The following is a 55,936-nucleotide window of genomic DNA, read 5'->3' on the forward strand; positions in this document are numbered from 1 at the left end:
GTGCAGGGCGCTGCCCTGGTTCTGCGGGTCGGAGCGGTGCAGGCACACGACGACCGGCTTGCGCGGGAACCCGGGCAGGTTCACCAGGCGCAGCGGCTGCTCCTTGAGCGACAGGACGATGTCGGCGCGCTCGGCGTGCGCGAACGCCGTGGCGACCTCGGACGGGCTGAACGTCTTGCGGGCCGCGGTGTCGCCGCCGATGCGCCGGCCGAGCGAGCGCACCTCGACGCCGATCGCGCTGAGTGACCGGTAGCTGGCGTCGTCCTCCATGCGCTGCAGGATCGTCTCGCGGCGCATGGCGCCGTAGATGCTCAGCACCGAATGGTGATGACCGCCCCCGGTGTGCAGGCCGGCCACGACCGTGGTGTGCAGGGCCCGGGCGCCGCCCGAGAAAAAGCCCTCATAGATCGACATCACGCGCAGGTGGCTCGTCACGGGCAAATCATGACCCGCCGTGGTCGTTCTGTCAGGTTGAAACGGCATTTCTGCGGTGAACTGTGCGTTGCAGGGAAATCACGGAATGGGTACCGGTGTTGCTCGATGCGGTGGGTTTCGACCGCCTATCGGGGAGATGTACCGGAAGCGAACTCCGGACGGCGATCGGCGCCTATGCCACCCGCGCGATCAACGCATTTACCCAGGTCGAACCAGCCCCGATTCGTACGCCAGAATGACCAGCTGCACCCGGTCGCGCACGCCGGTCTTGGCGATCGCGCGGGTGACGTGGGTCTTGGCGGTCAGCGGGCTGATGTACAGCGCCCGCGCGATCTCCTCGTTGGACAGCCCGCCGGCGATGAGGCGCACCACCTCGACCTCCCGCGGTGTCAGCCCGGCCAGCTGCTGCGTTGCCGCGCCGCCGGTCACCGGGCGCCGGGCCAGCTCGTTGACGACCCGCGCGGTCACGCTCGGCGACAGCAGCGCGTCGCCGGCCGCGACGACCCGCACCGCCCGGCGCAGCTCGTCCGGCTCGACCTCCTTGGTCAGGAAGCCGCTGGCGCCGGCGCGCAGGGCGGCGAAGACGTGCTCGTCGGTCTCGAACGTGGTCAGCACGATCACCCGGGTGCCGGCGAGGGCGGCGTCGCCGCAGATGCGCGCGGTCGCGGCGATGCCGTCCAGGCCGGGCATGCGGATGTCCATGAGCACCACGTCGGGGCGGTGCCGGCGGGTCTCGCGGACGGCCTCGTCGCCGGTGGCCGCCTCGGCGACGACCGCGATGTCCCGGCCGCGCCGCAGCAGGCTGCCGAAGCCGGCCCGGACCAGGGCCTGGTCGTCGGCGAGCAGGACGCGCACGGTCATTGCGGCATTCTCGCGCGTACGACGAAACCGCGCCCGTCCGCCGCCCGCGCATCGAGGACGCCGCCGAGCGCGGCCACCCGCTCGGCCAGGCCCCGCAGCCCGTGGCCCGAGCTGTGCTCCTTCGGCCCGGCTCCGTCGTCGGTCACGGTGACCTCGGTGGAGGGTCCATAGTGGACGTCGACGGTCACGTGCGCGGCGCGCGCGTGCTTGACCACGTTGGTGAGCGCCTCGCGCACCACGGCGGCGGCGACCAGCCGGACCGGCAGCGGTACCGCCTCCTCGTCGCCGGTGACCCGCAGCGTGGCCTCGAGACCCGCGCCCCGGACGCCTTCGACGAGGTCGTCGAGGGCCGGCGGTGCCGTCGGCGGTGTCGTCGGTGCCGTCCCGGGTGCGGACGGGGAGCGCAGGACGCCGACGAGGGCGGACAGGTCGGCCATCGCGCGGCGGCGGATGTCCTGAGCCAGGCGCAGGGCCGCGCGGGCCTCCTCCGGGTCGTCGTCGAGCGCATCCGCGGCGACGTTGACGTGCACGCCGACGACGGCGAGGGTGTGCGCGACGGCGTCGTGGACCTCGCGGGCCAGCCGCAGGCGTTCGGCGGTGCGCTGCTCCTCCAGCTCCGTGCGCAGCCGCTGCAGGGACTCGGCCTGCCAGCGGCGCCAGTTGCGGTACGACACCGCGACCGCGATCGCCGCGGTGAGCCACAGCGCGTCGGTGCCGACGGCGGCCAGCGCGCGGCCGGGGGAGTGCTGCAGGACGGTCCAGTCGATGTTGAACGCCGCCACGGCGTGCACGGCGGCGATCGTCACCACGGCCGCGGTACCGCGGAAGAACGCGGTACCGCGGAGGAACATTGCCTGCACGTAGAGCAGCGTCGCCGGCCACAGCCAGCCGGCGCCCGTGCCGGTCAGCTCCGCGATGCGCAGGGCGAGGATCGTGCACGCCGCCAGGGCGAGCGCGGTCAGCGGCAGCCGGCGCTGCAGCCACAGCAGGGCGGCGAGCCCTACGGCCAGGGCGAGCGGGCCGGGCTCGTCGAGCCCGGCGCCGCCCAGCGCAGCCCCGCTGAGCACGCCGACGACGGTGACGGCCGAGAAGGCGGCCGTGGCGCGGCGGGTCAGCGATTGCACGAGACCACCGTCGCATGCCCGATGACCGTTACGCCGTTGCTGTCGGGCGCCTGCGTCAGCAACATGCCGGCCAGCGCGGTCAGCAACCCGGCGAAGAGGCCGATGAGGAGGTGTCTGTTCAGGTGTCTGGTCATGGCATCGACGCTAGGCAGCGCCGCCGTTGCGGTCGTCGTCTCCGCGGTGACAAAGGGCCGTACTCCAATTGGTGTACGAGGGCGTCCGGCTGGCCGGGTGGGTGGCGCCCGGCGCCACGGATAGCTTTCCGGCCATGGGGAACGCGCACCGCTGCGGCAAGCACGTCGTCCTGGCCAACCCGTCCGCTCGAATCCCGGTGTGGATGGAGTGCGCCGTGCACCGGTTCACGCCGATGCAGGTCTCACGCCGCTTCAACGACATCGTGCTGCTGGAGTTCTCGCACGAGGAGACCCTGCGCCTCGGCTGGATCGTCGAGCACGGGATGCTCTTCTAGCGCTCCAGCTGCTCTAGCCCTCCAGCTGGCCCGGGTAGAGCAGCGCCAGCTCGTTCGGGTAGGCGGCGATCAGCCGTAGCTCGTCGTCGGTGAGCGGGCGACCGGTCGCGGCGTTGCACAGCTGCACGAGCTTGAACGTCAGCGCCTCGTCGGTCACCTCGACGCCGAGGTCGTCGTACACGTGCCGGAAGCCGGCCAGCCCGCCGTACTCGCCGGTGAGCACGATCCGCCCGGCCCGCTCGTGCCGCTGCGCGGGGAACGGGCCGAGCAGTTCCTCGTCGTACAGCTCGTAGTTGCGGTGGTCCTTCAGCGCACCGTCGGCGTGGATGCCCGACTCGTGCGCGAACGCGTTGGGCCCGACGCCCGGCTGGTTGTTCGGCAGCGGCTGGCCGAACGCGTACGACGCCCAGGCGGCGAAGCGCCGCGCCCACGACAGGTCCAGCGGGTCGCCGATCTCCGCGCCCTCCGGCACCCCGAAGCCGTGCTGCAGGGCCAGGATGCACGAGACCAGGTCGGCGTTGCCGGAGCGCTCGCCGATGCCGTTGACGCACGTGTTGATCCAGGCGTCCTGCCCGGCGGCGAGGTCGCCGAACGCCCCGGCGAGCGAGTTGGCGACGGCCATGCCGAGGTCGTTGTGGCAATGCGTCTCGATCGGCATGCCGGTGGCGCCGGCGAGCTTGGCGAACCGCTCGCCGATGCGCCCCGGCGTGTCGCCGCCGATGGTGTCGCAGTAGCGCAGCCGGTCGGCGCCGGCCTCGCGGGCGGCGAGCGCGAACTCGGCCAGGAAGCCCTCGTCGGTGCGCGAGCCGTCCTCGGCGTTGACACCGACGGTCTGCGCGCCGGCGTCCTTGGCCGCCCGCACGGCGGCGGTCATCTCCCGGATGAGCGCGCCGCGGTCGAGCCGGCCCCGGAACTTGTTCTGCAGCATCTGGTCCGACGTGGAGATCGACAGGTTGTAGTGGCGCAGCCCGAGCCCGGCCGAGCGCTCGACGTCGGCGGCCACGGCGCGGCACCAGCCCGACAGGCGCAGCTGCCCGAAGGCGCCGGCGCGCTCCAGGGCGGTCTGGGCGCGCACGTACGGCACCTCGTGGAACAGGAACGGGAAGCCGATCTCGGACTGCGCGACGCCGAGCCGGCCGAGATAGAAGTTCACCATCGTCTTGCCGAACTTGGACAGCCCGGTCCGGGCCGTCTGCACCCCGTCCCGGTTCGTGACGTCGAGGAAGTGGATGCGCGGCTTGCTTGCGGTCGACATGGATCCAGATTGACGATGTGGACGCGAAGCTGTCAACGTTGACTGAAATCAACGTTGCATCATCAATGTGCTGCTGATTCGGGAGGGTTCATGGCTGCGTGGATCGGGGCCGACGAGGCCGCGCGACGGCTGGGAGTCAAGCCCGCGACGCTCTACTCGTACGTCAGCCGCGGCGTGCTGACCCGTCGCAAGGCCGACGACGGGCGCAGCGTCTTCGACCCGCGCGAGATCGACCGGATGGTGCGTCGCGGCCGCCCGCGCCGTTCGCCCGGCAGCACGGAGCTCGTCATCGAGTCCGCCGTCACGATGCTCGGCGACGACCGGCACTACTACCGCGGCCGCGACGCCATCACCCTCGCCGACGCCTGGCGCTTCGAGCGGGTCGCCGCGTTCCTGTGGACCGGCGCCGAGGCCGAGACCGAACCGTGGGTCGCCGCGGACGACGCCGTGTCGGCGGCGCGGGAGGCGCAGCGGGGCCTGGCATCGGCCGTGTCGCTGCTGGAACGCCTCCAGGTCATCGTGACCGCGCTGGCGGTGGCCGACCCGGTGCGGTTCAACCTGGACCCCGCCGCGGTCGCCCTCGTCGGCCAGGGGCTCGTCGCCGGGATGGTCGACGCTCTGCCGCCGGGCCGCGCCGGCGTCGGGGCGGCAGGCGGACCGGCCGTGCACGAACGGCTGTGGGTCAAGCTCGCGGCGGACGAGGCCGACGAGCGGCTCGCCGACGTGCTGCGCTTCGCCATGGTGCTGCTCGCCGACCACGAGCTGGCCGCCTCGACGCTCGCCGCGCGGGTGGCCGCCTCGGTGCGCGCCGACCCCTACGCGGTGGTCACCGCCGGGCTCGGCGTCACCGCCGGCGCGCTGCACGGCGGGGCCTCGCTCGGCGTCGAGGGGATGTTCGCCGAGATCGACGAGGCGTCGCGGGCGTCGTTCGCGATGGGGGAGCGGCTGCGCCGCGGCGAGCGGGTGCCGGGGTTCGGGCACGCGGTGTACCGCTCCGGCGACGCGCGCGGCGAGGCGCTGCTCGAGCGGGTGCGGCGGGCCGTGCCCGGGCACCCGCGGCTGGCCGTCGCCGAGGCGATGCTCGAGGAGGCGCGGCGGCGCCGGCTGCCGGCCGTGAACGTCGACTTCGCCCTCGGGCTGCTGACCCACCTGGCCGGCATGCCCCGCGGTGCGGGCGAGGCGATCTTCGGCCTGGCGCGGACCGCCGGCTGGCTCGCGCACGCCATGGAGGAGTACGCCCGTCCCACTCGCCTCCGCCTGCGCGCCGCCTACACGGGGCCGTTGGAATAGCCATATTGTTAGGCGTCGTCATCGGGGGAGGCGGTCGAGCAAATGCGTGCACGGCGGAGATGGACGTGGGCGATCGTGCTGTGCGCGGTCGCGCTGGTGGCGGTGACGGGCACGGCCCTGGCCGCGTACAACCCCTGGCGCCTGGTGCGCCTCGAGCGGTTCGGCCGCCCGACGGCGGTGACGGCCGCGCTGTTCGTCGCGCCGCTGCTCCTCGGCGTCGCCGTCTGGCTCGTGGTGCGCGACTGGGTCGCCCGCGGCATCGTGGCCGGCGCCGCACTGCTGCTGGCCGGCGCGCTCTGCGTCGGCGGCATACCACTCTCGGTGGTCTTCAGCCGTTCCGGCGAAGGGCCGCCCGTCAGCACCACCGTGCTCGCCGTCGCGCCGGGCGGGCGGTTCGAGCTGGTCGACGTGCGGTACAGCGACTTCGGCTTCGTCCGTGACGTGCTGCGGATCCGCTCGCGTGCGGGCCTGCGCAGCCGCGAGTCGGCGCAGGTGCTCGCGTGCTTCCGCCGGTCGTACGAGGAGCAGGCGGCGCCGGACCGGGTACTGCGCTCGGCGCGGTTCGTCGACGACACCCGGGTCGAGCTCGCCGCGCGCGACGGGGTGGCGTGGACGACCACGTTCGACCCGCGCACCCTGGTCGCCGCCGCCACCCTCCCGCGCGGCTGCACCGGCTGAGCAGCGCAAACGTGCTGCGAGGCGGTGACGGCTCGGGAAGTACCACCGCGTCCGAAAGATTGCAGGGGACATGGCGGCGCCGTGCGGGCCGATACAGTCGGTAGGTGACCACGGACAACCCGTTCTACGCGCCGAGTGACCTGCCCTACCAGCTGCCGCCGTTCGAGCGCATCGAAATAGATCATTACCTGCCGGCCTTCGAGCGTGGCATGGCCGAGCAGCGCGCCGAGGTCGAGGCCATCGCCGCCGACCCGGCGCAGCCGACCTTCGACAACACGCTCGTGGCGCTGGAGCGCTCCGGGCGCACCCTGCAGCGCGTCTCCGCCGCGTTCTTCACGGTGACGAGCGCCGACACCAACCCCCGGCTGCAGGAGATCGAGGCCGAGGTGGTGCCGCGGCTGTCCGCGCACACCGACGCGATCATGCTCGACCCCGGGCTGTACCGGCGGATCCGCGACCTCTACGAGCGCCGCGACGCCCTCGGGCTGGACGCTGAGTCCGCGTGGCTGCTCGAGCGCTACCACGTCGAGTTCGTGCGGGCCGGCGCCGAGCTGTCCGAGGAGCAGCACGTGCGGCTGCGCGAGATCAACGCCGAGCTGGCCGCGCTCGCCACCGACTACGGCAACCTGGTGCGCGACGAGATGAAGGCCAGCGCCGTGGCCGTCGGCTCCGAGGCCGAGCTCGACGGGCTGCCCGCCGACGCGATCGCCGCAGCAGCGGTCGCCGCGCGCGACCGCGGCCTGGACGGGCAGTTCGTGCTCAACCTGGTCCTGCCCACCGGCCAGGCGCCCCTGGCGGCGCTGCGCGACCGGGCGCTGCGCGAGCGGCTGCACACCGCGTCGGTCACGCGCGGGTCCCGCGGCGACGCCAACGACACCACCGGCCTGGCGCTGCGCATCGTGCGGCTGCGGGCCGAGCGCGCCCGGCTGCTGGGCTACGAGCACCACGCCGCCTACAACATCTCCGACAACACCGCCCGCTCGGTGCCGGCCGTGGAGGAGATGCTCGCCAAGCTCGTCCCCGCCGCGATGGCCAACGCCGCCGCCGAGGCCGACGACCTGCAGGCCGCGATCGACGCCGAGGCCGGGGCTTTCACCTTGCAGCCGTGGGACTGGGCGTATTACACCGAGCGCATCCGCCGCGAGCGCTACGCGATCGACGAGGCCGAGCTGCGCCCCTACTTCGAGCTGGAGCGGGTGCTGCGCGACGGCGTGTTCTACGCCGCCGGCGAGCTGTACGGGGTGCGCTTCGAGGAGCGGCCGCAGCTGCGCGCGTACCACCCGGACGCCCGCGTCTTCGAGGTCTTCGACCGCGACGGTGGCCCGCTCGGGCTCTACGTCGGCGACTTCTTCACCCGCGAGTCCAAGCGGGGCGGCGCGTGGGCCAACGCCCTCGTCGCGCAGTCGGGGCTGTTCGGCACCGCGCCGGTCGCGGTCAACAACCTCAACGTCAACCGGGCGCCGGACGGCGAGCCGACGCTGCTCACCCTGGACGAGGTGCGCACGCTCTTCCACGAGTTCGGGCACGCCCTGCACACGCTGTTCTCCCGGGTGTACTTCCCGAAGTTCGCCGGCACCCGGGTGCCCCGCGACTTCGTCGAGTACCCCTCGCAGGTCAACGAGGTGTGGATGCTCTGGCCGGAGGTCCTCGAGCACTATGCGCTGCACCACGTCACCGGCGAGCGGCTGCCGCAGGACGTCGTGGACCGGCTGCAGGCCGCCGAGCAGTTCAACAAGGGATTCGCGACGACGGAGTACCTGGCGGCGACCCTGCTCGACCTCGCCTGGCACACGCTGAGCGTCGAGGACGCCGCCGCGGTCGAGGACGTCATGGCCTTCGAGGCGGAGGCGCTCGCGCGGGCGGGGGTCGCGACGCCGTTCGTGCCGCCGCGGTACCGCACCCCGTACTTCGCCCACATCTTCAGCGGCGCCGCGTACAGCGCCGGCTACTACTCCTACATCTGGAGCGAGGTGCTCGACGCCGACACGGTCGACTGGCTGACCGAGCGGGGCGGGCTGCGCCGTGACAGCGGGGACGCGTTCCGCGACGGGCTGCTGGCCAAGGGCGGTAGCGCCGACGCCATGGAGGTCTACCGCACGTTCCGTGGTCGCGATCCGTTGATCGAGCCGCTACTCAAGCGTCGCGGACTGACGGGTGACGTTGCCGCGTAACTGTCCGTGACATTCCTTAGTTTTTGTTAAAGCCCCGATTTAACGGGGGATCCTGCCTTCCGGGAAGGGCGCCGCGTTCGTAAGCTTGCGCGGTGCGTGGCGCCACCCCCCGGCGCAGGCGCGCTGCCGCACGTCGTCTGCACATCAGCAGAATGGCGTTGCTTGCCGCGGTCAGCCTCGTCGCCTCGTTGATCAGTGTCGGTGTGTCGTGGGCGATCTTCCCGGAGGAGCCCGCGGCGGTGGCCGACGACACGAGCTTCGACGCGGCCAAGTTCTACGAGACGCACGCGCGGGCCAACGCCGCGCGCGGCGCCGCGCAGGCCGCGCTGCCGGGCGCCTCGCTGGTGCCCAAGCCGGTCGCCGGGCTCAACCAGGCGCAGACCAACAACGCGTTCATCGTGATCGAGGTGGCCCGGCAGATGAACCTGCCGGAGCGGGCGATGGTGGTCGCGATCGCGACGGCGCTGCAGGAGACCTACCTGCGCAACCTCGCCAACCCGAAGGTGCCGGCCTCGATGAAGCTGCCGCACGAGGGCACCGGCACGAACTACGACTCGGTCGGGATCTTCCAGCAGCGGGTCAGCATCTGGGGTACGCCCGAGCAGTTGATGGACCCGGCGTTCGCGTCGGCGAAGTTCTACACCAAGCTGACCAAGGTCAGCGGGTGGCAGCAGATGAGCGTCACCAATGCCGCGCAGGCCGTGCAGCGCAGCGCGTTCGCGAGCGCGTACGCCAAGCACGCCACGACGGCGCAGAAGATCGTCGACTCCTTGACCGACGGCACCTGATCCGTTTGTTTCGCCCACCGCTTTTCTTGCTTGCGAGGACTGGTCCAACCAGTTGATGGGTGGCACACTGCCCGGCATGGAGTTCGTGCCGGCGAGCCGCAGTTCGGTGTCCGACCACGTGTTCGGCCAGGTGCGCGACGCGATCCTCGCCGGCGTGTACGCGCCGGACTCGGCCCTGCCCAGCGAGCGGGACCTCGCCGCCGTGTTCGAGGTCAACCGGCACGCGGTCCGCGAGGCGCTGCGCCGCCTGCAGCAGCTCGGCCTCGTCCGGGTCGCGCAGGGCGGCGCCACCCGGGTCCTGGACTGGCGGCTGCACGCGGGCCTGGACCTCGCGATGGCGCTGACGGCCGAACCCGGCTCCCATCAACAGCGCGTGCTGCCGTTCGACACCCTCGTGCGGGACGTGCTGGAGATGCGGGCGTGCCTGGGCGCGGACGCGGCCCGGCTGTGCGCCGAGCGTGCCCCTCAGGAGGCGCGTGAGGCCGTGCTGGCCGCCGTCGAGGCCTACGCCGGCGCCGGGCCGGACCTGGACCGCATGGGCGAGGCGAACGTGGCCCTGTGGCGGGCGATCATCATCGGCGGCGGCAACGTGGCGTACCTGCTGGCCTTCAACAGCCTCGTCGGCGGCGCGCTCGCCGTCGGGCGCGTGCCGGCCGCGCGGCGCACCGCCGAGCTCCTCGACGTCGCCGGGCACCGCCGCCTCGGCGCGCACATCGCGGCCGGTGACCCCGCCGCCGCCGAGGCCCAGGCTCGGGCCTTGTTGAACGCACCCATCACACACCCCCGTGAGAGGGAGATCGACGCATGATCCCCGCCGTCCTGTACGCCGTGCCGGCGTTCCTCCTGCTGATCGTGATGGAGGCGGTGTCGTACCGCTTCCTGCCCGACGACGAGGAGCGCGGCTACGAGGTCCGCGACACCGCCACCAGCCTGTCCATGGGCCTGGGCAGCCAGATCATCGGCGTGCCCTGGAAGCTCGTGGTCGCCGTCGCCTACGCCGGGCTGTACGGGCTCACGCCGTTGCGCATGGACCCGCACAGCCCGTGGACGTGGATCGTGCTGTTCTTCGCCGACGACCTGGCGTACTACTGGTTCCACCGCCTGCACCACGAGGTGCGCCTGTTCTGGGCCGGGCACGTGGTGCACCACTCGAGCGTGTTCTTCAACCTGTCCACGGCCCTGCGCCAGAGCTGGACGCCGATGACCTCGACGCCGTTCTGGCTGTTCCTGCCGCTGCTGGGCATCCCGCCGTGGATGGTGTTCCTGCAGCAGTCGATCAGCCTGGCGTACCAGTTCTTCCTGCACAGCGAGCGGGTCGGGCGGCTGTGGGCGCCGATCGAGTGGTTCTTCAACACCCCGTCGCACCACCGCGTGCACCACGGCGCGAACCAGGAGTACCTGGATCGCAACTACGGCGGCATCCTCATCATCTGGGACCGGATCTTCGGCTCGTTCGAGCCGGAGCGTGCCCCGGTGCAGTACGGCCTGACGAAGAACATCGGCACCTACAACCCGTTGCGGGTCGCCACGCACGAGTACACGGCGATCTGGCACGACGTGCGCGCCGCGACCCGCCTGCGCGACCGCCTGCGCTTCGTGTTCGGCCGTCCGGGCTGGCAGCCCGCAGCATGAGGCGCCCGGGATTTGCGCTCGCGGCATTCGGTGTTGCCGCGGCCGTCGAGCTGGTCGCCGTCGCGGCGGACGTGAGCGTGCTGCAGTGGATCGCCAAGCCCCTCCTGGCGCCGCTGCTCATCTGGTACCTCATGAGCCGCGGTCACCGGGACGGCACCGCGATCGCCCTGGGGTTCGCGACGGCGGGCGACATCATCCTGTTGTTCCCCGGCCGGCTCGCGTTCCTCGTCGGCATGGCCTGCTTCCTCGGTACCCAGGTGAGCCTGCTCGCCACATTCCTGCGCCAGGGGCGTCCCCGCGCCGTCGCCGTTCTCGCCTACGCCGTGCTGTGGGCGGGGCTGAACGCGGTGCTGTGGCCCGACCTGGGCGCGCTGCGGGCGCCGATCCTCGGGTACAGCCTGGCGCTGGCCGCGATGGCGTGCGCGGCGACGGGCGTGTCGGCGCGGATCGGGCTCGGCGGCGCGGTGTTCCTCGTCTCCGACCTGCTCATCGGCGCGGGCGCAGCCGGGCTCGACCTGCCCGGCCGGGACGTGGTCGTCATGGCGACCTACGCGGCCGCGCTGGCCCTCATCGCGACGGGCTGGGCGTCCCGGGCTCCGTCCGCGGTGCCGGTACCGGAGCCGGCCGCCTGAGGGGGCGGCGCCAGCGGCGGGCCAGCAGCGCCGCAATGCCGGCGCCGGCGGCGTTGACCAGGACGTCGTCGAGGGCGGTCACGCGGCCGAGGTCGAGGACGTACTGCAGGGTCTCGAGCACGGCCGAGCCCAGCGCGGCGAGGCCGGTCACCGCCCAGACACCCAGCCGCCACCGCATCGGGCCGAACACCCCGAACGCGGCGAACACGGCCAGGTTGCCGCCCATCTGGATGATCGCGTCGCGCGGGCCGCTGGTCAGCACCCCGGCGAGCCCGCGGACGGGGTCGAGGTTGATCCGCCGCGGGGCCGAGGTCGGCCAGAGGATCATGACGACCCACGGCGCGGTGCCGGCGACGGTCCCGATCAGCCCGAGCCGCCGCCTGTCGATCGCCATGCGCCGACCGTAGCCGGGCGATGCGTTCTTCCTGTGCGCGTTGCGTGCGGGTTCAGTGCGCGTGGACGGGGACGCTCCCCCGCAGGCGGTTTCGGTGCAGGTCGAGTTCAGTGCGGTTCGAGTTCAGTGCGGTTCGAGTTCAGTGCAGTTCGAGGCCGTCCCAGCCCGCATAGCCGCGCAGTGCGGCCGGGCGCCGGCGGGCCCGCAGGTAGAGCCAGCAGGCGGCGGTCAGCGTGGCGCCGGCGAGGACGTCGAGCAGGTGGTGGTGGCCGGTCAGCACCACGGATGCGGCCATCGCGGCGGCTACGCCCACGCCGGCGGCGCGCACCCAGGCGCGGCGGGCCGCGGCCGCGATCGCCAGGCCGACGACGACGTCCCAGCCGGCGTGCAGGCTCGGCAGCGCGGCGAACGCGCCGCCGTCGCCCGGCGGCGCGACCGGAAACACGACGAAGACGAACAGCGCGCCGGCGGCGACGAGCAGCATCGTGTCGCGGGCACGGTAGTAGACGGCGGGGTGGCGGCGGGCGAGCCACACGAGCACGGCCGCGGCGGCCAGCCAGTGCCCGTAGGTGTACACCCACTCCAGCGCCCCGGACAGGAACGCACTGCCGGCCGCGCGCTCGCGCAGCCACTCCTCCCGCAGCAGGCCCGCCGAGCGCTCCAGGCCCTCGACGGCGCGGGCGTTGGACTCGGCGCGGGCGTCGGCCGCGCCGGCGGCGTCGCGCACCAGGAGGTATCCGAGCAGTGCGGCCAGGCCGATGCCGGCCTGACGGGCGAGCGAGACCGGCGCCGGGAGCGTGTTCACGGCCTTGGGCGCCTCCCACGTGATGGTCATGCGCTCAGCCTTGTCGCTGCCGGCGTCGATGCCATCCAGGCGATGCACCGAGGCGACCCTGAATTCCGCCGGGCGGCGGCCCCTACGGGCTGTTCAGTCCTCGCCGATGTTCTGCAGGCGAGTGGGTCTTCGGCGTTCGCGGGGCGTTCCATTTTGCTGCAGTTGCTGCGGTCGCAGTAGGTTGGCAGCGGCCATCGTGCTCCTTCGTCAGAGCTGCCCGTGCGGCTTACGCAGGTACCAGCAGGTTGGTGTACCAGTCGGTGAGCGGCGCGGCGGCGAACAGTGCGATCAGGGCGCCGGCGAGCATCGACGGGCCGAACGGCAGCGCGGTCTTGCGACCGGCGCGGCCGGCGGCCAACAGCGCGAGGCCGGCGGCGCCGCCGATGACGAAGGCGGCGAGCGTGCCGATGGCGACCGAGGGCCAGCCGAGCCAGCCGAGGTACAGGCCCAGGACGCCGGCCAGCTTCACGTCGCCCGGGCCCATTCCCCCGCGGTACAACGACAGCAGGAAGTAGAGGGTCCACAGTGCGGCCATCGCGAGCACGCCGCGCAGCGCCGCGGACCAGTCCCGCTCGACGATGACGCCGGGCAGCAACAGCACCGGGGCCACGATGTACGAGGGCAGGACGATCGCGTCGGGCAGGCGCAGCACGTCGAGGTCGATGAGGGCTAGGGCGACCGCGATCGCGGCGAGGTACAGCCAGGCGGGCAGATACAACCAGGCGGGCTCGGCCGGCCAGCTGTGGGTGTCGTTCGCGCCGTTCGTGGCGACGAGGGAGGGGGCGACGAAGCGCGCGGCGACGGCGACGAACAGCGCCGCGGTGCCGAGCTCGACCAGCGGGTGCCGGATGCCGATCAGGGCGGCGCAGTCGGCGCAGCGGCCGCGCAGTAGCAGCCAGCCGACGACGGGGAAGTTGTGCCACGGGCGGACCGGGGCCGTGCACTGTGGACAGTTGGAGGCCGGGCGCAGCAGCGACTCGCCGCGGGGCAAGCGATGGACGACCACATTGACGAAGGACCCCACCGCGAGCCCGAACGCGCCGACGACGACGAGTACGAACGTCATGGTGGGGTCCTTTCGCGATGAAGGTGGGTCCGGCGGCCCGCGCGAGGTGGGCCGCCGACCGCGCTGCCGTAGATGTCGAAGGCTTTGCCGTCGGCGTTGGTGCCGCAGACCTTGTAGCCGGCGCCGTCCGTCGCCCTCTTGTACTGCATCGAGTTGCCCGGCGAGGGCGTGGCCGCCTGCGGTGGACCGGCCGTAGCGGCGGTGCCACTCGTCGTGGTGCCGAAGATCGGCTTTGTCGCCGACGTCCGCGGTCATGCTCACCGGGTGGGTGTTGTCGTTCTCGGTGTGGAATTGCTCGATCGCGCTGACCGCGGCGCACACGTCGCGGATCTCGCCGATGAGCACCACGTCGGGGTCGCGGCGCAGGATCGCGGGGAGCACCGCGGCTCACGTCCTCGACCGTGAGGCTCATCGCGCGAACGTCATCCAGCGCGAGCGCGTCACCCGGGTCGGTGATGCCGGCGGTGATTTCATGATCGTTGAGGGCGATGCCGAGGACGCGGTGCCTGAGCCTGGGCCATCGGGATCTTGGTGACCGTGGCCGGGGCGATCGGGTAACCGACGAGGTCGAGGGTGGCGATGCCGTGCGCGTCGGCGGACGCCGCGGTCAGCTGTTCCTCGGTGACGATGTGGTTGTCGATGAGCACGGCGCGGATCGATCGGCCGGCGCGTTCGGCCTCCTTGGCCACCCGGTCGAGGCCTGCGCGTCTGGCCGCATTCTTTCAGGGCGTCCAATTACGGCATGACCGTCCGGTACATCTCACCCCGGTGTCGCTGGAGGACCTATCGGCGGCCATCCGGGTGACTTTCGGGTTTCACCCCGGGCGCGTGTGCCGCACTCGTTGACGGGCCGCGGCGGCGTCATGAGGATCGTTCGCTGTGTCGGTTGCCGTCGTGGAAGAACCCAGAAGCGGATTGCCCGGCAATATCAGCATTTGGCGGGCGCGGTGGTTGCTGATGCGGTACGGCGGGCGTGCTCCGGGCGTGCCCTCGTACCCGGGCGTGCCGGCCGCGGCCCAGGCCGAACTGCTGACGCTGGTCGCCGAGGTCGCGGCCCGGGTGGGTGTGGCGCGTCCGGACGCCGTGCTGCTGACCGGGTACGGAATGATCCGTTCCTGGGCGAGCCGCCGCCGCCGGCTGTTGATGGTGGGGCTGCCGCTGCTGCAGTGCCTCACCGTCGACGAGGTGCGGGCGCTCGTCGCGCACGAGCTCGCGGTCGTCGACCACCGGCGGGCGCACCTGGTGGTGCGGTTGCGGGCGTTGTACGAGGAGGCGGTGGACCCGCTGTCGATGGTGCCGTCGGCGCGGTCGGAGACGATCGCGCGGGCGACGAGGGACTTCGCGGCGGCGCTGGAGCGCAAGGCCGATCAGGCGGCCAGCAGCGCCTCGGGCCTGCACACCGCGGCGCGGGCCGTGGTCAAGGCCGACCTGGCCGCGTTCGAGTTCGCCGACCTCGCCTTCGACGTTGAGGAGCAGGTCTGGCAGCGCACCAGCGCCGGGGTGCAGGACCTGCACGCCGGCTGGCGGGAGGCGGTCCGGGCGGGGGCCGTGATCGCGTCGCTGGACGAGGACACGCGCATGGCGCTGATGTCTCGCCATCCGAGCCTGGCGGGGGCGATCGCGTCGCTGTCGCCGGCGCACGTGGCGCTGCGGGCCGTGGACTCGGTGCCGCTGGTGCCGCTGCCGCCGGACGTGGAGCGGGAGCTGGCGCGGCACGTCCTCAAGCGCGACTCCGGCCAGTGGATCACGTTCGCCGCCGTGCCCGACGACGAGTGGCCGAACTGGCTGGCCCGCCAGGCGCGGGCGGTGACCGATCAGGTGGCAACGCTGCTGCGGCGCCCGCCGATCGGGCCGGCGGAGGTCGTCGAGGTGCTGCTGACGCGGCTGGACGAGCTGGTGGCGGCGAACTGGCCGGCGCAGCCCGAGCCGCCGGCCGAGGCCGAGGAGTTGGACGGCACGCCGTCGGTGGTGGTGGTCGCCGAGTCGGCGCTGACCGCCCGCGGCTGGCGGCGCGTGCATCCGGCGGCCGCGGGGGTGCTGGTGAGCCCGGACGGGGAGCAGCACAACCTGACCCTGCTGGCGCGGGCGGCGCTCGATTCGCCGGCTGCCTTGGCGGTACTGCTGGAGCTGTTGTCGCGTGAGCGATGAGCGGCTCGTTGCGCCTCGGGCTGGTGCCCGGCCGCGTCGGTTCTGTCGGCGCGGCCGGTTCCGTTGTGGTGGTGCTTATGCCCCAGCCTGCGCCGTTTGCGCTGTGCTCAGGAGGTGGGTCGGTGCGCGTACCCACTGGGGTGTCGGCGCGTATGACGTGGCGTGCGCTGGTCCGTGTGCCGCGCGGTGCGTTGGCGTGCTGCGTCGTGCGCCAGCCTTTGGGTCAGCGGCTGGTTGTTGGCCCTATGGGGTGACGTGGTCCCGCCAGGAGTGGACCGGGGTGTAGCCGAGGACCTCACGGGCGCGGTCGATCGCCAGCAGGGTCTCGAACTCGCCGATCTCGCCGCGGATCGGCACGTCCGGGAACACCTCGGCCATGAGGCTCGCCGACGAGCGGTTCATGATCGTGTCGGCGGCGGCGATGACGAACGACTGTGCTCCCTCGATCGGGGCGTCCAGCGCGAGTCGGCAGGCCGCGGCGACGTCGCGGGCGTCGACGTAGCCCCAGAGGTTCCACTTGCGGGCGTGCGGGTCGGACCAGTACCCGGGTACGGCGGCGTAGTCGCCTGGCTGCGATCCGTCGACGGTGTGGACGTTGGACAGGCGCAGGCCCACGAACGGGATGCCGCTCCAGCCGGAGATCTCCCGGGCGAGGGTCTCGCCGACGACCTTCGACAGGGCGTACGTCGTGGTCGGGTACGGGAAGTGGGCCTCGTCGACCGGTGCGTAGCGCGGCGGAGTGTCGAACGGCAGGCCCAGGGTCGTCTCGCTCGACGACCAGACCACCCGGCCGAGGCCCACCGCCTGTGCCGCCAGGAAGACGTTGGCGTTCATCGCGGAGTTGCGGTTGAAGGTCACCGCCGGCGGATACATCCCGGGTGCGGGGATGTTTGCCAGGTGTACCACGGCGTCGGCGCCCTGCAGCACCTCGACCGCCTGGCCGTACTCGGTCAGGTCGGCGATCAGCATGGGCACGCCGAGCTCGGCGATGCTGAGATGGCCGGCCCGTCCGACGGCGTCGGTGGCGACGACGTCGTGTCCGTGGGCGAGCAGGTCGGCCACGACCACCCGCCCGGTTTTGCCGTTCGCTCCGGTGACGACGATCCGCGACATGGGCCGATCCTGTCATGCGACGCCCCGGGCGGATCACCAGGCCTGGTCCCGGGCGGTTGCCGGCTTGTCCCGACGGCTCTCGGCTGTTCGGCTGCGTCGAACCGCTCGGCTCGGTTGGGCGCTTGTCCTCTGATTCGGCTGCTCGGGCCGGCTACGGCTGGTGGCATAGTTCCGGCCGGTCGCCGTTCTGGGCCGGCTACTTCACGGCGCGGAGGGCGGCGAAGGCCGGGGCCAGTCGGGCCAGGTCGTCGAGGACGGCCTTCGCGGAGGCGTCCAGGGCGGCGTCGGACTCGAACCGCTTGTCGGGCGTGATGTGGGTGCGGGTCGGGACTGCGACGGCCGCGTTGATCGCCATCATGCCGAGCATGCTGACGACGGGGCGAAGCGCGTATGCGGCGCGGGTGCCGGCCGAGATGCCGCCGTAGCTGAGGAACGCGGCGGGCTTGTCGCGCCACTCGTGGGCGAGGTAGTCCAGGGCGTTCTTCAGCGGGGCGGTGAAGCTGTGGTTGTACTCCGGCGTCACGAACACGATCGCGTCGGCCGCGTCGATGGTGGCGCTCCAGTCGAGGGTGTGCTGCTTGGTGTAGCGGCGCAGTGACGGGTGGTGCGGCTCGTCGAGCAGGGGGAGGTTGAGCTCGGCGAGATCGGAGACGTGGATGTCGAAGCCGCCGTGGTGCTCGGCCCGTTCGATGAACCAGTCGGCGATGACGCGGCCCACGCGGCCGGGGCGGGTGCTCGCGACGATGATCTCGAGGCGCGGGCGGCGTGCCGTGGCTTCGTCCGGCCGTTGGAGGGTCGCGACCGCCGTGGCGCTGGCGTCTCGGGCGATTTCGCCAGCGTTGCCTTCGTCGGTGGGGCCCTTGCTAGCGCTGCCATCGGTGGCGGTGGGGCGGTCAGATCCGATTGTTGACATGTCATCATCATGGCGCTGGATTGGTGACACGTCAACATCTATGGTTGAGACGTGGAAGACACTGAGCTCCTTCCGGCGCCGGACGGTGCCGGAGCGCCGGCGGACGACGGGCCCCGCTGGCTGAACGACGACGAGTTCCGGGCCTGGATCGGGTACCGCCGCATGCGGGCGCTGCTCGACCTCCAACTGGCCCGCCAGCTCGCAGCCGACCAGGGGCTGTCGGAGCCCGACTACGACGTACTGACGAGCCTGTCCGACGCCGAGGACCGGCGCATCCGGCTCAGCGAGATGGCCGACCGGATGCTGTGGTCCAAGAGCCGGCTCTCGCACCACGTGACGCGCATGCAGCAGCGCGGCCTCGTCACCCGGCAGGAGTGCCCGTCGGACGGCCGCGGGGCCTTCATCGTGCTCACCGACCTGGGCATGGAGACGCTGCGGGCGGCCGCGCCGGGGCACGTGGCCGCGGTGCGGGCGCACTTCATCGACCTGATGACCGACGAGCAGGTGCGGGTCCTGGGCGAGGTCACCGAGACGGTGCTGGAGCACCTGCGCCGGCACGTGGACTAGCGGCGGGCATCGCGCGGCGCAGCCGGTGGCTTTCTGTGGCCGGCGCGGTTGTAAAGGCGCCTACGTCGGTTCGGCTCGGTTTGGCGGGCGTTCCCGCGGTACCGATGGCGAGTTCAGCTTTTGCTCACAAGGTCGACGTGGGATGCCAGGAACGTCTCGACGGCGTTGGTGCGGACGGCCGCGAGCGTTATGTGGCGGTCCTCCTGCTCCGCCGCGGGGACGATGAGGTCGTTGCTCGTGACGTACCCGACGAGGAGGTCCTTCGCGACGAACGCGCCGCCGGCCAGCACCATCATGGCCGACCGACCGCCACCAGTGCGTACGCCTACCGCGGCCCGCGGCGGGGATGGGGCGCCTTCGGCGTGCTGTTCTTCGAGAGCCGGGCGCTTTGCGGAGGGGACCAGATTTCGGGGGTCGGCCGGTTTGCGGGAGTTCGCCGGCGCCCTCGCCGAGGGTGGTGCGGTCAGGGTAGCTGCCGACCGGCAGCGGGCAGCGACGGAATCGGCCGGCTCGACGTGTCGTCGTCGGCCGGCCGATCGGGTTCCTCGAGGGGCTCGTGGCCTCGAATCACGTCTCGTGGCTCCTGTTCGAGGTCTGTCGCTGTCGAGGTCTGCTGCCTGCGTTGTTGTCGAATACGGGCTTGCTGCCGGTGCGCATTTCGGGTGGTGCTGGAGTCTCGTTGGTTGGTCGGTCGGTGCCCGGCGGGACGTCCGCGGCTTGTGGTCGGCGTCGTCGCCAAGGCGCGGGCCTTGGGTGACGTTCGCGATCGGTAGTGTTCGCGACGGGGTCGCGGATCAGCCACCGACCAGGATCACGCCGATCACGCTCAGCAGGACGACCGCCGCCAGGAAGACCAGCATGCCCTGCTCTGCGTTGAACGGGGTCAGCTTCCGGGTCGTGGTGGTGGTCGGGGTGGCCATCGTCGCCTCCTGTTGCGGTGTGGTGACTCTTACGCTACGAACACCGCGGACAGGTTTGCTCCCGTCATCGTGCCACGTGCCCGACCTGCTCGAACGTCTCGTCGAACCCCTCCGTGGGTTCTACGATGCGCACCGTCGTGGGGTAACGGGTACCGCTCGACGGACGGCTCCACCGGGCGTGCTCATGGCCGTCTCCCGTTCAGGCTCCGGGAAGCGATTGGCGCCCGCCCAGGTGCGGCCGGGGGGTCAGGTGGTTGGGCCGATGCCGGTTGTGGTGCCGCCTCCGACGTCCGCGATCAACTCCGGAAACACCTTGCCCACCTTTCGCACGAGATATTCACCGTACGTGCCGGTGAACGCCCTCAGGTCCTGACCGTCCCAGCGTCTTGAGGCGCGGGTGCCGTCGTCGGCGGCTCGTCCGGGTAGCGGTGGGACCTCGGCTGCAAAGTCCGGGTCGAAGAAGAACGGGAACGACAGGCGTTCGTTGCCGCTCACGTTTCGGACCCGGTGCGGCGTCGAGCGGTACCAGCCGCCGGTCATCCGGTCGAGCATGTCGCCGATGTTGCATACGAACGTGCCGGGGATCGGCGGGGCGTCGAGCCACTTTGCGGTGTGATCCTGGGTGCGGGCGTGTTCGGCGGATGCGACGGCGTTGTCGTTGTTGCGGTAGGTCTGATCGGCGTCGTTGAATGGCGGGTCGTTGGGTCCAGGGGCGCCGGCGCTCGGCCGTCCAGGCACCGCATCCGCAGTCGGATCCTCCGGCATCCGGACCTGGAGGCCGCCGTTGTCGTCCTGGAGCAGGAGGGTCAGCAGGCCGTAGTCGGTGTGCTCGCCGACTCCCCACGCGGTGCTGTCCGGCGGAGTCGGTGGGTAGTGGAAGATGCGGAACAGGACGGTCGGGTTCGCGGTGTACCCGGAGGCGAAGTAGTCGGCCGGTAGGTCGAGGCTCTGCGCGATCCCGCGCAGGACCGCCTGGGCGGTGGTCGTCATTGCGTCCAGGTATGCCAGGACCGTGTCGCGCAGCTCGGGAGCCTGGCGCGGGAAGAGGTTGGCACCGTGCAGTGGCAGTCCCGCGCGCACCTGCGGGGCTTCCGGGCCCAGCTCCGTGCCGAAGTAGAGCCCTTCCTTCTGGTCCGGAACGCCGGACGTGAGCTCGGCGCCAACGGGGAAGAACCCCCGCCATGCCCGGCCGCCACGGGCCATGGCGATCTCGAGCTTCTCGGGCTCGGGCAACGCGAAGAACTCGCGGGCCGCGCGGTCGAGCCGGGCGATGAGTGCGGGGTCGACACCGTGGCCGGATACGTAGAAGAACCCGCTGGCGCGGCACGCCGATTCGATTTCGCGCGCGGCACGCTCGTCCTCGCCGTTGCGGACCAGGTTGGCGACGTCGACGACGGGGAGGCTGGCCTGAGATGAGCTCACGCCACGAAGCGTAGGCGCCGCCTTCCGGGGATGTCGTCGCCGAATCGCGTCAACCATGGTTGACGCCGCGAGATGCTGTCAACTATGGTTGACGCATGACGGAGGCAAGTGACCTCGCGGCGGCGGCGGCCAATCCGGACCCGCGCATCGGCCTGCGAGCGGCCGTGGCGCTACGGCGGCTCGCCGACGCGCTGGAGGTGCTCCAGGTCGACAACGCACGCCTGCAGGGCTGGTCCTGGCAAGAGATCGCCGACGCTCTCGACGTGTCGAGGCAGGCGGTGCACAAGAAGCATGCCGGCCGCGCGCCGACGCCCCCGGCTGCCGAAGCGTCACGGCCGTCCGCTGCGACGCAGGCCGGGCCGTCCAACGTCGCGGCATCGAAGCACGAGGCGTCGGCGAGCGACGCAAACGACAAGTGATGCGCCGGTGCCGGCGCGTACGTCGAAAGGGGAGCATTGATGTTCGAGCGATTCACCGACCGGGCCCGGACCGTTGTCCGGGTCGCCAAGGACGAGGCGGACGCCCTCGACCACCGCGCGATCGGCACCGAGCACCTGGTGCTGGCGCTGTTGCGTGAGGAAGGCGGCATCGGCAACGGCGTTCTTCGCGCGTGCGGCGTCGAGTACGACGATGTTCGCAACGCCGTCGCGGCGGGGGATGATGCGGCCGCCCTGCGTTCCATCGGCATCGACCTTGATGCGGTGCGAGCGAGCGTTGAGCAGACGTTCGGCACCGGCGCGCTGGAGCGCGCCGAGCCGGCCGAGCGCGGCGGGTTCCTGTTCCGCCGGTCGAAGGTGCCGACGCGGTTCAACAACGGGGCGAAGAAGAGTCTCGAATTGTCACTGCGGATCGCGTTGTCGTTGAAGCACAACTACATCGGTACCGAGCACATCCTGCTGGCCGTGCTCAAGGAGGAGCGGGGAGCCGGCGGTCGCCTGCTGCGCGAGCAGGGCATGAGCTACGACCGGACCATGGACCTCGTGTTGACCGCATTGAAGAACGCCGCCTGACGACAGACAGGCGCCTCCGACGAGTCAACTTCGTCGAGGATGGCCCGCACGAGGCTTCTGCTCCGGCAACTCAGGCCCCTACCCCATCGCAAGTGCACGAGGACTACCCGGCCGAGCCCGAGAGCCTGGCGGCCGATCGTCTACCGTTCCGGTATGGAGCGGACCCTCACCTGGCGTGACCTGAACCGGGCGCTGCTCGCCCGCCAGATGCTGCTGGAACGCGTATCGCTGGACATCCCCGAGGTACTGCGGCGGATGGGCGGACTGCAGGCCCAGTATGCGCCGTCGATGTACATCGGCCTGTGGACCCGCATCGAAGGCTTCGACCGCGAAGAGCTGACGCGCATGCTGGAACGCCGCGACGTTATCCAGGCGACCCTGCTGCGCGCCACGATCCATCTCGTGTCCAAGGACGACTACTGGCCGTTCGCGGTCGGCGTCAGGAACGCGCGCCGCGACGCCTACGTGCGTGCGGTCCGTGACAAGCCCGATCCGGCCGCGATGGAGGAGGCCGCTCTCCGCCTACGCACGCTCCTGGGCGAGCGCCCGGTACGCCGTACGGAACTCGACGAGCTGTTCGGCCCGCAGATCCGCCACGGCATCGGCATGTACCTCGACATGGTCCGGGTCCCACCGTCGGGCACATGGGCGCGGCGCCGGGCCGATCTGTTCGGGGCCGCCGAGGACTGGGTGGGCCTGCCCGAGGTAACCGAGGACGATGCGCAGGACCTGCTGATCCGGCGATACCTCGGTGCGTTCGGGCCGGCCCACCGCACGGAGATCGCAGACTGGGCGGGGCTGCCGGTGTCAACGGTGGCCAAGGTGCTCGCCCGGCACGAGCTGCACACGTTCCGCGACGAGCGCGGCCGGGAACTCGTCGACCTGCCCGGCGCCCCACTGCCGGACGCGGACACTCCAGCCCCGGTGCGGTTCCTCCCGACCTTTGACGCGATCCTGCTCGCCCACGCCCGCCGGACCCTCATCCTGCCCGAGGAGCACCGATCGAAGGTGTTCCACGTGCGCATGCCGCAGTCGATCGGCACCGTCCTCGTCGACGGTCAGGTGGCCGGCACGTGGGCGTTGAAGGCAAAGCGGGTCGAGTGGGAGCCGTTCGCCCCGCTACCGGCGCGGGTCCAGCGCCAGGTCGACGCCGAAGCGGAGCGCCTCACGTCGTTCCACGCCTGAGCCGCCGCTGTTGGCTGTGCCGCCCGCGGCTCGCCCGCGTACCCCGGCCCGGTCCCGTGCTTGACCCCGGGGCCGGCCCGGGCCCCGACCCTGCTCCTTGTCCTGATCCCGGTCCCGGCCCCGCACGATCCGTGGGCGACGGGGGCAGCGCCGTGGTCGCACCCGCCGACAGGCCGGGCCCGCCAGCAAGGACTCCGGACGCCGCAGTCGACAGACCGCTCCCGCTTGGCGCCGCCGAGGCCTCCGCGGCTCGCGATGCCGCATCGCCGACGGCCGGTGTGTACGGCGACAGCACGCCCGAACTCCCCGCCGCCGTTGCAGCCCGCGTGATCGGCTCCGGTATGTCGCCCTGCTCACCCGGCGGCTTTGCATCGACCCGAGGCCGGCTCGGCCCGAGCTCATACCTCCGCCCATCGGGCCGCATGATCCAGACCCACCCGCTTCGTGGCTCGCGGAACATCTGCCAGCCCCGCTCATGCATGCACACATGGTGATACCGGCACAACAGCACAAGGTTGTCGACGTCGGTCTCGCCGTTGTCCCGAATCCACTCCCGCAGATGATGGCTGTCGCACCAGTTCGCCGGAATCCGGCACCCCGGCCACCGGCAATGCGGGTCACGCGCCGCGAGCGCCCGCCGCAGCGGCCAAGGCGTGTTGCGGTACGACCGCCCGAGCTTCAGCGGCACCCCGTTCACCGGGTGCAGCCACAGCTGCTGCAACGTCGCATCGCAGCTGAGCCGCGCGGCCAGCGCATCGCTCACCGGCCCCCACCCGGACATCACTGCAGCCCCATCGTCGCCAGCCGAATCCAGCCCGGCGAGGTCGCTGCCCTCGGCGCCGTCGTTCCCCTGGCCACCGTCGTCACCTACGGATCCAGCGGCGTCACGGCCGTCAACGCCAGAGGTCTCCTCCGCCTCGGTACCGCTGTGATCGTGCAACCGCAGATACCGCCGAACCGGCATGAGCAGCCCGATGCAGGGCCGCCCGCCGGCGACCTCCGGCGCCTGCCCCGAGCGCAGCACCGCGTTGAGCATGTCCGCGGCCGCGTCATGCCGCCGCTGGGCGGGACTGCGATCGTCCCCCTGCCCCGGTGGCTTCGTGAACGCGTCCAGCGCGGTCCCGAACAGCGCCCCGGTCTCGGTATCGAGCACACCCCGAAGCCGCCACATGTCACCAAGCCGGGTGAGGGTCACGCCACGCCGCCGGTACTGCTCCTCCGGCGGCGTGCTCTTGTCCGCCAGCGCCAAGTCCCGCAGGTGGCCGCACGCCTCGTGCAGATGCTCTGGCCCGGCGTTCTGCGCCAGCTCGACCAGCGTGTGCTCGGCCTGCTCGATGACCTCGTCGCCGACCTCCTCGGCGGTGATCCCGATCCGGTTGACGTGCTCGGCGCTCACCTCGCCGGCCTCGAACGCCTGCGCGAGCTCGGGAAGCAGCCGCGTGACCTCGGTGGCGCGCATCCGCCCGCCGGCGGCCGGCCCGGACAGCCGGCCGAACCCGACCAGCCACTGCCGCGTCGTGCCGAACCCGTCCTTGTGGCTCAGCCGCCGGTCGTCGAAGGCGCCGACGAACCGGCCGATGACGGCGTCGAGGCGATGCTGGCAACGCAGCAGCGCCAGGAGCGAGTCCCGCACGGCCGGATCGTCGAGCGTCTCGAGATCGAGCCCGGCAAGCGACTCGAGCGCCTCCGTGAGAGGCCCTGCCACCGCCGTCGCGTCCACGCCCCGACCGTAACCGCCCGCACCCGCAACGCCCGCATTCCCGATCTCCTATGTCACGCTGAGCGATCCTCCATCTCCCACAAGTGATCCAGCACGTGCCACACGAACCGCCGGGCGGCGTACCGTGCGGTCCAGCCGTTGTCGGTCAGCGGCCCGCCGTCGCTGGTACGACCGAGCGTGGCGATGACGTCGTCGCGCAGAGCATCCACGGCCGCGCGATCCTCGAGCGCGGGTGGCCGGTGCTTGACGCCGATCTTCCGGGCGTACGCGGACTCGGTCTCGATGACATGGCCGATCATCTTGTCGCGGTCCCGCCCTCCGCCCCGCGGCCCCTTGCGCAACGACTCGGGCGCAATCGCGGCGTACGCGTCGAAGGCTGCCCACGCGGCGCGCAGCAGCTTCGTATGCCGCCCCGCCACCGCTGCCGTGACTGCCGAACCATCCGCGGCAGGGTGGCCGTCGGGCGCGCCGAACTCGGTGGTCGCGGTGCCGGGCACCCGTTCGACCACGTTCAGGCGAGGGGCGGCCGGGAAGCTGTACCCGGCGGCGGTGGCGATCGGCTCGTAGCGAGCGCCGTAGGCGGCGAGCGCCTCGATCGCCTCCTCCTCGCTCTTGCCGAAGCGGCCCCAGCCGGGCCAGTCGAGGCTGCCCGCGAAGACCTTCTTCTTGCCCGTCTCGAGGTAGATGTCGGCCATACTGTGACCTTAAGCCGCATTCCTCGGCGGTGGCGGGCACGGTACCTACCATGGTTCACATGCCTGAGCTTGTGAGTTATCTTCGCGAGGCCCTGATCGCCGGTGATGTCGAGACCACGCGGGACTCCAATCACGGCAACGCCGCCGCCTTTGCCGAAGGTCGCGAAGGCTACGTGTTCGGCCTGGTACCGCTCAAGACCTGGACCGCGGCGCAGGTGCTGGCGGTGATGGCCGAGCGCGTCGGCATCGACCCCGATCCGGACCGCTCGACCGGCACCGACGTCATCGACCCGCACAAGACGGTCGGCGCGCTGGAGCGGATGCGCGACCGCCTGCGCCTGGCCGCACGCCGCCGCGAGCGGGTGATCGTGGCAACCGGCCACCCGGCGGGCATCATCGAGGTGCACCTGGCGATCGCCGCCGCACTGCGCGCAGCCGGGTGCGAGCTGATGCAGCCCGCGCCGGGTGCCATGTTCGACTCGCCGGGCCGTTACGGTGGTCGCGAGTTTCCCCTGGCCATTCGGTACGTCGGGGGCGTCGCCGTCGCCGCGGAGCGCGGCATCGCGCTGTGGCACACGCACTCGCCGGACGGTATGCGGGCGATGCTGGCCGACCTCGAGTCGCGTGGCGAGGCGCCGCCCGACCTGGTCGTCGCCGACCACGGGTTCGCCGGCGCGGCCGCCGCGGCCGGCCTCGACGTGGTGTCGTTCGCCGACAGCAACGACCCGGCGTTGTTCATCGGCGAGGCCGAGGGGCGCGTGTCGGTGACGGTCCCGATCGACGACAACGTCCAGCCGCACCTGTACGGCCCGGTCAGCGAGTTCCTGGTGGAGGGCGTCGCGTCCGCGGCCTGACCTGGTCGTTCATCGCATGACGCCCGGGCGAGCGCGGGCCGCCGGAGGGTCGAGTGTCGCCCGAAAGATATGACACGGGTGCTATGGGCTAATTCGCCCGTGATTCTTGTGTGGGTTCCTTCCCAATGAAAGCATCGGTCGCGGCCAATATTTATTGGCTCCGATGTTTGGGAGGCTGACGTGAGACCCACCAAGTCCTCATTCAGGCTGCTCGCGGTGATCGCCGCCGGCCTGGCCGCCGGTGCTGTGCTGACCCCGTCCGCCGCACTCGCGGCGCAGGACTCGCCGGCCCTCGCTGCGCGTACGACCGACGCCCTCGTCGCGCAGCTCGGCACCCGTACGGCCGGCGCGTACTACGACGCGGAGCTGGGCAAGATGGTCGTCACCGTCACCGACGCGGGCACCGCCGCGACCGTCGAAGCCAGCGGCGCCGTCGCGCGCAAGGTCGAGCACAGCGGCGCCGAGCTCGCCCGGATCACCTCGACGCTCGACGCCAAGGCCGCCATCCCCGGCACCGCCTGGGCAGTCGACCCGGTCGCCAACCAGGTCGTCGTGTCCGTCGACAGCACCGTGCCGGCCGAGCACGTCAAGACCCTCGAGGGCCTCGTCGCGAGCCTCGGCAGCGGCGCCCGCATCGAGCGGCTCGCCAGCGCCCTGCGCCCGACGATCTCCGGCGGCCAGGCCATGCAAGTCGGGCTGCTCGGACCGCAGGGCTCTACTGACAGGGGCTACTGATCATCGAGCGGCTGCCGCGCAGGCGCAGCTCACCAGCGGGACCGGGCGGCGGCGTCGCCCGGTCCCCGTTTTGTCGTACCCGGGTGGCAGAGTTGAGGCATGCAAGTCGGGCTGCTCGGACCGCTCACGGTCGACATCGACGGCCGGCCAATAGAGGTCGGCGGCGCCAGGCTGCGCACCCTGCTCGTCCGCCTGGCCCTCGAGCCGGGCCGGTTCGTGCCGCTCGACCAGCTCGTCGAGGCGCTCTGGCCGGAGAGCGCACCAGCCGCCGGCTCGCGCGTAAGCGGATCCGGCCGGCCCGGCGGCCCGGCACCCGCCGACCCCGCCAACGCCGTCCAGTCGCTCGTGTCCCGGCTGCGCAAGGCCCTCGGCGGGCACCCGGCGCTGGAGTCGGGCGCCCGCGGGTACCGTCTGGACATCGAGCCCGGCGACGTCGACGCCTGCCGCTTCGAGCGCCTCGTGGCGGAGGGGCGCCGGGCCCTGCGCGCCGACGATCCGCAGGAGGCGTCCCGGCTGCTGCGCGAGGCGCTCGACCTGTGGCGCGGTCCCGCGTTGACCGACATCGCCGAGCAGGACGCGATCGTCGCCCGCTGGGACGAGCTGCGCCTCTCCGCGACCGAGGACCTCATCGAGGCGTCCGGCTTCGCCGCGGAGACCCGCGCCGGGGCCATCGCCGACCTGCAGGAGCTCATCGTCGCCAACCCGCTGCGCGAGCGGCTTGTAGCGCTGCTCATCCGGGCGCTGCACGCCGACGGGCGGCAGGCGGAGGCGCTCGCCGCGTTCGAGGAGTGCCGGCTGCGCCTCGCCGACGAGCTCGGCGCCGACCCGTCGCCGGAGCTGCGCGACGCACACGTGGCCGTCCTGCGCGCCGGCGCCCGCTCGCCGCGCTCCGGCAACCTGCGTGCGCCATTGACCAGCTTCGTCGGCCGCGACGACGACGTCGAGCGGCTCGCCACCCAGGTCGCCGACAGCCGGCTCGTCACACTGGTCGGGCCGGGCGGCGCCGGCAAGACCCGGCTCGCCGCCACGGTCGCCGCGACGGCGGGACGGCAGCTGACCGACGGAGCCTGGCTGGTCGAGCTCGCCCCGGTGGCCGAGGCAGCCGAGGTTCCCGCGGCGGTGCTACGCACGCTGACGTCCGGCGGCATCGCCCAGCTGGAGACCCCGCGGCACCCCCGCCGGGGCGACGTCCTCGACCAGCTCGCCGAGACGCTGACGCTCACCGGGGTGCTGCTCGTGCTCGACAACTGCGAGCACGTGGTGGACGCCGCCGCAAACCTGAGCGAGGAGCTGCTCGGCCGCTGCCCGAAGCTGCGCATCCTGGCGACGAGCCGCGAGCCGCTGGGCATCCTCGGCGAGACCCTGTTCCCGGTCGGCCCCCTTCAGCTGCCCGATCCCGTCCCCGTCCCACCAGCCTCGCGACCCGCGCATCACGCGGCTTTATTGGGCGGGCACGAACCGGCGACGGCGGACGTTGTCGCGCGGGCGTGCGCGTCTCCTGCGGTAGAGCTGCTGCGAGATCGGGCGGCGGCCGTGCGGCCCGGGTTCACGGTGACCGACGACAACGTCGCGGCGGTCGTGGAGATCTGCCGCCGCCTCGACGGCCTGCCGCTGGCCATCGAGCTCGCCGCCGCCCGGCTGCGTTCGTTCACGCCGGAGCAGGTCGCCGCCCGCCTCGGCGACCGCTTCCGGCTGCTCACCGGCGGCAGCCGCACCGCGCTGCCACGGCACCGCACGCTGCACGCGGTGGTGGCGTGGAGCTGGGACCTGCTCGGCCCGCAGGAGCGGGAGTTCGCCGAGGCGCTGGCGGTGTTCCCGGGCACGTTCGACGCGGACGCCGCCGCGGCCGTCAGCGGCGCCGCCGACGCCGAGGCACGGCTCGACACGCTCGTCGACCGGTCACTGCTGCAGGTGGTCGGCGGCAGCCGCGTGCGGTATCGGATGCTCGAGACGATCCGCGAGTTCGCGCTCGAGGAGCTCGGCCGCCGCGGGGGAGTGGGCCCGGCACGCGCCGCGCACGCAGCGCATTTTCTGGCGCTGATGGAGGAGGCCGAGCCGCACCTGCGCACCTGGGCGCAGCTGGAGTGGCTGGATCGGCTGCGGCCCGAGCAGGACAACATCTATGCCGCCGTGAGCCACGTCTGCGACGTCGGCGACGGGCTGAGCGCGTTCCGGTTCGGGGCGGCCAACGGCTGGTTCTGGACGTTCGAGGACAACCACGCCGATGCAACGATGTGGCTGCGGCGCATCCTCGCCGTCGCGGACAGCGGGCCCGAGCCCGTGCCGCTGGACCTGCAGCTGGTGGTCCGCTCGATGTACGTCGTCAACAGCGGGCTCGCGGGCGACTTCCAGTACGACCCCGGGCAGCTCGAGGAGCTGATCGAGCTCGCCGCCGTCGCGCCCCCCGGCGGGCACCCGTTCGTGGCGCTCATCGAGCCGGTGGTGCTGCTCTTCCGTGACGACTCCGAGAACGGCGGCGCCCTCATCCGCGAGCGGCTGGAAAGCTCGCCGGACACCTGGACCCGGGCCATGCTGCTGTCGATCCTCGGCCACCTCCACGAGAACGACGGTGACATCGACGGCATGGTCCGCTACCTGAACGCCTCCGTCGAGGAGTTCCGCCGGATCGGCGAGCGGTGGGGCCTGGCGATGACGCTCGCCTCGGTCGCCGACGCCTACACCCGCCGCGGCGACTTCGCGCGCGCCATCGCGCATTTCGAGGAGTCGGTCGAGCTGCACGGCCAGCTCGGCATCCGGTCGAGCGATGCGTACCTACGGGTGAGCATGGCGGCGCTGCGCCGGCACACCGACGGCCCGCAGGCCGCGCAGGCATTGCTGCGCGCGTTCGTCGAGGACGCCGGCCAGTCCGCCCGCGACGTGTCGCACGCGATGCTGGAGCTCGGCCACCTGGCCCGCGACGCGGGCGACTGGGGCGAGGCGGAGCGGCTCTACGTCGAGGCTTGGCGGCTGCAGCGGGAGTCGCGGCTGGTCGCGCCGCAGTACAAGGCGATCGTGCTGGCGGCGCGGGCGGAGATCGACGTCGTACGCGGCGATCTCGACCTGGCCCGGACACGGCTGGCCGAGGCGATGGAGCTGGCGGTCTCGGTGCGGGACATGCCGGTGGTGGGCAGGCTCGCGATCACCCTCGCCGCCCTGACCACAGCGCTCGACGAGCCCGTGCGTGCCGCGGAGATGCTCGGCGCCGCGGAACAGGTGGCCGGCGCGCGCGATGCCGCCAACGTCGACTGGACACAGCGCCTGGCGACCCTGCGCGCCCGCCTCGGGGACGAGGCCCTGGAAACGGCGCTGGCCCGCGGCATGAAGCTGCCGCGGGCCGACGCACTTGCGTTCCTGAAACCCTGAACCTGCAGTAACCCCAACTTTGCCCACCCGCACGCGAAGGTCACGTGCAGGCGGCCGCATCAGGCCTTGCGGCGATAGGCGCGCACCGCCAGCGGCGCGAACACCAGCAGGATCGCCACGGACCAGATCAACGTCTTGACGACCGGCTCGAAGACCGGCCCGCCGCCGACCATCAGCCCTCGCGCCGCCTGCATCGCGTCGGCGACCGGGTTGACCTTCACCCAGGCCTGCAGCCAGCCCGGCAGGGTGTTGGTCGGCACGAGGACGTTGGTCCCGAACGTCAGCGGGAACATGATCACGAAGCCCAGGCCCTGCACCGCGCCCGGCTCCCGGACGATCATGCCGAGCAGCACGAACATCCAGCTGAAGCAGAACGCCATGAACATGACCAGCAGGCAGCCCGCGATCGTCTCGGGCCACGACGTGCCGATGCGGAAGCCCAGGATGTACCCGAAGCCGATCATCACCACGATCGACACCACGAACCGGATCATGTCGCCGAGCACCCCGCCGATCAGCGGCGCGGACCGCCCGATGGGCAGGCTGCGGAACCGGTCGAAGACCCCCGTCTTGATGTCGGTGTTCAGGCTCACGCCCGTCGGTGCCGACGCGAACAGCACGTTCTGCACCATGAGCGCCGGCAGCAGGAACTGCATGTAGTCGTGGCGTGACCCGGCGATGGCGCCGCCGAGCAGGTACACGAACAGCACGATGAAGATGATCGGCTGCAGCGTGACGTCCAGCAGCTGCTCCGGCGTGCGCATCGTCTTGATGAGGCTGCGCCGCGCCATCACGAGGCTGTGTCGGACGAGGCCGAGCGGCCGCGCCGGGACGGCGGCGATGAACTGCGTGCCGTCGGTCGAGGTCGAGCGAGTGGTCGTGGTCGTCATGCCGCCACCTCCTGCCGTTCGCGGGTCAGCGTGAAGAACACCTCGTCGAGGCTGGGCAGGTGCAGCGAAAGCTCGATGACCCCGATCCCCGCCTCATCCAGCCGCCGTACGACGGTCGTCATGGCGCCGTCGTTCGCGACCGGCACCGACAGCACCCCGCGTCCGCGCGACTCCGGCTCGTTGCCGGAGACGTTGGCGAGGATGGTCGCGACCATGTCGAGGTGCGCCGGGTCGGCCGGCCGCACGCTGATGGTCTGTCCGCCGACGATGTGCTTGAGCTGCGCCGGCGTGCCGTGCGCGATGACCTTGCCGTGGTGGATCACCGAGATGTTGTCGGCGAGCGCGTCGGCCTCCTCGAGGTACTGCGTTGTCAGCAGCACCGTCGTGCCCTCCTGCACCTGCGCGCGGACCATGTTCCACACGTCCTCGCGCTTGGCCGGGTCCAGCCCGGTGGTGGGCTCGTCGAGGTAGACGACGGCCGGCCGCCCGACGAGGCTCGCGGCCAGGTCGAGCCGGCGGCGCATACCGCCCGAGTACGTCTTCGCCGGCCGGTTCGCGGCCTCGGTGAGGTCGAACTCGGCGAGCAGTTGGGCCGCCCGCACCTTGGCCTCCTTCGCACGCAGGTCGAGCAGCTGCCCGATGAGCACGAGGTTCTCGGTGCCGGTCAGGTCCTCGTCGACCGACGCGAACTGCCCGGTCAGCCCACTGATGCGGCGGACCGCGGCCGGCTGGCGCACCACGTCGTACCCGCCGACGATCGCCCGCCCCTCATCCGGGCGCAGCAGCGTCGCCAGGATGCGCACGGCGGTGGTCTTGCCGGCGCCGTTGGGGCCGAGGACACCGAGCACCGTCCCGGGCTCGGCGGCCAGGTCCACCCCGGCCAGCGCTGTGGTCTTGCCGAAGCGCTTGACCAGGCCGGTTGCCTGGAAAGCGAAGCTCATGGCGTGTATCCCCCTGTGGATGTCTCTTGCAACCTACGCAGCATGCCCGGCGCCGCTGTCAAACCGCGCACATCGCCCTGTCATCCGCTGACAGGCCGTCACGACGGCCCGAGTGTCGCGCGTGTCCCGCATTGTGGACGCAAGTTGACGATCTCAACAGCGCCTCGGCAACATCGACCCTATGGGGCCTGAAGGCGCGCTGCTGACCCAACGACTGGTAGTCGACCTGGTTCGACACGCCAGCGCGCGCTGTACCCGCTAGAGCCGACGCTCGCGGCACCGCCTCCTTCGTTCTCCGTTGCTACGCCCATTGGGGCGTACTGTCTGCTTTAATTCCTATCTAGTACGTGCGAATACTGGAGATATGACCATGCCTGTCGCCACCACCGTCACCCGCGCGACCGACCTCCTGTCCCTCGCCCGCGCACACGCCGCGGCGCCCGACGACTGGCCGTTCGCGCCCCGCTACGACCCCCGCCGCCGCTGGTACGGCCGCCTCGCCATCGCCGACGACCACGAGGTATGGCTGCTCACCTGGCTGCCGGGCCAGGCCACCGACCTGCACGACCACGGCGGCTCGGCCGGCGCGTTCACAGTCGTCACCGGCGAGGTCGTCGAGCAGACCGTGCGCGGCGGCGAACTGACCGCCACCGCCTACGCCATCGGCGACGGCCGCCGCTTCGGCGCCCACCACGTGCACCGCATCGTCAACAACGGCACGCTCCCGGCCGTCACCGTGCACGCGTACGGCCCGGCCCTCACCGCCATGACCCGCTACCGGCTGCACGACGGCCGGCTCAGCGTCGAGTCCGTCACGACGGCCGGGGCGGACTGGTGAGCGGCGTCACGCAGGACCTGGGTACGCGCCAGTCCAGTGGCCGGAGCATCGACGCCATCCTCGCCGAGGCCCGGTCCCGGCTGCGCCGCCTCGACGCCGACGAGGCCCGCCTGGCCGCCGCGGAGGGCGCCGTGCTCGTCGACATCCGCCCCGCCGCTCAACGCGCCGACGAGGGCGAGATCCCGGACGCCCTCGTCATCGAGCGCAACGTCCTGGAGTGGCGGTTCGACCCCCGCAGCGACGCGCGGCTGGACATCGCCGACCGCTTCGACCTGCCGGTCGTGGTCTTCTGCTCCGAGGGCTACACCTCGTCGCTGGCCGCGGCCGCGCTGCAGGACCTCGGCCTGCACCGGGCGACGGACCTGGCCGGCGGCTTCCACGCGTGGAAAGCGGCCGGGCACCCCGTGCGTGGGGGAGTGACTACGCTGGGAGGGTGAAGCTCAAGCTCGACCTCCACGACATCTTCAACCGCCGCGGCGACATTGACCGCGCGCTGCGCGGGATCATCGACGAGGCGGTGGCCAAGCGCGCCACCCTCGTCGAGATCATCCCCGGCAAGGGGTCGGGCGCCCTCAAGAAGCGCGTGCTGCGCTTCCTCGACCAGCGCGAGATCAAGGCGCTGTATCACCGCGTCGAAAAGGACTCCGACAACTTCGGCCGCCTGTTCGTGCACTTCCGCTGGAATGAATCGTCCGGCCGCCGCCGATGATTTCGCAGTGGTACATCATGTGCCTCCCCCTCCGGCACCCCGCACCCTGACGACAGCATCCCCGGCGCGCTCAGGACCGCCGACACTCAGACGGCGCCTTCTCGAAGCGGGCCCTGAGGGCGGCTTCACGGCAGGCTGACGACCAACGGCACACAATCTCCAGCGCCGCCGCGCACCAGCCCGGGCGGCGCTCCCGCAGGTGTCAGAACGCGTCGACAGCGACCGCGAGGTGGCACATCGCGACCAGCCGCGGCACGGCCCAGTCCGCATCCGTTCCTGACCCGGAGCACTCCGTCCGGAGTGCATCACGCTACGGAGTCGGTCCGCCGACCCGCCCCAGAACTGTCGGAGCCGAAGTGCAGAATGTCCTCACCCCCGCGCCGGGACACCCCGCCGGCACCCTGTTCAGGAGGACGAAACCGTGTCCGACGACACCAGAAACAGCAGCTCCGGCGACACCCCGGCGGTTCCGCCCACGGAGGCCGAAACGGAGAGCAACGCCGAGGCTGATGCGGAGACCGCCGCGGACGCCGACGCCGCGTTAACCGCCAACGCCGACGCCGCGTTAACCGCCGACGCTGTCTCAACGGCTGACGCTGTCTCGACCGCCGACGCTGCCTCGCCCGCTGACGCTGTCTCGACCGCCGATGCCGCCTTGTCCGCTGACGCTGCGTCGCCCGCTGACGCGGCGGCGGCCGACGGCTCCGCCGCGGAAACGCCGACGGGCCCCGACCGCAGCTTCGCCGCCCCGCCGCGCCGCCCGGTCGTCGCCGCCGTCGCCCTGGTCGTCCTTGCGCTGCTCGCCGCGCTCGGCATCGCCGACGTCCAGCCGCCGTCGCCCCGCCCGGCCTCGGCCCCCGCCGACGAGTTCTCCGCCGGCCGCGCGTTCGAGCACGTCCAGCGCATCGGCCAGGAGGTCCACGTCACCGGCAGCCCCGCCGCCGACCGTGTCCGGCAGTACGTCGTCGACACCCTGACCGGCTACGGCCTGCACCCCGAAGTCCAGGACGCCGTCGGAGTCAACGCCGGCAAGTTCGGCGACGGCGGCATGGCACACGTGCGCAACGTCGTTGCGGTGCTGCCCGGCGCGTCCTCCACCGGCCAGATCGTCCTCATGGCCCACTACGACTCGGTCCAGGTCAGCTACGGCGCCAACGACGACGGCGCCGGCACCAGCACCCTGCTCGAGGTCGCCCGGGCCCTCACCGCCGGCGGCGCACAGCGCCCACGCAACGACATCGTGTTCCTGTTCACCGACGCCGAGGAGGCCTGCCTCTGCGGCGCCGAGGCGTTCGTCAGCCAGCATCCCCTCGGCCAGAAGCCGTCGGTCGTGCTCAACTTCGAGGCCCGCGGCAGCAGCGGCCCGGCCGTGATGTTCCAGACGTCAACCGGCAACGCCGACCTCATCGACGTCTACGCACACACCCCGCACCCGGTCGGCACCAGCCTGGCCGTCGAGGTGTACCGGCTGCTGTCCAACGACACCGACTTCACGCCGTTCCTCGCACAGACCCGCTTCACCGGCCTCAACACCGCCTACATCGACGGCTCGTCGGTGTACCACAGCCCGTTCGACCGCCCCTCGACGATGAACCGGGCGAGCCTGCAGCACCACGGCGACAACGCACTCGCCCTGGCCCGCGAGCTCGGCGGCGCAAACCTGCCCCCGCTGCTCAAGCCGGCCGCCGGCGACGCCGTGTACTTCCCGTTCGCCGGCCTGCTGGTCCGCTACCCGGCGGCGCTGACCTGGCCGATCGCCGCTCTCGCCCTGCTCGCCGTCGCCGCGCTGGTGTACCTGGCCCGTCGCCGCGGCCTGACCACGATCCCGCGCACCCTCGCCGGCCTCGGCCTGGCGCTGGTCCCGCTCATCGCCGCAGCCGTCGCCGCGCAGGCGCTGTGGGCGCTGCTCGTCGCGATCCGCCCCGGCTACGGCGAGCTGCTCGACCCGGCCCGCCCGACCTGGTTCCGCTTCGGCGTCGTCGCGCTCACCACCGCGATCCTCCTGTGCTGGTATGCGTTGAGCCGTCGCCGGCTCGGCCCGGTACCGCTGGCGACCGGCGGCCTGGCGCTGCTGGCCCTGCTCGGCGCGCTCTTCGCCGCGGTCATCCCCGGCGGTTCGTACCTCGTCGCCATCCCGGCCCTTGTGGGTGCACTGGCCGGCATCGGCGCCCTCTACGCGCGCCCCGCCCTGGCCAAGGTCGCCGTCCTGACCGCCGGCGCCGCCGTGGCCACCCTCATCCTGGCCCCGACCATCGCGCTGTTCTTCCCCGCGCTGGGCCTGGCGACCGGCGCCGCCGCGGCGATGTTCACGGTCCTGATGGGCCTGGCGGTGCTTCCGGTGTTCGAGCCGCTGTACCGCCCGCCGCTCGCCCCGCGCCACCGTCGCCTCGGCGCCGCCCCCGCGGCCGTGGCCCTGGTGGCATCGCTGGCCTGCACGACGGTCGGCATGGTCGTCGACGACTGGGACACCGGCCACCCGGAGCCGACCCACCTTATGTACGCGCTGGACCGCGACACCGGCACCGCCGAATGGGTCAGCCTGGAGCAGTCCCCGGGCGAGTGGACCTCCCAGTACGTGCGCAACCACCAGGCACTCAACCGCCAGTTCCCGGTCCTGCCGGACGGCATGCTCTCGGTCGGCCCGGCCCGCGCCGCCGATCTGCCCGCCCCCGAGGCGAAGATCGTGTCCGACGAGACGTCCGGCGACCAGCGCACCCTGCACCTGCGCATCACGTCGCAGCGCCAGGTCCGCTTCCTGTCCTTCTACGGCGAGGTCGGCGACCACCGCGTCATCTCGGCAACCGTCGAGGGCCGCACCGCCACGACCTACGTCACCGAGCAGGACCGCTTCGGCATCATCTTCCACGGCCCACCGACCGAGGGCCTGGACGTCACGCTGGTGCTGAAGGGCACGGCCCCGTTCAAGCTCCGCCTCGTCGACGGCAGCGACGGCCTGACCAACCTGCCCGGCTTCACCCCGCGCCCACCGACCGTCGGCGTCTTCGGCAGCCACTCGAGCGAACTCCTGGCGGTCGCCGTGACACAAACCCTGTGACGCAATCGCCGCGACGCAATCGCGGTGGCGCAAACGCCACGAAGCAAACGCCGTGACGGCAAGGCCCACGAACGCCGGCCGCCGAGGACCGCGCGACGGCGTGAACATCGAGCCCGCCCGGCAAGCCTCACCAGGCCCGCCGGGCGGGCAGGCGGAACGACGACGACAACGGCCCCGACGGTCCCGACGACCGGCCCACCACGGGCGCGCGTGCGCCGGCGCCCGCCCGGCCGGCCGGCCGGCCAATGACGGGCGCACACGCGACAGCGGCCCCGATGGCCGGCCTATAGCGGCGCACACGCGACGGCGACCGCTTGCCCGGACCAAGTCACGATTCAAGCGCGACCCGAGTTCAGCCAGGCCGGTTCGTTAGCGCGAAGGCCAGCACCGCGAAGCCGGCGATCGACCGAACGCGCCCGCCCTGACCACCGGCCGACCACCCGGCTCAGCTCACGATGTCGAACGCCCACGGATAACCGTCGTACGAGGTCGTCACGATGTCGTTCTGCGTCGTGCCCTCGTACGAGCTCTCGCCCGGCCGGATCTTGATGACCACCCGCCCGCCGCCGGCGAGCGTGATCTTGCCCGCGTGAACCGCGGCCGTGCAGACCGACGAGTCCGTCGTGTACGGCCCCGACCCCCACACCGTGCCGATCGACCCATCCGCCGGGCAGTTGTACCCAACGGTCGTATCGGCTTTGTCGTCGTACGCCTCGGCCGTGCTGGTCCAGTCCACGTCGGGGTGCTCGACATCGGCGGTCACCGCCGAGCCGCCGTGCCCCGCCCCGTCCCCGGACCCTCCGTCGTGGGAGCCCCCCGTGAGCCGGATGACCCCGTACGTCCCCAGCCCGATCACCAGCAGTACGGCCACCGCAACCGCGACCAGCACCCCGCCGCGCCGCCCTTTCGCGGCCCCGCCGCCGACCGCCCCACCGCTCACGGACCCAACACTCGCGGGCCCAACATGCACGGGCCCACCGCTCGCAGGCCCGACACCGTAGGGCATAGAGGCCGGCGGAGACACCGCCCCAGCCGCGGGCGCGGAAGCACCGAACCCGCCGCGTGCCCCGTTACCGACGGCAGGCACAGCCCCACCACGAGCCCCAGGACCAGGCGGCGGCACAGAACCCCTATGAGGCACCGAGCCGCCGTGAGACACGGACCCACCAGACGGCACGGCACCAGGAGGCGAAACCGGATACCCGGTGACCGGCGCAGACGCAAAGGCCGGCGAGACCGGCGCCCCCGGCACCCCGCCAGCACCCCCCGAAACCGGCACCCCGGAAACCGGCAGCCCAGACGCAGGCACCCCAGACGTAGGCATCCCGGGCGGTGCCGACACGGACGCAGCCGCCGCCCCCGATTCGTACATCCCCCCGCCGCCTCCGGAAGAAGGCACCGTGAACTGCACGGACGCCCCCACGGCCCCCTGCGCCACCACTAGCTCCGGCTGCTCGACCACCGTCGGCGCCTTCCCGAGCGCCTGGTGCAGCAGCGTCGCCACGAGCGGAATCCGGCTCCCGCCGCCCACCAGGAACACGCCCTCGACGTCGCCCGGCCCCAGCCCCGCGGCCGCGATCGCCGCGCGCGTCGCTGTCACCGTGGCGGTCAGGATCGGCCGCGCCAGCTGCTCGAACTGGTCCCGCCCGAGCGGGACGTCGGCCTCGAGCGCCGGAATGTGGATCATGGTGGAGGCGGTGCGCGAGAGCATCTCCTTCGCCGAGCGTACGTCGTCCCAGAGCAGCCGGTTGGCCCGCCGCTCGGCGCTGGTGCCCGGGTGCGTGAGCCGATGCCACGCGTCTGCGTCGCGCGCGCCGTGGCTCGCCCCGAGGTACCCGACGATCGCCGCGTCGATGTCCAGCCCGCCGCTGGTGCTCAGCCCCTCGGCCGAGAGCACCTCGAAGGCCCCGCCGCCGTGGCGGACCACGGACGCGTCGAAGGTGCCCGCACCCAGGTCGTACACGACGAACGCCGACCCGGGCAGCGCCCGCGGCGCGCCTTGCCCGCCGAGCGCATGGAAGACGAGCGTATGGAAGACCTGCGCGGCGGCGACCGGCTCCGGCAATAGCGTCACGGATCCGAGGCCGGCCCGCTCCGCGGCGGCGAGCAGCACCCCGCGCCGGGTCTGCGCCCAGGCCGCCGGGCAGGTGACGGTCACCGGCCCGAGCGCCACGCCGGAGACCCGCCGCGCCTCGCCGGCCACGCGCGCGAGCACCGCGGCGATGAGATCGACGGTGGCGACCTCCTGCTCGCCGAGTAGCACCGTGGCCTCGTCGATGCGCCGTTTGGGGTTCGGCTCGTACCGCTCCGGGTTGATCCGCGCCGCATGCATCGCGTCGCGCCCGACGAGCAGCCCGGAGGACGCGTCGGCGAAGACGGCGGACGGCAGCGTCGGCGATCCGTCGAACAGCAGCGGCCGAACGTGCCCGTCCGGCCAGGCGAGCATTGCCACGGTGTTCGAGGTACCGAAGTCGACCCCGAGCCGGTACCCTCGCGCGTCCACGCCGCCAGAGTACGGGCTGGTCGCGGCCCCGCGATCGGCTCATCGGTCCGCGTTGGGCGCTTGACGGGCGCATCGACATCCGTTAGACCGGCAGAGGCAACTCATCGTCAAATGTCTATGGAGGGACAGCGTGGTCCGATCCCAGCTCGCCGCCATCGCCATCACCATCGCCGCGGGCGTCGCGGCCGTGGCGGTGGCGGCCCCGCCCGCCGGGGCGACCGGGGAGGGCGCCCCGGTCGTGACGAACGGCCCCTGCCAGTACACCCAAACCCCCGACGATCCGCCGGCCCGCCCGGTGTCGCTGCCGCCCGACCCGCGGCACACCCCCGACCGCGGCACGGTCACCGTCACGCTGCTGACCAACCTCGGCCTCATCCCGCTCGCGCTCGACCACGCCGCGGCGCCCTGCACGGTGCAGAGCTTCCTGCACCTGACCCGGCACGGTTTCTACAACCGCACCGTCTGTCACCGCCTCACCACCTACCCCACGCTGAAGGTCCTGCAGTGCGGCGACCCGACCGGCACCGGCGAGGGCGGCCCCGGCTACCGCTACAAGGACGAACTGCCCACCAACCTGCCGCCCGCCCCGACCGACCCCACCGGCGTGCGCCGCCTCTACGCCCGCGGCGTGCTCGCCATGGCCAACGCCGGCCCCGACACCAACGGCAGCCAGTTCTTCCTGGTCTTCGCCGACTCCGCGCTGCGCCCGAACTACACGATCTTCGGCAGCGTCCGCCCGCTCGGCCTGCACACGCTGGACCGCATCGCCGCCGGCGGCGTCGCACCCACGCCCGACGACCCGGCCCCGGTCGACGGCGCACCGGCCCTGCGCACCGAGATCTGCCTGGCCATCTGACGCCCGCGGCGCCCGCCTTCGCCGGTGGGCGCCGCCCGTCCGCCCGCACGCGGTTATCCACAAGAACAAAATCTTGGTGGTGGTACCGCATGTGCCGTCCCTATCGTCAAGTGCATGACGGTCGATGTGGTCATGCCGTCGGCGTTCACCGTCGACGACCTGTGGCGCGTGCCGGCGGCGCTGGCCCGCCGCGCCGGCCGCGCCGCATCCGACGCTCAGCGGGCCCTGACCGCGATCCTCGAGCGCACCGAGGTCCCCGTCGTCCTGCGCGACGACGGCCGCCTGACGTTCTTCCCCCACGACCCGGCGGACGTCGCCGCGGTCCGCGCCGCCCAGTACGCCGCCCGCGCCGTGCACGCCCACCTATTCGCCCTGATCCGCACCGCCCACGCGCCGTAAATGCCCGCCCGCTCGACCTGACCCGCATCGCGCACGCGCCCTGAGTGCCTCGCCGGCTCGTCGCGACCCGCATCGCGCACGCCCTGTGAGCGCCTGCCCGCTCGCCCTGACCCGTACCGCGCATGCGCAGTGAGTGCCTGCCCGCTCGCCCTGACTCGCACCGCGCACGCGCCGTGAGTGCCTGCCCGCTCGCCCTGACTCGCACCGCGCATGCGCAGTGAGTGCCTGCCCGCTCGCCCTGACTTGCACCGCAAACGCGCCGGTTGTGTGTGGGCCGCGGAACTGGCGAGGCGGCGGGCGGCATCATGGTGGCCGTGTACGAGTTGGACGTCGTGTCGCCGGACAGCCTTGGGCGGTTCGTCTACCGCTGGTACGGGCCGCCGGATCGGTCGCCGGTCCGCGATCCCGATTGGCCGCCGGATTTGTCCGAGCCGGGCGGTGCTGTGCCGGAGGCGCTCGTGGAGTGGCATCGGCTCGCGGGGCGCTATACCTATCCGCTCAGTCGGGACCATGTCATGTTGCGGCCCGATGGGGGCCGGAACGGAATGGTCCGTTTCTGGGAAGGCGCTGACGACTGGTACTCGTACGACAACGGAGCATTCCGTTCCGGAGTGCTCGATCCTGAGGTGATCGAGAACGATGAGCTCCCGACCGGGGTCAGCCTGTCGCGGTTCCTCGTCTATGCGGCCGTGTACGAAGCCACCTATGCGCCGTTGCACGGGCTCGTCCTCATGAATCCGGCCGCCGAGCAGTTGCGTGGCGTCAAGGTGCGGCTGCGGGAGCTTGACGACGGGCTGTGGCAGTGGCCCGATCCCGACGTGCGGTACTACGGGGACGACGACCTGCTCGCGCACCTCGGGCCGGATCGGGTCGTGATCGCGGGGCGGCATCGCGATGCGCTCGGGCGATTCGACGGGCTCGCGATCGACTGGGACTGGGACACCCGCACGCTTTGAGCCCAGCACCAAAGACAGCCCCAGCACCAAAGACAGCCCCAGCACCAAAGACAGCCCGACACCAAAGACAGCCCGGCACCAAAAGACAGCGCCGCGCCAAAAGACAGCGCCGCGCCAAAAGACAGCGCCGCGCCAAAAGACGGCACCGCGCCGGAGACGCAGCGTTAGGGGACGTGGATCAGCATGGTGCAGACGTCCTCATCGTCGGGGACGTTCAGGCTGGTCACCAGGTGGGTGATCACAGCGTCGAAGTCGGTCAGGTCGATGGTCTCGGCGGCGCGGCGCACCAGGTCCAGGCCGCCGCCCCGGCGGCGGTCCGACCTCGGGCGGGTGCCCGCGTACTGGCCGCCGGTGTAGAAGAGGACGCGGTCGCCTGGGGTCAGCGTGACGGCGGTGTCGGTGTAGCGCATCTCCGCCACCTCGCCGAGCGGGAGGCCCAGCGGGCCCGTCAGGACCGTGCCGGCGCCGGCGGCGTCGTAGCGGACCGGGGCGACCTGGCCGGCGGCGGCCCAGCGCAGTTCGCGCGTGGAAGGGGTGTAGCGCGCCACGACCAGGCAGGCGGTGTGCTCCACCTCCATCGCGCACAGCATGCCGTTGACGGCGGTCAGGATGTCGCCGGGCGGCATGTCCAGCACCGCGTAGGCGCGGACCGCGTAGCGCAGGCGGGCCGCGGTCGTCATGGAGGACAGGCCGCGTTCGTCGACGTCGCCGAGGACCAGGATGGTGCCGTCGGGGACGGAGCAGGCGTCGTACCAGTCGCCGTCCACCGTGCCGACCCGCTCCGGCGAGCGGCAGCGGCCGCAGAGCTCCACGCCCTCCAGGTGGCCCAGTTCGGGGTCGGTGGGGAGCAGGGCCTTCTGCAGGGCCTCGGCGGCGCGGCGCTCGTCGGCCAGGCGGTGGCGCTGCGCGGCCAGGGCTTCCTCGGCGCGGCGCAGGCGGGCCTCGATCGCGCGCTCCTCGGTGACGTCCTGCACGGTGCCGCGTACGGCGGTCACGTTGCCCGTGTCGTCGAGGATCGGCTCCGCCGCCAGGCGCAGGCGGCGGCCGCTGACCCGGCCGGCGCCGCGGACCTCGGCGAGCAGCTGCTTGCCCTCGACGATCGTGCGGCGCACGGCGTCCTGAACGGCCAGCAGGTCGTCGGGGTGCACGGAGTCGGCGAGCTCGTCGACGGGGATCGTCGCGGCGTCGCGGCCGCGGTGGAACAGGCGGACGAGCTCGGGGGAGCAGCGCGGCTCCGGGTCGCGCAGCTCCCAGCAGAAGGAGCCGACGCCGGCGATGCGCTCGGCCTGCAGCAGCTGGTCGTAGAGCAGGTCGGCCTCGGTGGCGACCCGCCACACCGCGAACACGCGGTCCCACAGGCGCACGGCGTGCACCGAGAGTGTCTGCGGGCCGGGCACGCCGTCGGTGCGGGGGTCGGCGCGCAGGCCGTCCAGGCGCCGCGGGCGGCCGTCCTGCAGTACCCGTGCGAACTCCGGCAGCAGCGTCGCGCTGCCCAGCGCCGGGTACGCGGCCAGCAAAGTCGCCTCGTCGGGGTCCACGCGCGCGCCGGAGAAGATCTGGCGGGCCAGCGCGTTGGCGTACTCCACCCGGAAGTCGACCAGCTGCCCGTCCTCGTGGACGGGAGAGAGCAGCGCGCCCGGGTCGTGCAGCGCGTCGATCACGGTCGGCAGCCACACCTGGGCCGGGGCCGCCTGCCCGCTCTCCTCGCCGGCGACGTGGAACCAGGCGCTGGCGATCTCGTCGCCGATGAGCGCGTCGACCTGCCGGGCGACCGGCTCGAGCAGGGCGCTGACGTACCGCCGCAGCTCCTCGCCCGCCGGCAGCCCCTCGGCCCAGGTCATGAGGATGCCGCCGATGACCCGCTCGCCGGAGATCAGCGGCGAGGCCAGCAGCGTGTCCCCGCTGAAGGGCGGGTGGCCCAGGACGGGGAAGCGGGCCAGGCCGGTCTGCGCGGAAAGCCACAGCGTCTCGGCGTCCTGCACCGCGACGACGAGCGGCACGCCCGGGTCCGGCGGGATGCGCGACCAGCGGCTGCGCACCTCGCCGGGCACCCCGTAGGTGCCGACGCCGCGCTGCGCGCCGTCCGGGTCGAGCAGGGTCAGCAGCACCGAGCTCGGCGCCGGCCAGGCCGTCGGCGCGGTGCCCAGGACGTCGCAGATCTCGTCGTAGCTGCGCGCCGCCGCGATCCGGGCGCCGAGCAGCTGGTGCTGGGACTGCAGCGCCTCCACCTCGGGCGGGCGACTGGCGCGTTTGCGGGCATTTTGCGGTACCAAATCCGGCTTTTCGGGTTTTTTAGCCGTCGAACCGTCGGTCCGGTTGCGGGCCACGTGCTGGCGCAGCTCGTCGTCGATGAGGTTGACCACATCCGGCGCGTTCGGGTCCGGCGAGGTGGTCCCGACGATCGCCGCGGCCACCTCGATGAGCTTGATGTTGGTGCGCTGGGAGAGCCGCACGAGCTGGTCGAAGCCCTGGTCGGGGGTGATGCCGAGCCGCTCGACGAGCACGCCCTTGGCCTGCTCGATCACGGCGCGGTTCCGCATCGCGGTGCGCACCCCGGTCAGCTCGGCGCGCAGCTTGGCCACGAGCGCTGCGAGCGCCTCGGCCGGCTCGGCGCTGCCGCCCTCCGCGGGGGCCCTGTCGACCATGCTCCTGCCTCTCCGATGTCTTGGCGCCTCTGCGACGTGCTTGTCGGTGTCGCCCGTTGATGTTTACCACCATCGGGGCCGGGTAGGGGCGGTGCAGTAAGCGCAATCGGGTCGTGGAGGTCGCTGTCTTGAGGATCGCCTTGGTCTCCGCGCAGGCGAACCCGCTCATGCTGGGCGGACCGGGCGCGGGAGGGCGGCACACGCACGTGGCGGCCCTGTCCGAGGCGCTGGGACGGCTGGGACACGAAGTCGTCGTGTACGTGCGGCGCGAGGACCCGGATGCGCCCGCCGAGGTGGCCTTCGCGCCGGGCGTCACCGTCGAGCGCGTCGCGGCCGGCCCCGAGCGCGTGGTGCCCGCCGGCGAGCAGCTTCCCCTGATGGGCGACTTCGGCCGCGCGCTCGCCGCTCGCTGGGAGACCGACGCGGCCGGCCCCGATGTCGTGCATGCCCACTACTGGCTCTCCGGCCTCGCCGCGCTCACCGCCACCGCCGAGATCCGCCGGCCGGTCGTCGTCACCTACCACGGTCTCGCCGCCGGCGAGCGCCGCCACCTGCCCGTCGACCGCAACGCCGGCCCCGGCCCGCGGGCCGGGCTGGAGCGCACGCTCGGCTCGCTGGCGGACCGGGTCGTCGCGCAGAGCGAGGACGAGGTCGCCGACCTCGGCCGCATGGGCGTGCGCCGCGCCGGCACCGTCATCGTGCCCTCCGGCGTCGACGTGGAGCGGTTCACGCCCGGCGGCCCGGCCGCCGACCACCGCCGCCCCGGCCTGCGCCGCATCCTCAGCGTCGGCTCGCTCGAGGAGCGCAAGGGCTTCGCCGACCTCATCGAGGTGCTGCGCCGCGTGCCCGGCGCCGAGCTCGTCATCGTCGGCGGCCCCGACCAGGCCGGCCTCGACCGCGACCCGGAGGCCCGCCGCCTGCAGCAGCTCGCCGACCGCCACGGCGTGGGGGACCGGCTGCGCATCGTCGGCGCCGTGCCGCAGGACGAGATCGCCGGCTGGTACCGCTCCGCCGACGTCCTGGCCTGCGCGCCCTGGTACGAGCCGTTCGGCCTCACGCCGCTGGAGGCGATGGCCTGCGGCGTCCCCGTCGTCGCGTACGCGGTCGGCGGCATCGCCGAGAGCGTCATCGACAACGTCACCGGCGTGCTGGTATCCCCGCGCGACACGGTCGCCCTAGCCGGCGCCCTGCGCGCCCTGCTCGGCGACGAAGTGCGCCGGATGAGCTTCGCCAGCGCCGCGATCGACCGGGTCCGCTCCCGATACACCTGGGAACGCACGGCCGCGGAACTGGAGCGCGTCTACCGCGCGGTGAGCGGCGGCGAGCCCGCACCGGCGGCCGCGGACGCCACGGACGAGGCCGACGAGGACGAAGAGGCACTGTCCGAGGTCTCATAGAAGCAATGCCGCATCGGTACCCCCTGAGCCTGCGCCGTTCGTGTGCGAACCTTGCCCGCGGCGTATGCGCCGGGGTACGTTAGGCAGACCGCATCATCCGAACGGCTGATGGTCGATCCGCCGGTCGTCCAGCGACTGATGCGACCTATCCGGATGTTTCCGGACGGGCCCGGCGGATCGTCAAACAGGCGCGATTCCCGCCGCGGCCACGGCCGGGCGCTCGAGACCAGGGCGCCGACCGACTGACTCTCGCCCAGGGCCCGCCGCGCGCCGAAGCCGATGCCGTGCGCGCCGTGCGGACCCCGTGGCCGGCAGGCAGGGGGACCCCCTCATGACCGTCACCGCACACTCCCGGACCCGCGTCCCGGCGCCCCGCCCTGGCGGCAGGACCACCCGCCCCGGCGGCAAGGAGGCCGAGGCCGCCGCGCAGGCGCTGCTCACGCTGCTGGCCGACCTCCCCGCCGGCAGCCCCGACCGCGCGCGCATCCGGTCCCGGATCGTCGAGCTGTACCTCCCGCTGGCCGAGTACCTGGCCCGTCGCTTCCGCAACCGCGGCGAGCCCGCCGACGACCTCAACCAGGTCGCCAACCTCGGCCTGATCAAGTCGGTCGACGGCTACGACCCGTCGCGCGGCGCCGCCTTCACCAGCTACGCGATCCCGATGATCGTCGGCGAGCTCAAGCGCCACTTCCGCGACAAGGGCTGGGACGTGCGCGTCCCGCGCCGCCTGCAGGAGCTGCGCCTGGAGATCGGCAAGGTCTCCGGCGACCTGGCGCAGCAGCTCGGCCGGTCCCCGACGGTCGCCGACCTCGCGGCCCGCCTCGACGTCTCCGAGGAGGAGATCATCGAGGGCCTCGAGTCCGGCGGCGCGTACCGCGCCCTGTCCATCAACATGCCGGCGGGCGGCGCGGACTCCGGCGCCGAGCTGGCCGACCTGCTCGGCGGCGAGGACCGCTCCCTGGCGGCCGTGGACGACCGCGAGTCGCTGCGCCCGCTGCTCGCCCGCCTACCCGCACGCGAGCAGAAGATCATCGCGATGCGCTTCTTCGGCAACCTGACCCAGATCCAGATCGCCGAGCGCCTGGGCATTTCGCAGATGCACGTCTCCCGTCTGCTGGCGCGCTCCCTGACCTTCCTGCGCGGCGAGCTCTCCGACCCGTTGTAACGCCGCCGCGGGTCCAGGCCCGTTGCGGCGCAGGCCGCGGGTCCGGACCCGTTGCGGCGCCGGTTTGTCCGACAAGTCGGGCACTCCGTGCCACGACTTGTCGGATTTATACCTCGACAGGCGATAAATCTGTGCAAATCGGTCGAGCCGGTCGCGGTGAAGGCGGGCATGGGACGAGCGGTCATGCGGACCCGATCCCGGCTCAGGCCGGGCACAGGCCGGCGCCGGCTCGCGGTGAAGACGGGCGCAGGCCGGCGCCAGCTCGCGGTGAAGACGGGCACAGGACGAGCGGCCGCACGGACCCGGTCGCGAGCTCAGGCCGGCGTCAGCACCGAGGACATCGACAGCTGGTAGACGTTGTAGGCCTGCTTGATCACCGGGTGCGCCACGTTGCGGACCGGCACCCCGCCGGGCGTCGTGCCGCGCTCCGAGCCGCCGTGCGCGTGCCCGTGCACCGCCAGCCCGACGCCGGGGACGGTGTCGATGGCCTGTGCCAGGTGGTAGGAGCCGAGGAACGGGTAGATCTCCAGCGGCTCGCCCAGCAGCGTCTCCGGCACCGGGGAGTAGTGGGTCAGCGCGATCCGCACCTCGCAGTCCAGCGCCGCCAGCGACTCGGCGAACTGCGCGGCCAGCTCGCGGCCGTGGCGGGTGAAGGCCTTCATCTCCGGCTCGCCGAACTCGCTGGCGCACGCGCCGGCGAACCCGCCGCCGAAGCCCTTCGTGCCGGCGATGCCGACGCGCAGGTCGCCGCAGGTCAGCACGGTGCCGGTGCATTCCAGGACGGCGAGGCCGGCGTCCCGCAGTACCGCCGACACCGCATCCTGCTGATCGCTGTGGTAGTCGTGGTTGCCCAGGACCGCCACCACGGGCACGGGCAGGCCGCCGAACTCGCGGGCCACGCAGTGTGCCTCCTCGGGGGTGCCGTGCCGGGTCAGGTCGCCGGCGAGCAGCAGCACGTCGGCCTTGCCGCCGAGGTGCTCCAGCGCCGGGCGGTACCGCCCGAGAACGTCGGCATCGAGGTGCACGTCTCCCACCGCCGCAACGCGAACGCCGCCGATCACAGCTCCTCCACCTCCTCGGGCTCGTGTACGCGCGTGATCCCGATGTTGCAGCGCAGCGGCAGGTCCGGGAACGCCTCGGCGACCGCCTGGCAGATCAGGTCGCGGCGCTCGGCGCACTCCACCTCCCCGACCAGGGAGATCCCGGATTCGGTACGCACGAACCGGATCCCCTGCTCGGTGATGCGCTCGTCCTCGGCGAGCAGATGCTGCAGCTCGCCCTCGACGTACTGGTCGACGGACATCGTTGATCCCCCCTAGACGGCCGCCGACAGGGCGCTGGCCTCCGCCAGCGACATGACGCCGAGCCGGTCGATCAGAAACAAAAAAGCATGGGCATACGGTGAGTGGGTCGTTTCGCGGTACACCCGCGGCCAGTCGATCTGCTCCCGCAGCGAGCGGGCAACCGGCAGCCCGCGCGCGAAGTCGCAGTAGTGCGCCGACCAGGTGAGTACCTTGTGGATCATCAGCTCGGTCGCCGAGAGCACCGGCATGTGGCAGGCGTTGACCGCGATGATGTCGGTGTCGCGCAGCGTCGCGTCGGTGACGGGCCGCTGTACCGGGCAGAAAATGAGGTCGATCAGCAGGTCGCCGTGCTCGGTGGTGTCCCAGACCTTGACCAGCCAGCCCTCCGGCGGCACCTCGCCGCGGAACCCGGCCTCGGTCAGCGTGGCGAGGACCCGCTCGGCGTCGTCGGCCTTGATCAGGAAGTCGATGTCGTGGTCGACGGACTCGCCGCCGCGCGCGTACACCGCAAAGCTGCCCGCCAGGCAGAACGGTATGCCCGCGTCCTTGAGGAGGTACGCGGCCTTCTTGAGTGTGGCGATCAGCGGCTGCCGGTCCTCGGAAACTGCCATGAATAGCGGCTTACCCGCCCGGTCATTCCGTCACACGCGCCGATTCGAGCAGCTCGCCGAGGCGTTGCAGGAGCTGCGGCGGGCAGGCCTGGGCCAGCCGCGGGAACAGCTCGGTCTCCTCCTGCTGCATGTGCAGGCGAACGACGTCGAACAGTGCCGACGCGCCCGCCTCGTCGCAGCCGGCCGCATCGCGGGCCATCGCGGCGTGCTCGGCCCGGTCGAACTCGGCGATCTCCGGCCCCGCCGGCAGGTGCTCGCGCAGCGCCGGGTGCAGGAACCGCTCCTCCCGCGCCGCGTGCAGCGCGAGCGCGTGCAGCGCCGCCGTCAGTGCCGCCCGGCGCCGATCGGCCGCCTGCGCGGTCTCGACGTCGGCGAACAGCGACTCCAGCCGGCGGTGCTCGGCCACGAGGAGGTGGATGAGATCGGCCGGCATGGAGCAGGCGTACCCATATCGGGCATCTCGCTAACCCGTTGGTGTGCAATGCCGTCGATATGGGCGGGCCGGGCTTCCGCAGGGCTTGGCACATGTGTTCGAATTATCGTTCATGGAGCGCAGAAAACACTGGTGGAACGGCACCTGGGGCCGGCTGGCCCGCCGCGACGTGTACCTCTTCGAGGACGCCGGCATCTGGTGGGTCGAGTCGCGCGAGGGCGGCGCCGACGGGCGGAGCCGCCGGTACGAGTTCGCCGACGAGGACAGCGCGATGAACTGCGTCTCCGGCCTGCTCGCCCAGCCGGGCGTGTGGCGCGAGCTGCCCTGATCCTGATAAAACGGAAATTTCGCGTTAAATCTGATAGGCGACAAGACGGGTGCACGCAACGAATCGCCGTTGAGGTCGCGCAAGACACAAAGAAGCACCGCTGATAAGCAGTGAATCACAATGGTTCGCCGCGTTGGGCGGCCGTAGGTTTTGACGCATGAGTCGTCGCTACCTCATGTGCCGCCCGACGTACTTCGCGGTGGACTACGCGATCAACCCGTGGATGGACCCGACCGCGCCGGTCGACGCCGAGCGGGCCGTGGCGCAGTGGACGACCCTCTACGAGCTGTACCGCGAGCTCGGCCACACCGTCGAGCTCATCGACCCGGTGCCCGGCCTGCCCGACATGGTCTTCGCCGCCAACGGGGCCACCGTCGTGGACGGGCGGGTGTACGGCGCCCAGTTCCGCCACCCGGAGCGCGTCGACGAGGGCCCGGCGTACCTGGAGTGGTTCGCGCGCAACGGCTTCGACGTGCACGCGGCGAAGAACGTCAACGAGGGCGAGGGCGACCTGCTGCTGGCCGGCCAGGTCATCCTCGCCGGCACCGGCCTGCGCACCGAGCACGCCGCGCACGCCGAGGCGCAGGAGCTCTTCGGGCGGCCGGTCGTCACGCTGCAGCTGGTCGACCCGCGGTACTACCACCTCGACACCGCGCTGACCGTGCTCACGCACGCGGGCACCGCCGGCAACGTCGCCTACTACCCGGGCGCGTTCTCGCCCGGCAGCCAGGAAGTGCTCCGGCGCCTGTACCCCGACGCGATCATCGCCACCGCCGAGGACGCCGCCGTCCTGGGCCTCAACGCCGTCAGCGACGGCCACCGGGTCGTCCTGCCGTCCGCGGCCACCCGCCTGGCGGCCGCGTTAGCGTCGAAGGGGTTCCAGCCGGTCCCGGTCGACGTGTCCGAACTGCACAAGGCCGGCGGCGGTCCCAAGTGCTGCACCCTGGAGATCCGGGGACGAATGGAGGTCCAGGGATGACGAGCATCGCCAACCGCACAGGCCCGGCGGTCGAGGAGGCCGAGCGCTACACGGCCCACAACTACCACCCGCTGCCCGTCGTCATCGCCGAGGCCGAGGGCGCCTGGGTCACCGACGTCGACGGCCGGCGCTATCTCGACTGCCTCGCCGGCTACTCGGCGCTGAACTTCGGCCACCGCCACCCCGACCTGATCGCCGCCGCCCGCGAGCAGCTCGACCGGGTCACGCTGACCAGCCGGGCGTTCCTGCACGACCAGTTCGGCCCGTTCTGCGCCGACCTGGCCCGCCTCACCGGCAAGGACATGGTCCTGCCGATGAACAGCGGCGCCGAGGCCGTCGAGACCGCCATCAAGGTGTCGCGCAAGTGGGGGTACAAGGTCAAGGGCGTCCCGGACGGACGGGCCACGATCATCGTCGCGGACGGCAACTTCCACGGACGCACCACGACCATCGTCAGCTTCTCCACCGACCCGGAGGCCCGCGCCGACTACGGCCCCTACACCCCCGGCTTCCGCGTCGTGCCCTACGGCGACCTGGACGCGCTCGCCGCCGCCATCGACGAGACCACGGTGGCGGTACTGCTGGAGCCGATCCAGGGCGAGGCCGGCGTCCTCGTCCCGCCGCGCGGGTACCTGCCCGGCGTGCGCGAGCTGTGCACGTCCCGGGGCGTACTGTTCATCGCCGACGAGATCCAGTCCGGCCTCGGCCGCACGGGCGCGACGTTCGCCTGCGACGACGAGGCCGTCGTCCCCGACATTTACATCCTGGGCAAGGCCCTCGGCGGCGGCATCGTGCCCGTCTCCGCGGTCGCCGCCGACCGGGAGATCCTCGGCGTGCTGCGCCCCGGCGAGCACGGCTCGACCTTCGGCGGCAACCCTCTGGCGTGCGCCGTCGCCCGCGCGGTGATCGCCCTGCTGGACACCGGCGAGCCGCAGCGCCGCGCCCGCGAGGTCGGCGAGCACCTGCACCGCCGCCTCAACGCCCTGGTCGGCCACGGCCTGACCGCCGTGCGCGGCCGCGGCCTGTGGGCAGGCATCGACATCGACCCGGCGCTCATGACCGGCCGGGAGGCGAGCGAGCGCCTGATGGCCCGCGGTGTGCTGGCCAAGGACACGCACGGCTCGACCCTGCGCCTGGCCCCGCCACTGGTCGTCACTCGCGAGGAGATCGACGCCGCCGTGGACGCCCTGACGGAGGTTCTCAAGCCTTGAGCACGCCATGTCACGGAGCGCGACTGGATAATGCGCTCCGTGACTGGCCTGGGTCGCCGTTTGAACGGGCATGGTACGGTGATATCAGCGGTGCGCACCGGAGCCGAGGTCCGCGAACGCTCTGAAACGCGCCTCGCTACAACGGCCGCCGCAACAGCCTGCTGAACCAGCCAGGGCGCTGCTCGGGCACGCGCGCGACATCGAGCACCGGCGTCGCGGACCCTTGCCGCGCCGTCGCGGGCCGCCCGGGTTGCCCGTGCGGCACGGACAGCACGGACGGCACGATGGCAGCCGCGGGCGCGACCACCGGCGGCACCGTCACCGCCGTGGCCGTGGCCGTGGCCGTTGCAGCGCGGGGCGGTCGATCGCCGGCGAGCGGTCGGGCGCGGGCGAGCGGTCGACCGCCGGCGAGCGGTCGGGCGGGGCGAGTTCGTGCGCCACCGGGCAGTGCGCCGGCGCGGCGACCGGCGAGCGACCCCGGCGGCCCAGCTCGCGCGCATCGGGGTCGAGGTAGAAGTTGGGGCGCTGGTCGGCCTCGGCGTAGTACCGGTGGAAGACGCCGGTCACCGCGCCACTGATCGGCGGGACGATCCACGACCAGTCGGCCGGCGTCGGGCGCCCGCAGCGCTCTTCGCTCGCGACGTGGGCCAGGAAGCGCTCCGACTCGGTGTGGTGGTCGCTGATGCGCGCGCCGGCCGCGTCGAAGGAGTGCAGCACCGCCCGGTTGAGCTCGACCAGGGCCCGGTCCTTCCACAGCGAGCGCTCCGTGCTGGTGTCCAGGCCGAGCCGCGCCGCGACGAGGGGCAGCAGGTTGTAGCGGTCCGGGTCGGCGAGGTTGCGGGCGCCGATCTCCGTGCCCATGTACCAGCCGTTGAACGGGGCCAGCGGGTAGTCCACGCCGCCGATGCTCAGGCGCATGTTCGAGATCGCGGGGATCGCGTGCCAGCGCAGGCCCAGCTCGGCGAAGAACCGCAGCTCGGGGTGATCGATCGGCACCTCCCACACGGCGTCCTCGGGCAGCTCGTGCAGGGTCACGGAGCCGTCGGGGCCCTCGATCGCCAGCGGCAGCACGTCGAAGGGGTTGTCGAGCTTGCCGCGCCAGCCGTGCTGCTGCAGCGTCTCGGTGAACTGCGCGTACCGCGGGTCGCCGGTCACGGTGCCGTCGGGGTGGCGGTGGCCGGCGTAGCGCACCAGCTGGTCGTTCCACAGGCGGGCGGCGGGGCGGCCGGGCACGTGCGGCGCGAAGATCGAGATCACGGGGCGGATCACGTGGCGTTCGCGCTGGCCGGCCAGGCGCAGGTGGCGTACCAGCTCGTCGACGATCTCCGGGGGCTCGGTGACCTTGCGCAGGTCCCGCACCACGAGGCTGCGCCAGTACAGCCGGCCGATGCAGCGGCTGGCGTTGCGCCACGCGACCCGGGCGCCGAAGACCAGCTCGGCGTGCGTGTGCGCGTACGTGCCGGTCTCGGCGATCTCGTCGCGGACCCGGGCCAGGCGCTCCCGTCCGTTGCCGCCCCGCCGCTGCTCGTGGTGGTGGAGGGCGAGAAAGTCCTCCGCCTCCGCGGGGTCGACGGGCGCGTGCGCATCCCACTGCGCCCCTGGCGTGTCGCGGTACCCGGGCACGCTCACGCGGATCCTCCCAACGCCGAGTGCGGGCAAGAAACCCATGTTGTCGGCGTCGCATTGCGCGAGGTCGCACAAGGTGTGCGGCCGGAGGCGCACCCCTGAAAACCCTCACGGCATCAACCCGATGCCACTCTTCGCAGGCGGGCCAGGTAGGTCTGCGCGACCACGACGAGCGCGATGAAGGCGCCGCTGATCACCGTCTGCCAGGCCGACGTGACCGTGCCGATCTGGTTGATCAGGTTCTGGATCACCTGGAGCAGCATCACGCCGGCGATGGTGCCGCCGAGCGTGCCGGCGCCGCCGGTCAGCAGCGTGCCGCCGATGACCACCGCGGCGATCGCGTCGAGCTCCATGCCAGTGCCGAGCACCGTGACGCCGGAGCCGAGGCGGGCCGCGTTGATCGCGCCGGCCAGGCCCGCGAGCAGGCCCGAGAGGACGTACACGCGGATCTGGGTGCTGCGGATGCGCACACCCATCAGGCGGGCCGCGTCCTCGCTGCCGCCGATGGCGTAGACGGACTGGCCGAAGCGGCTGCGGTACAGCAGCAGCATCCCCGCGCCGAAGAGCACCGCGACGAGGTAGACCGGGTAGCCGATCCCGCCCAGCTCGCCCGTGCCGAAGTGCTTGAAGGCGTCGGTCCTGACCAGGTAGGTGTTCGCGCCCTCGCCGGACAGGGCCAGCATCAGGCCCCGCGCCCCGAGCAGCCCGGCGAGCGTGACGATGAACGGCGCCAGCCGGGCGTAGGCGATGATCGAGCCCTGCACGAGGCCGAACACCCCGCACACGACCAGCGGCAGCGCGAAGGCCGCCCAGGTGCCGTACTGCGACGCCCACGCCGCGAGCACCCCGCCGAGCACGTACAGCGAACCGACCGACAGGTCGATCCCGCCGCTGACGATCACGAAGGTCATGCCGAGCGCGATGAGCGCCGGAGGCGCCGCCGAGATCAGCACCGTGCCGAGGTTGTCGAAGGTGCGGAAGCTGTCGAACGAGACGACGCCGACCACGATCACCAGCGCCAGCACGGCGAGCGCGCCCTGGCGCTGCACCAGCTCGACGATGCGCTCGGTGCGCATCGAGGCGGCTTCGGCCCGCTCGACCGCCTCTGGAGCCGTGGTCACGGTGCTCACCGGGTCCTCCGTTCGCGCGCCGCGTAGACCGCGACGAGGATGATGACGGCCTGCACCATCTGGGCCGTCGAGTCCCGCAGGTTGTTCGCGATCATCGTGGCGGTGAGCAGCTGCATGAGCAGCGCGCCGGCGACGGTGCCGAGCACCCGCACCTTGCCGCCGGTGAGCGGGGTGCCGCCGACCACGACCGCGGTGATCGCGGAGAGCTCGATGAGCAGGCCGATCCGGGACGCGTCGGCCGAGCCGATGCGCGAGACCTGGATGATGCCGGCGACCGCGGCGAGCATCCCGGAGATGATGTACACGCTGATCAGCACCCGGCGCACCGGCACGCCGGCGAGCACCGCGGCCGGGCGGTTGTCGCCGATGGCCAGCAGCCGGCGGCCGAAGACGGTGCGGCGCACCAGGAAGCCGACCACGACGGCGAGCACCGCGGCGATCCACACCGTGTAGGGCACGCCGAAGAGCGAGTCGGTGCCGATGGCCAGGAAGTCCTTGTCGCGGATGTCCTTGTACCGGCCGCTGGACAGCACCAGGGCGATGCCCCGCCCGGCGACCAGCATCGCCAGGGTGGCCACGATCGGCTGCAGGCCCACGTAGGCGACCAGGCCGCCGTTGACCAGGCCGATGACGAGGCCGCCGACGAGCGCCAGGATGATCGCGGCGACGGCGCCGTAGCCGAGGTACAGCGGGATGATGGCGGCGCCGAGCGCCATCACCGAGCCGACCGACAGGTCGATGCCCTCGGTGCCGATGACCAGGGCCATGCCCAGCGCCACGATGACGACCGGGGTGACCTGGACCAGCTGGATGCGCAGGTTCGACCACTCGAGGAAGTTGTCGGTGTACCCGATGTTGAACAGCACCAGCACCAGCAGCGCCACGTAGACGCCGTAGGCCGGCAGCAGCCGGCGCAGCCGCGCCAGGTCGAGGCCGCGCGCCTTCACATCAGCAGGGGCGGTCATGACGCCGCCGTCGCGATCACGTTCATCAGATGCTCCGTCGTCACCTCGTCGCCGCGCAGCATGCCCACCACGGCGCCATCTCGCAGTACCACCACTCGGTCGGAGCCCTCGATCAGCTCCTCGGCGTCGGAGGACACCAGCACCACACCGAGGCCCTCGGCGGCGAGCTCGTCGATGAGCGCCTGGACCTCCGCCTTCGCGCCGACGTCGATGCCTCGCGTCGGCTCGTCCAGCAGCAGCACCTTGGGGCCGGTGGCCAGCAGCCGGGCCAGCAGCACCTTCTGCTGGTTGCCGCCGGACAGGTCGCCCACCCGCTGGTGCGGGCTGGACGCCTTGATCCGCAGCCGGGTCATGAACGTCTCGACGATCTCGTCGATGCGCCGCTCGGAGACCACCCCGGCCGTGGACAGCCGCGGCAGCACCGCCAGCGCGATGTTCTCCCGCACCGACAGCCCCAGCGCGATGCCCTCGGCCTTGCGGTCCTCCGGCTGCACGGCGATGCCGGCCTTCAGGGCGCTGACCGGCGTCGGCCGGCGCAGGGTGCGCCCGTCGACCTCGACGCGGCCGCTGTCCAGCGGCAGCGCGCCGGCCACGGCCTTGATGGTCTCGCTGCGCCCGGCGCCGAGCAGGCCGCCGAGCCCGACCACCTCGCCGGGCCGGACCTCGAAGGTGACGCCGGCGAGGCGGTGGCGGCTGTTGAGGTCGGTGGCGCGCAGCACC

At 72.2% G+C, this 55,936-nt stretch carries 55 protein-coding genes and 2 pseudogenes (2 of these 57 only partly in view); 29 read left to right on the plus strand and 28 right to left on the minus strand.

The features are described 5' to 3' along the window. From ABD901_RS20170 to ABD901_RS20185, 4 genes are all read right to left on the minus strand, one after another. Positions 1-435, minus strand: partial view of a glycosyltransferase gene (locus ABD901_RS20170; protein ID WP_345128641.1) — the beginning only. Its footprint begins 768 nt before the window's first position; 435 of the gene's 1,203 nt are visible here — the first part of the coding sequence; the start codon lies at positions 433-435; its stop codon lies beyond the left edge, outside the window. Between the two features lie 198 nt (positions 436-633). Continuing rightward, positions 634-1,296: a response regulator gene (locus ABD901_RS20175; protein WP_345128642.1), complete on the minus strand. Its 663-nt coding sequence runs from the start codon at positions 1,294-1,296 to the stop codon at positions 634-636. Continuing rightward, complete coding sequence (locus ABD901_RS20180; protein ID WP_345128643.1) at positions 1,293-2,420, minus strand: sensor histidine kinase; 1,128 nt, start codon at positions 2,418-2,420, stop codon at positions 1,293-1,295. The genes ABD901_RS20175 and ABD901_RS20180 overlap by 4 nt, the downstream gene beginning before the upstream one ends. Continuing rightward, on the minus strand, positions 2,408-2,554 hold the full coding sequence (locus tag ABD901_RS20185; protein WP_345128644.1) for a hypothetical protein: 147 nt from the start codon (positions 2,552-2,554) through the stop codon (positions 2,408-2,410). Before ABD901_RS20185 ends, ABD901_RS20180 begins: the two co-directional genes overlap by 13 nt. Before the next feature lie 134 nt (positions 2,555-2,688). Here ABD901_RS20185 and ABD901_RS20190 point away from each other — a divergent pair, with 134 nt between their 5' ends. Continuing rightward, on the plus strand, positions 2,689-2,889 hold the full coding sequence (locus ABD901_RS20190; protein ID WP_345128645.1) for a hypothetical protein: 201 nt from the start codon (positions 2,689-2,691) through the stop codon (positions 2,887-2,889). Between the two features lie 13 nt (positions 2,890-2,902). On the opposite strand, the gene ABD901_RS20195 is transcribed toward ABD901_RS20190, so the two are convergent. After that, positions 2,903-4,144, minus strand: coding sequence for a homocitrate synthase/isopropylmalate synthase family protein (locus ABD901_RS20195; protein ID WP_345128646.1), 1,242 nt, complete (start codon positions 4,142-4,144; stop codon positions 2,903-2,905). Positions 4,145-4,234: 90 nt separating this feature from the next. Here ABD901_RS20195 and ABD901_RS20200 point away from each other — a divergent pair, with 90 nt between their 5' ends. From ABD901_RS20200 to ABD901_RS20230, 7 genes are all read left to right on the plus strand, one after another. Next, positions 4,235-5,434, plus strand: coding sequence for a citrate/2-methylcitrate synthase (locus ABD901_RS20200; protein ID WP_345128647.1), 1,200 nt, complete (start codon positions 4,235-4,237; stop codon positions 5,432-5,434). Positions 5,435-5,476: 42 nt separating this feature from the next. Further along, positions 5,477-6,112 carry a hypothetical protein gene (locus tag ABD901_RS20205; RefSeq protein ID WP_345128648.1) on the plus strand — a complete coding sequence of 212 codons (636 nt, stop codon included), beginning with the start codon at positions 5,477-5,479 and terminating at the stop codon, positions 6,110-6,112. 104 nt (positions 6,113-6,216) lie between these two features. Next, positions 6,217-8,283, plus strand: a complete 2,067-nt coding sequence (locus tag ABD901_RS20210; RefSeq protein ID WP_345128649.1) for a M3 family metallopeptidase — start codon at positions 6,217-6,219, stop codon at positions 8,281-8,283. A gap of 152 nt (positions 8,284-8,435) precedes the next feature. Beyond that, complete coding sequence (locus ABD901_RS20215; protein WP_345128650.1) at positions 8,436-9,071, plus strand: hypothetical protein; 636 nt, start codon at positions 8,436-8,438, stop codon at positions 9,069-9,071. A gap of 76 nt (positions 9,072-9,147) precedes the next feature. Beyond that, positions 9,148-9,879, plus strand: a complete 732-nt coding sequence (locus tag ABD901_RS20220; RefSeq protein ID WP_345128651.1) for a FadR/GntR family transcriptional regulator — start codon at positions 9,148-9,150, stop codon at positions 9,877-9,879. After that, entirely contained in the window at positions 9,876-10,703 is an 828-nt protein-coding gene (locus ABD901_RS20225) for a sterol desaturase family protein (RefSeq protein WP_345128652.1), read from the plus strand. Before ABD901_RS20220 ends, ABD901_RS20225 begins: the two co-directional genes overlap by 4 nt. Continuing rightward, the gene (locus ABD901_RS20230) at positions 10,700-11,335 is read left to right on the plus strand and encodes a lysoplasmalogenase (RefSeq protein WP_345128653.1); all 636 of its coding nucleotides are present in this window, start codon (positions 10,700-10,702) and stop codon (positions 11,333-11,335) included. Before ABD901_RS20225 ends, ABD901_RS20230 begins: the two co-directional genes overlap by 4 nt. On the opposite strand, the gene ABD901_RS20235 is transcribed toward ABD901_RS20230, so the two are convergent. The 4 genes from ABD901_RS20235 to ABD901_RS20250 form a co-directional block, all read right to left on the minus strand. Then, positions 11,271-11,729, minus strand: a complete 459-nt coding sequence (locus ABD901_RS20235; protein WP_345128654.1) for a VanZ family protein — start codon at positions 11,727-11,729, stop codon at positions 11,271-11,273. The genes ABD901_RS20230 and ABD901_RS20235 overlap by 65 nt on opposite strands. A 139-nt stretch (positions 11,730-11,868) precedes the next feature. Beyond that, positions 11,869-12,612, minus strand: coding sequence for a phosphatase PAP2 family protein (locus ABD901_RS20240; protein WP_345128655.1), 744 nt, complete (start codon positions 12,610-12,612; stop codon positions 11,869-11,871). 178 nt (positions 12,613-12,790) lie between these two features. Further along, positions 12,791-14,011: a prepilin peptidase gene (locus tag ABD901_RS20245; protein ID WP_345128656.1), complete on the minus strand. Its 1,221-nt coding sequence runs from the start codon at positions 14,009-14,011 to the stop codon at positions 12,791-12,793. An 89-nt stretch (positions 14,012-14,100) separates the two neighbouring features. Then, a complete protein-coding gene (locus tag ABD901_RS20250) occupies positions 14,101-14,319 on the minus strand; it encodes a hypothetical protein (protein ID WP_345128657.1) in 219 nt (72 codons plus the stop codon). A 268-nt stretch (positions 14,320-14,587) separates the two neighbouring features. Between ABD901_RS20250 and ABD901_RS20255 the strand changes: the two genes are divergently transcribed. Then, a complete protein-coding gene (locus tag ABD901_RS20255) occupies positions 14,588-15,778 on the plus strand; it encodes a M48 family metalloprotease (RefSeq protein WP_345128658.1) in 1,191 nt (396 codons plus the stop codon). 243 nt (positions 15,779-16,021) lie between these two features. Here ABD901_RS20255 and ABD901_RS20260 read toward each other — a convergent pair whose 3' ends face one another. Together ABD901_RS20260 and ABD901_RS20265 are read right to left on the minus strand one after the other, a co-directional pair. Further along, on the minus strand, positions 16,022-16,891 hold the full coding sequence (locus ABD901_RS20260) for an NAD-dependent epimerase/dehydratase family protein (protein WP_345128659.1): 870 nt from the start codon (positions 16,889-16,891) through the stop codon (positions 16,022-16,024). Between the two features lie 196 nt (positions 16,892-17,087). Next, the gene (locus tag ABD901_RS20265; protein WP_345128660.1) at positions 17,088-17,804 is read right to left on the minus strand and encodes an NADPH-dependent FMN reductase; all 717 of its coding nucleotides are present in this window, start codon (positions 17,802-17,804) and stop codon (positions 17,088-17,090) included. Between the two features lie 51 nt (positions 17,805-17,855). Between ABD901_RS20265 and ABD901_RS20270 the strand changes: the two genes are divergently transcribed. Next, positions 17,856-18,371 carry a MarR family winged helix-turn-helix transcriptional regulator gene (locus ABD901_RS20270; protein WP_345128661.1) on the plus strand — a complete coding sequence of 172 codons (516 nt, stop codon included), beginning with the start codon at positions 17,856-17,858 and terminating at the stop codon, positions 18,369-18,371. 113 nt (positions 18,372-18,484) lie between these two features. Here ABD901_RS20270 and ABD901_RS20275 read toward each other — a convergent pair whose 3' ends face one another. The 3 genes from ABD901_RS20275 to ABD901_RS20285 form a co-directional block, all read right to left on the minus strand. Further along, positions 18,485-18,667 (minus strand): hypothetical protein, encoded by a 183-nt coding sequence (locus ABD901_RS20275; protein WP_345128662.1) that lies wholly within the window; start codon positions 18,665-18,667, stop codon positions 18,485-18,487. A 498-nt stretch (positions 18,668-19,165) separates the two neighbouring features. Then, on the minus strand, positions 19,166-19,291 hold the full coding sequence (locus ABD901_RS20280; protein ID WP_345128663.1) for a hypothetical protein: 126 nt from the start codon (positions 19,289-19,291) through the stop codon (positions 19,166-19,168). A 246-nt stretch (positions 19,292-19,537) separates the two neighbouring features. Next, positions 19,538-20,713, minus strand: coding sequence for an isopenicillin N synthase family dioxygenase (locus ABD901_RS20285; protein WP_345128664.1), 1,176 nt, complete (start codon positions 20,711-20,713; stop codon positions 19,538-19,540). Positions 20,714-20,808: 95 nt separating this feature from the next. On the opposite strand from ABD901_RS20285, the pseudogene ABD901_RS20290 reads away from it, so the two are divergent. The 4 genes and pseudogenes from ABD901_RS20290 to ABD901_RS20300 form a co-directional block, all read left to right on the plus strand. Continuing rightward, positions 20,809-21,021, plus strand: a pseudogene (locus ABD901_RS20290) (helix-turn-helix domain-containing protein); the annotation flags it as partial. A gap of 150 nt (positions 21,022-21,171) precedes the next feature. After that, positions 21,172-21,351: pseudogene (locus tag ABD901_RS59050) on the plus strand (Clp protease N-terminal domain-containing protein); the annotation flags it as partial. 63 nt (positions 21,352-21,414) lie between these two features. Beyond that, complete coding sequence (locus tag ABD901_RS59540) at positions 21,415-21,723, plus strand: Clp protease N-terminal domain-containing protein (protein ID WP_486303871.1); 309 nt, start codon at positions 21,415-21,417, stop codon at positions 21,721-21,723. Positions 21,724-21,876: 153 nt separating this feature from the next. Continuing rightward, positions 21,877-22,908, plus strand: a complete 1,032-nt coding sequence (locus ABD901_RS20300; RefSeq protein ID WP_345128666.1) for a winged helix DNA-binding domain-containing protein — start codon at positions 21,877-21,879, stop codon at positions 22,906-22,908. On the opposite strand, the gene ABD901_RS20305 is transcribed toward ABD901_RS20300, so the two are convergent. Continuing rightward, positions 22,889-24,628, minus strand: a complete 1,740-nt coding sequence (locus tag ABD901_RS20305; RefSeq protein WP_345128667.1) for an HNH endonuclease signature motif containing protein — start codon at positions 24,626-24,628, stop codon at positions 22,889-22,891. The genes ABD901_RS20300 and ABD901_RS20305 overlap by 20 nt on opposite strands. A 53-nt stretch (positions 24,629-24,681) precedes the next feature. Further along, positions 24,682-25,323, minus strand: a complete 642-nt coding sequence (locus ABD901_RS20310) for a hypothetical protein (protein WP_345128668.1) — start codon at positions 25,321-25,323, stop codon at positions 24,682-24,684. Between the two features lie 59 nt (positions 25,324-25,382). Between ABD901_RS20310 and ABD901_RS20315 the strand changes: the two genes are divergently transcribed. From ABD901_RS20315 to ABD901_RS20325, 3 genes are all read left to right on the plus strand, one after another. Continuing rightward, on the plus strand, positions 25,383-26,177 hold the full coding sequence (locus ABD901_RS20315) for a phosphatase (RefSeq protein WP_345128669.1): 795 nt from the start codon (positions 25,383-25,385) through the stop codon (positions 26,175-26,177). A gap of 180 nt (positions 26,178-26,357) precedes the next feature. Further along, positions 26,358-26,912, plus strand: a complete 555-nt coding sequence (locus ABD901_RS20320) for a S1 family peptidase (protein WP_345128670.1) — start codon at positions 26,358-26,360, stop codon at positions 26,910-26,912. 99 nt (positions 26,913-27,011) lie between these two features. Then, positions 27,012-30,275 (plus strand): AfsR/SARP family transcriptional regulator, encoded by a 3,264-nt coding sequence (locus ABD901_RS20325; RefSeq protein WP_345128671.1) that lies wholly within the window; start codon positions 27,012-27,014, stop codon positions 30,273-30,275. 59 nt (positions 30,276-30,334) lie between these two features. On the opposite strand, the gene ABD901_RS20330 is transcribed toward ABD901_RS20325, so the two are convergent. Both ABD901_RS20330 and ABD901_RS20335 read right to left on the minus strand, forming a co-directional pair. Next, positions 30,335-31,165 carry an ABC transporter permease gene (locus ABD901_RS20330; RefSeq protein ID WP_345128672.1) on the minus strand — a complete coding sequence of 277 codons (831 nt, stop codon included), beginning with the start codon at positions 31,163-31,165 and terminating at the stop codon, positions 30,335-30,337. Next, positions 31,162-32,106, minus strand: a complete 945-nt coding sequence (locus ABD901_RS20335; RefSeq protein ID WP_345128673.1) for an ATP-binding cassette domain-containing protein — start codon at positions 32,104-32,106, stop codon at positions 31,162-31,164. Before ABD901_RS20335 ends, ABD901_RS20330 begins: the two co-directional genes overlap by 4 nt. Before the next feature lie 364 nt (positions 32,107-32,470). On the opposite strand from ABD901_RS20335, the gene ABD901_RS20340 reads away from it, so the two are divergent. From ABD901_RS20340 to ABD901_RS20355, 4 genes are all read left to right on the plus strand, one after another. Beyond that, complete coding sequence (locus tag ABD901_RS20340) at positions 32,471-32,944, plus strand: cysteine dioxygenase (RefSeq protein ID WP_345128674.1); 474 nt, start codon at positions 32,471-32,473, stop codon at positions 32,942-32,944. Further along, a complete protein-coding gene (locus ABD901_RS20345; protein ID WP_345128675.1) occupies positions 32,941-33,381 on the plus strand; it encodes a rhodanese-like domain-containing protein in 441 nt (146 codons plus the stop codon). The genes ABD901_RS20340 and ABD901_RS20345 overlap by 4 nt, the downstream gene beginning before the upstream one ends. Further along, positions 33,378-33,653 carry a Smr/MutS family protein gene (locus ABD901_RS20350; RefSeq protein WP_345128676.1) on the plus strand — a complete coding sequence of 92 codons (276 nt, stop codon included), beginning with the start codon at positions 33,378-33,380 and terminating at the stop codon, positions 33,651-33,653. The genes ABD901_RS20345 and ABD901_RS20350 overlap by 4 nt, the downstream gene beginning before the upstream one ends. Positions 33,654-34,308: 655 nt before the next feature. Then, entirely contained in the window at positions 34,309-36,708 is a 2,400-nt protein-coding gene (locus ABD901_RS20355) for a M28 family peptidase (protein WP_345128677.1), read from the plus strand. A 445-nt stretch (positions 36,709-37,153) separates the two neighbouring features. Here ABD901_RS20355 and ABD901_RS20360 read toward each other — a convergent pair whose 3' ends face one another. Next, a complete protein-coding gene (locus tag ABD901_RS20360) occupies positions 37,154-39,211 on the minus strand; it encodes an Hsp70 family protein (protein WP_345128678.1) in 2,058 nt (685 codons plus the stop codon). A gap of 130 nt (positions 39,212-39,341) precedes the next feature. Here ABD901_RS20360 and ABD901_RS20365 point away from each other — a divergent pair, with 130 nt between their 5' ends. The 3 genes from ABD901_RS20365 to ABD901_RS20375 all read left to right on the plus strand — a co-directional run bounded on the left by ABD901_RS20365 (position 39,342) and on the right by ABD901_RS20375 (position 41,422). Then, positions 39,342-40,067 carry a peptidylprolyl isomerase gene (locus ABD901_RS20365; RefSeq protein ID WP_380138537.1) on the plus strand — a complete coding sequence of 242 codons (726 nt, stop codon included), beginning with the start codon at positions 39,342-39,344 and terminating at the stop codon, positions 40,065-40,067. Positions 40,068-40,181: 114 nt separating this feature from the next. Beyond that, on the plus strand, positions 40,182-40,466 hold the full coding sequence (locus tag ABD901_RS20370; RefSeq protein WP_345128679.1) for a hypothetical protein: 285 nt from the start codon (positions 40,182-40,184) through the stop codon (positions 40,464-40,466). Positions 40,467-40,780: 314 nt separating this feature from the next. After that, the gene (locus ABD901_RS20375; RefSeq protein ID WP_345128680.1) at positions 40,781-41,422 is read left to right on the plus strand and encodes a hypothetical protein; all 642 of its coding nucleotides are present in this window, start codon (positions 40,781-40,783) and stop codon (positions 41,420-41,422) included. A gap of 164 nt (positions 41,423-41,586) precedes the next feature. Here the strand turns inward: ABD901_RS20375 and ABD901_RS20380 are convergent, their stop codons facing one another. Next, on the minus strand, positions 41,587-44,067 hold the full coding sequence (locus ABD901_RS20380; protein ID WP_345128681.1) for a SpoIIE family protein phosphatase: 2,481 nt from the start codon (positions 44,065-44,067) through the stop codon (positions 41,587-41,589). A gap of 128 nt (positions 44,068-44,195) precedes the next feature. Here ABD901_RS20380 and ABD901_RS20385 point away from each other — a divergent pair, with 128 nt between their 5' ends. Then, positions 44,196-45,464, plus strand: a complete 1,269-nt coding sequence (locus ABD901_RS20385) for a glycosyltransferase (RefSeq protein WP_345128682.1) — start codon at positions 44,196-44,198, stop codon at positions 45,462-45,464. Positions 45,465-45,795: 331 nt separating this feature from the next. After that, positions 45,796-46,629: an RNA polymerase sigma factor SigF gene (locus ABD901_RS20390; protein WP_345128683.1), complete on the plus strand. Its 834-nt coding sequence runs from the start codon at positions 45,796-45,798 to the stop codon at positions 46,627-46,629. Positions 46,630-46,943: 314 nt separating this feature from the next. Here ABD901_RS20390 and ABD901_RS20395 read toward each other — a convergent pair whose 3' ends face one another. Genes ABD901_RS20395 through ABD901_RS20410 form a run of 4 tightly spaced genes read right to left on the minus strand, consistent with a single transcriptional unit; the run spans position 46,944 to position 48,977 of the window. After that, positions 46,944-47,687: a metallophosphoesterase family protein gene (locus ABD901_RS20395; RefSeq protein WP_345128855.1), complete on the minus strand. Its 744-nt coding sequence runs from the start codon at positions 47,685-47,687 to the stop codon at positions 46,944-46,946. Beyond that, positions 47,687-47,932 (minus strand): hypothetical protein, encoded by a 246-nt coding sequence (locus ABD901_RS20400; RefSeq protein WP_345128684.1) that lies wholly within the window; start codon positions 47,930-47,932, stop codon positions 47,687-47,689. Before ABD901_RS20400 ends, ABD901_RS20395 begins: the two co-directional genes overlap by 1 nt. Positions 47,933-47,944: 12 nt before the next feature. Beyond that, positions 47,945-48,544 (minus strand): nucleotidyltransferase family protein, encoded by a 600-nt coding sequence (locus ABD901_RS20405; RefSeq protein WP_345128685.1) that lies wholly within the window; start codon positions 48,542-48,544, stop codon positions 47,945-47,947. 22 nt (positions 48,545-48,566) lie between these two features. Continuing rightward, the gene (locus ABD901_RS20410) at positions 48,567-48,977 is read right to left on the minus strand and encodes a hemerythrin domain-containing protein (protein ID WP_345128686.1); all 411 of its coding nucleotides are present in this window, start codon (positions 48,975-48,977) and stop codon (positions 48,567-48,569) included. Between the two features lie 112 nt (positions 48,978-49,089). On the opposite strand from ABD901_RS20410, the gene ABD901_RS20415 reads away from it, so the two are divergent. From ABD901_RS20415 to rocD, 3 genes are all read left to right on the plus strand, one after another. Then, positions 49,090-49,305 (plus strand): hypothetical protein, encoded by a 216-nt coding sequence (locus ABD901_RS20415; RefSeq protein ID WP_345128687.1) that lies wholly within the window; start codon positions 49,090-49,092, stop codon positions 49,303-49,305. Positions 49,306-49,462: 157 nt separating this feature from the next. Beyond that, a complete protein-coding gene (gene ddaH, locus ABD901_RS20420) occupies positions 49,463-50,284 on the plus strand; it encodes a dimethylargininase (RefSeq protein WP_345128688.1) in 822 nt (273 codons plus the stop codon). Further along, on the plus strand, positions 50,281-51,495 hold the full coding sequence (gene rocD, locus ABD901_RS20425) for an ornithine--oxo-acid transaminase (protein ID WP_345128689.1): 1,215 nt from the start codon (positions 50,281-50,283) through the stop codon (positions 51,493-51,495). Before ddaH ends, rocD begins: the two co-directional genes overlap by 4 nt. Positions 51,496-51,813: 318 nt before the next feature. Here the strand turns inward: rocD and ABD901_RS20430 are convergent, their stop codons facing one another. The 4 genes from ABD901_RS20430 to ABD901_RS20445 form a co-directional block, all read right to left on the minus strand. After that, the gene (locus ABD901_RS20430; RefSeq protein ID WP_345128690.1) at positions 51,814-53,124 is read right to left on the minus strand and encodes a nitric oxide synthase oxygenase; all 1,311 of its coding nucleotides are present in this window, start codon (positions 53,122-53,124) and stop codon (positions 51,814-51,816) included. Between the two features lie 113 nt (positions 53,125-53,237). After that, on the minus strand, positions 53,238-54,251 hold the full coding sequence (locus tag ABD901_RS20435; protein ID WP_345128691.1) for an ABC transporter permease: 1,014 nt from the start codon (positions 54,249-54,251) through the stop codon (positions 53,238-53,240). Next, the gene (locus ABD901_RS20440; protein ID WP_345128692.1) at positions 54,248-55,216 is read right to left on the minus strand and encodes an ABC transporter permease; all 969 of its coding nucleotides are present in this window, start codon (positions 55,214-55,216) and stop codon (positions 54,248-54,250) included. The genes ABD901_RS20435 and ABD901_RS20440 overlap by 4 nt, the downstream gene beginning before the upstream one ends. Then, positions 55,213-55,936, minus strand: the end of a protein-coding gene (locus ABD901_RS20445; protein WP_345128693.1) for a sugar ABC transporter ATP-binding protein. It continues 788 nt past the right edge of the window; the window shows 724 of its 1,512 coding nt (coding positions 789-1,512); the start codon falls outside the window, past its right edge — the gene reads right to left on this strand; its stop codon occupies positions 55,213-55,215. Before ABD901_RS20445 ends, ABD901_RS20440 begins: the two co-directional genes overlap by 4 nt.

Origin of the sequence: Dactylosporangium darangshiense (genome assembly GCF_039537565.1) — a bacterium.
Taxonomy (GTDB): Bacteria; Actinomycetota; Actinomycetes; order Mycobacteriales; family Micromonosporaceae; genus Dactylosporangium; species Dactylosporangium darangshiense.

Excerpts from the sequence above, each read along its gene's own strand:
- ABD901_RS20175 (WP_345128642.1), bottom strand. The coding sequence starts at position 1,296 with ATGACCGTGCGCGTCCTGCTCGCCGACGACCAGGCCCTGGTCCGGGCC.
- ABD901_RS20185 (WP_345128644.1), bottom strand. The coding sequence starts at position 2,554 with ATGACCAGACACCTGAACAGACACCTCCTCATCGGCCTCTTCGCCGGG.
- ABD901_RS20190 (WP_345128645.1), top strand. The coding sequence starts at position 2,689 with ATGGGGAACGCGCACCGCTGCGGCAAGCACGTCGTCCTGGCCAACCCG.
- ABD901_RS20195 (WP_345128646.1), bottom strand. The coding sequence starts at position 4,144 with ATGTCGACCGCAAGCAAGCCGCGCATCCACTTCCTCGACGTCACGAAC.
- ABD901_RS20200 (WP_345128647.1), top strand. The coding sequence starts at position 4,235 with ATGGCTGCGTGGATCGGGGCCGACGAGGCCGCGCGACGGCTGGGAGTC.
- ABD901_RS20205 (WP_345128648.1), top strand. The coding sequence starts at position 5,477 with ATGCGTGCACGGCGGAGATGGACGTGGGCGATCGTGCTGTGCGCGGTC.
- ABD901_RS20215 (WP_345128650.1), top strand. The coding sequence starts at position 8,436 with ATGGCGTTGCTTGCCGCGGTCAGCCTCGTCGCCTCGTTGATCAGTGTC.
- ABD901_RS20220 (WP_345128651.1), top strand. The coding sequence starts at position 9,148 with ATGGAGTTCGTGCCGGCGAGCCGCAGTTCGGTGTCCGACCACGTGTTC.
- ABD901_RS20225 (WP_345128652.1), top strand. The coding sequence starts at position 9,876 with ATGATCCCCGCCGTCCTGTACGCCGTGCCGGCGTTCCTCCTGCTGATC.
- ABD901_RS20230 (WP_345128653.1), top strand. The coding sequence starts at position 10,700 with ATGAGGCGCCCGGGATTTGCGCTCGCGGCATTCGGTGTTGCCGCGGCC.
- ABD901_RS20235 (WP_345128654.1), bottom strand. The coding sequence starts at position 11,729 with ATGGCGATCGACAGGCGGCGGCTCGGGCTGATCGGGACCGTCGCCGGC.
- ABD901_RS20255 (WP_345128658.1), top strand. The coding sequence starts at position 14,588 with ATGCGGTACGGCGGGCGTGCTCCGGGCGTGCCCTCGTACCCGGGCGTG.
- ABD901_RS20260 (WP_345128659.1), bottom strand. The coding sequence starts at position 16,891 with ATGTCGCGGATCGTCGTCACCGGAGCGAACGGCAAAACCGGGCGGGTG.
- ABD901_RS20265 (WP_345128660.1), bottom strand. The coding sequence starts at position 17,804 with ATGTCAACAATCGGATCTGACCGCCCCACCGCCACCGATGGCAGCGCT.
- ABD901_RS20275 (WP_345128662.1), bottom strand. The coding sequence starts at position 18,667 with ATGATGGTGCTGGCCGGCGGCGCGTTCGTCGCGAAGGACCTCCTCGTC.
- ABD901_RS20280 (WP_345128663.1), bottom strand. The coding sequence starts at position 19,291 with ATGGCCACCCCGACCACCACCACGACCCGGAAGCTGACCCCGTTCAAC.
- ABD901_RS20300 (WP_345128666.1), top strand. The coding sequence starts at position 21,877 with ATGGAGCGGACCCTCACCTGGCGTGACCTGAACCGGGCGCTGCTCGCC.
- ABD901_RS20310 (WP_345128668.1), bottom strand. The coding sequence starts at position 25,323 with ATGGCCGACATCTACCTCGAGACGGGCAAGAAGAAGGTCTTCGCGGGC.
- ABD901_RS20315 (WP_345128669.1), top strand. The coding sequence starts at position 25,383 with ATGCCTGAGCTTGTGAGTTATCTTCGCGAGGCCCTGATCGCCGGTGAT.
- ABD901_RS20325 (WP_345128671.1), top strand. The coding sequence starts at position 27,012 with ATGCAAGTCGGGCTGCTCGGACCGCTCACGGTCGACATCGACGGCCGG.
- ABD901_RS20330 (WP_345128672.1), bottom strand. The coding sequence starts at position 31,165 with ATGACGACCACGACCACTCGCTCGACCTCGACCGACGGCACGCAGTTC.
- ABD901_RS20335 (WP_345128673.1), bottom strand. The coding sequence starts at position 32,106 with ATGAGCTTCGCTTTCCAGGCAACCGGCCTGGTCAAGCGCTTCGGCAAG.
- ABD901_RS20340 (WP_345128674.1), top strand. The coding sequence starts at position 32,471 with ATGACCATGCCTGTCGCCACCACCGTCACCCGCGCGACCGACCTCCTG.
- ABD901_RS20370 (WP_345128679.1), top strand. The coding sequence starts at position 40,182 with ATGACGGTCGATGTGGTCATGCCGTCGGCGTTCACCGTCGACGACCTG.
- ABD901_RS20380 (WP_345128681.1), bottom strand. The coding sequence starts at position 44,067 with ATGGTCGACAGGGCCCCCGCGGAGGGCGGCAGCGCCGAGCCGGCCGAG.
- ABD901_RS20390 (WP_345128683.1), top strand. The coding sequence starts at position 45,796 with ATGACCGTCACCGCACACTCCCGGACCCGCGTCCCGGCGCCCCGCCCT.
- ABD901_RS20400 (WP_345128684.1), bottom strand. The coding sequence starts at position 47,932 with ATGTCCGTCGACCAGTACGTCGAGGGCGAGCTGCAGCATCTGCTCGCC.
- ABD901_RS20405 (WP_345128685.1), bottom strand. The coding sequence starts at position 48,544 with ATGGCAGTTTCCGAGGACCGGCAGCCGCTGATCGCCACACTCAAGAAG.
- ABD901_RS20410 (WP_345128686.1), bottom strand. The coding sequence starts at position 48,977 with ATGCCGGCCGATCTCATCCACCTCCTCGTGGCCGAGCACCGCCGGCTG.
- ABD901_RS20415 (WP_345128687.1), top strand. The coding sequence starts at position 49,090 with ATGGAGCGCAGAAAACACTGGTGGAACGGCACCTGGGGCCGGCTGGCC.
- ddaH (WP_345128688.1), top strand. The coding sequence starts at position 49,463 with ATGAGTCGTCGCTACCTCATGTGCCGCCCGACGTACTTCGCGGTGGAC.
- rocD (WP_345128689.1), top strand. The coding sequence starts at position 50,281 with ATGACGAGCATCGCCAACCGCACAGGCCCGGCGGTCGAGGAGGCCGAG.
- ABD901_RS20440 (WP_345128692.1), bottom strand. The coding sequence starts at position 55,216 with ATGACCGCCCCTGCTGATGTGAAGGCGCGCGGCCTCGACCTGGCGCGG.